The organism is Limimaricola cinnabarinus, from assembly GCF_002723615.1.
Taxonomy (GTDB): domain Bacteria; phylum Pseudomonadota; class Alphaproteobacteria; order Rhodobacterales; family Rhodobacteraceae; genus Limimaricola; species Limimaricola cinnabarinus_B.
Window position 1 is genome coordinate 1 of the sequence record NZ_KZ304951.1, and the last position, 54044, is coordinate 54044.

Annotated in this window: 56 protein-coding genes, 1 tRNA gene and 1 pseudogene (1 of these 58 running past the window's edge); 26 read left to right on the forward strand and 32 right to left on the reverse strand. The window is 69.1% G+C overall.

Annotated elements, in window-relative coordinates:
• From CJ301_RS00005 to CJ301_RS00025, 5 genes are all read left to right on the forward strand, one after another.
• Nucleotides 1-354, forward strand: a 354-nt coding sequence (locus tag CJ301_RS00005; RefSeq protein ID WP_162620368.1) for an SPOR domain-containing protein, incomplete at its 5' end; no start/stop codon positions are given.
• Entirely contained in the window at nt 351-1346 is a 996-nt protein-coding gene (locus CJ301_RS00010) for a glycoside hydrolase family 3 N-terminal domain-containing protein (protein ID WP_099272966.1), read from the forward strand. The genes CJ301_RS00005 and CJ301_RS00010, both read left to right, overlap by 4 nt.
• Nucleotides 1346-2131, forward strand: a complete 786-nt coding sequence (locus CJ301_RS00015) for a segregation and condensation protein A (protein ID WP_099272968.1) — start codon at nt 1346-1348, stop codon at nt 2129-2131. The genes CJ301_RS00010 and CJ301_RS00015 overlap by 1 nt, the downstream gene beginning before the upstream one ends.
• A complete protein-coding gene (gene scpB, locus CJ301_RS00020; protein WP_099272970.1) occupies nt 2128-2754 on the forward strand; it encodes an SMC-Scp complex subunit ScpB in 627 nt (208 codons plus the stop codon). The genes CJ301_RS00015 and scpB overlap by 4 nt, the downstream gene beginning before the upstream one ends.
• A gap of 107 nt (nt 2755-2861) precedes the next feature.
• Nucleotides 2862-4316 carry a GGDEF domain-containing protein gene (locus CJ301_RS00025; protein ID WP_099272972.1) on the forward strand — a complete coding sequence of 485 codons (1455 nt, stop codon included), beginning with the start codon at nt 2862-2864 and terminating at the stop codon, nt 4314-4316.
• 6 nt (nt 4317-4322) lie between these two features.
• Here the strand turns inward: CJ301_RS00025 and CJ301_RS00030 are convergent, their stop codons facing one another.
• From CJ301_RS00030 to CJ301_RS00065, 8 genes are all read right to left on the reverse strand, one after another.
• Nucleotides 4323-5399 carry a 2'-deoxycytidine 5'-triphosphate deaminase gene (locus tag CJ301_RS00030; protein ID WP_099272974.1) on the reverse strand — a complete coding sequence of 359 codons (1077 nt, stop codon included), beginning with the start codon at nt 5397-5399 and terminating at the stop codon, nt 4323-4325.
• Between the two features lie 57 nt (nt 5400-5456).
• A tRNA-Pro gene (locus CJ301_RS00035) sits at nt 5457-5533 on the reverse strand.
• Between the two features lie 67 nt (nt 5534-5600).
• Nucleotides 5601-6161: a MerR family transcriptional regulator gene (locus CJ301_RS00040; protein WP_099272976.1), complete on the reverse strand. Its 561-nt coding sequence runs from the start codon at nt 6159-6161 to the stop codon at nt 5601-5603.
• Nucleotides 6162-6171: 10 nt separating this feature from the next.
• Complete coding sequence (gene ihfA / locus CJ301_RS00045; RefSeq protein WP_099272978.1) at nt 6172-6474, reverse strand: integration host factor subunit alpha; 303 nt, start codon at nt 6472-6474, stop codon at nt 6172-6174.
• Nucleotides 6475-6569: 95 nt separating this feature from the next.
• Nucleotides 6570-7541 (reverse strand): beta-ketoacyl-ACP synthase III, encoded by a 972-nt coding sequence (locus tag CJ301_RS00050; protein ID WP_099272980.1) that lies wholly within the window; start codon nt 7539-7541, stop codon nt 6570-6572.
• A complete protein-coding gene (gene plsX / locus CJ301_RS00055; RefSeq protein ID WP_099274104.1) occupies nt 7538-8602 on the reverse strand; it encodes a phosphate acyltransferase PlsX in 1065 nt (354 codons plus the stop codon). The genes CJ301_RS00050 and plsX overlap by 4 nt, the downstream gene beginning before the upstream one ends.
• Nucleotides 8603-8747: 145 nt before the next feature.
• A complete protein-coding gene (rpmF, locus tag CJ301_RS00060; RefSeq protein ID WP_021693001.1) occupies nt 8748-8954 on the reverse strand; it encodes a 50S ribosomal protein L32 in 207 nt (68 codons plus the stop codon).
• Between the two features lie 208 nt (nt 8955-9162).
• Complete coding sequence (locus tag CJ301_RS00065; protein ID WP_173812299.1) at nt 9163-9726, reverse strand: YceD family protein; 564 nt, start codon at nt 9724-9726, stop codon at nt 9163-9165.
• 65 nt (nt 9727-9791) lie between these two features.
• On the opposite strand from CJ301_RS00065, the gene CJ301_RS00070 reads away from it, so the two are divergent.
• Nucleotides 9792-10292, forward strand: coding sequence for an outer membrane protein assembly factor BamE (locus CJ301_RS00070; RefSeq protein ID WP_254050016.1), 501 nt, complete (start codon nt 9792-9794; stop codon nt 10290-10292).
• Between the two features lie 8 nt (nt 10293-10300).
• Here CJ301_RS00070 and msrB read toward each other — a convergent pair whose 3' ends face one another.
• Nucleotides 10301-10723, reverse strand: a complete 423-nt coding sequence (msrB, locus tag CJ301_RS00075) for a peptide-methionine (R)-S-oxide reductase MsrB (protein WP_162620369.1) — start codon at nt 10721-10723, stop codon at nt 10301-10303.
• 26 nt (nt 10724-10749) lie between these two features.
• Here msrB and CJ301_RS00080 point away from each other — a divergent pair, with 26 nt between their 5' ends.
• Nucleotides 10750-11496 carry a GNAT family N-acetyltransferase gene (locus CJ301_RS00080; RefSeq protein ID WP_254050017.1) on the forward strand — a complete coding sequence of 249 codons (747 nt, stop codon included), beginning with the start codon at nt 10750-10752 and terminating at the stop codon, nt 11494-11496.
• A 31-nt stretch (nt 11497-11527) separates the two neighbouring features.
• Complete coding sequence (locus tag CJ301_RS00085) at nt 11528-13372, forward strand: ABC-F family ATP-binding cassette domain-containing protein (RefSeq protein WP_099272986.1); 1845 nt, start codon at nt 11528-11530, stop codon at nt 13370-13372.
• Between the two features lie 75 nt (nt 13373-13447).
• On the opposite strand, the gene CJ301_RS00090 is transcribed toward CJ301_RS00085, so the two are convergent.
• Entirely contained in the window at nt 13448-14449 is a 1002-nt protein-coding gene (locus CJ301_RS00090; RefSeq protein ID WP_099272988.1) for a Fe(3+) ABC transporter substrate-binding protein, read from the reverse strand.
• A 75-nt stretch (nt 14450-14524) separates the two neighbouring features.
• Nucleotides 14525-15373, reverse strand: a complete 849-nt coding sequence (gene mazG / locus CJ301_RS00095) for a nucleoside triphosphate pyrophosphohydrolase (RefSeq protein ID WP_099272990.1) — start codon at nt 15371-15373, stop codon at nt 14525-14527.
• 62 nt (nt 15374-15435) lie between these two features.
• Here mazG and CJ301_RS00100 point away from each other — a divergent pair, with 62 nt between their 5' ends.
• From CJ301_RS00100 to CJ301_RS00120, 5 genes and pseudogenes are all read left to right on the forward strand, one after another.
• On the forward strand, nt 15436-16596 hold the full coding sequence (locus tag CJ301_RS00100) for a M20 aminoacylase family protein (protein WP_099272992.1): 1161 nt from the start codon (nt 15436-15438) through the stop codon (nt 16594-16596).
• Nucleotides 16597-16900: 304 nt separating this feature from the next.
• Nucleotides 16901-17194 (forward strand): annotated as a pseudogene (locus CJ301_RS19380) (DUF1499 domain-containing protein); the annotation flags it as partial.
• 42 nt (nt 17195-17236) lie between these two features.
• Complete coding sequence (gene prfA / locus CJ301_RS00110; protein ID WP_099272996.1) at nt 17237-18292, forward strand: peptide chain release factor 1; 1056 nt, start codon at nt 17237-17239, stop codon at nt 18290-18292.
• Nucleotides 18289-19155, forward strand: coding sequence for a peptide chain release factor N(5)-glutamine methyltransferase (gene prmC, locus CJ301_RS00115; RefSeq protein ID WP_099272998.1), 867 nt, complete (start codon nt 18289-18291; stop codon nt 19153-19155). The genes prfA and prmC overlap by 4 nt, the downstream gene beginning before the upstream one ends.
• A gap of 222 nt (nt 19156-19377) precedes the next feature.
• The gene (locus CJ301_RS00120) at nt 19378-20079 is read left to right on the forward strand and encodes a DUF4167 domain-containing protein (protein WP_099273000.1); all 702 of its coding nucleotides are present in this window, start codon (nt 19378-19380) and stop codon (nt 20077-20079) included.
• Between the two features lie 58 nt (nt 20080-20137).
• Here CJ301_RS00120 and rsmA read toward each other — a convergent pair whose 3' ends face one another.
• The 6 genes from rsmA to lptF form a co-directional block, all read right to left on the reverse strand.
• A complete protein-coding gene (gene rsmA, locus CJ301_RS00125; protein ID WP_099273002.1) occupies nt 20138-20983 on the reverse strand; it encodes a 16S rRNA (adenine(1518)-N(6)/adenine(1519)-N(6))-dimethyltransferase RsmA in 846 nt (281 codons plus the stop codon).
• 72 nt (nt 20984-21055) lie between these two features.
• A complete protein-coding gene (pdxA, locus tag CJ301_RS00130) occupies nt 21056-22027 on the reverse strand; it encodes a 4-hydroxythreonine-4-phosphate dehydrogenase PdxA (protein ID WP_099273004.1) in 972 nt (323 codons plus the stop codon).
• Nucleotides 22024-23235: a peptidylprolyl isomerase gene (locus tag CJ301_RS00135; protein ID WP_099273006.1), complete on the reverse strand. Its 1212-nt coding sequence runs from the start codon at nt 23233-23235 to the stop codon at nt 22024-22026. Before CJ301_RS00135 ends, pdxA begins: the two co-directional genes overlap by 4 nt.
• 32 nt (nt 23236-23267) lie before the next feature.
• Nucleotides 23268-25361: an LPS-assembly protein LptD gene (locus CJ301_RS00140; protein WP_162620370.1), complete on the reverse strand. Its 2094-nt coding sequence runs from the start codon at nt 25359-25361 to the stop codon at nt 23268-23270.
• On the reverse strand, nt 25358-26446 hold the full coding sequence (gene lptG / locus CJ301_RS00145; protein WP_099273010.1) for an LPS export ABC transporter permease LptG: 1089 nt from the start codon (nt 26444-26446) through the stop codon (nt 25358-25360). Before lptG ends, CJ301_RS00140 begins: the two co-directional genes overlap by 4 nt.
• Nucleotides 26443-27558, reverse strand: a complete 1116-nt coding sequence (gene lptF, locus CJ301_RS00150; protein ID WP_099273012.1) for an LPS export ABC transporter permease LptF — start codon at nt 27556-27558, stop codon at nt 26443-26445. The genes lptG and lptF overlap by 4 nt, the downstream gene beginning before the upstream one ends.
• 170 nt (nt 27559-27728) lie before the next feature.
• On the opposite strand from lptF, the gene CJ301_RS00155 reads away from it, so the two are divergent.
• The gene (locus CJ301_RS00155; protein WP_099273014.1) at nt 27729-29204 is read left to right on the forward strand and encodes a leucyl aminopeptidase; all 1476 of its coding nucleotides are present in this window, start codon (nt 27729-27731) and stop codon (nt 29202-29204) included.
• 5 nt (nt 29205-29209) lie between these two features.
• Complete coding sequence (locus CJ301_RS00160) at nt 29210-29671, forward strand: DNA polymerase III subunit chi (protein WP_099273016.1); 462 nt, start codon at nt 29210-29212, stop codon at nt 29669-29671.
• 3 nt (nt 29672-29674) lie between these two features.
• Here CJ301_RS00160 and CJ301_RS00165 read toward each other — a convergent pair whose 3' ends face one another.
• From CJ301_RS00165 to CJ301_RS00180, 4 genes are read right to left on the reverse strand one after another with little or no spacing between them, the layout of a single operon-like run.
• Nucleotides 29675-30253, reverse strand: coding sequence for a retropepsin-like aspartic protease family protein (locus tag CJ301_RS00165; RefSeq protein ID WP_099273018.1), 579 nt, complete (start codon nt 30251-30253; stop codon nt 29675-29677).
• Between the two features lie 15 nt (nt 30254-30268).
• A complete protein-coding gene (locus tag CJ301_RS00170) occupies nt 30269-30916 on the reverse strand; it encodes a MarC family protein (protein WP_099273020.1) in 648 nt (215 codons plus the stop codon).
• The gene (locus CJ301_RS00175) at nt 30913-31434 is read right to left on the reverse strand and encodes a GNAT family N-acetyltransferase (protein WP_099273022.1); all 522 of its coding nucleotides are present in this window, start codon (nt 31432-31434) and stop codon (nt 30913-30915) included. Before CJ301_RS00175 ends, CJ301_RS00170 begins: the two co-directional genes overlap by 4 nt.
• Nucleotides 31431-33278, reverse strand: a complete 1848-nt coding sequence (locus CJ301_RS00180; protein ID WP_099273024.1) for an ABC-F family ATP-binding cassette domain-containing protein — start codon at nt 33276-33278, stop codon at nt 31431-31433. The genes CJ301_RS00175 and CJ301_RS00180 overlap by 4 nt, the downstream gene beginning before the upstream one ends.
• Before the next feature lie 279 nt (nt 33279-33557).
• Here CJ301_RS00180 and ndk point away from each other — a divergent pair, with 279 nt between their 5' ends.
• A complete protein-coding gene (gene ndk, locus CJ301_RS00185) occupies nt 33558-33980 on the forward strand; it encodes a nucleoside-diphosphate kinase (RefSeq protein WP_099273026.1) in 423 nt (140 codons plus the stop codon).
• A 58-nt stretch (nt 33981-34038) separates the two neighbouring features.
• Here the strand turns inward: ndk and CJ301_RS00190 are convergent, their stop codons facing one another.
• Complete coding sequence (locus tag CJ301_RS00190; protein ID WP_099273028.1) at nt 34039-34986, reverse strand: glutaminase; 948 nt, start codon at nt 34984-34986, stop codon at nt 34039-34041.
• Between the two features lie 4 nt (nt 34987-34990).
• Nucleotides 34991-35458, reverse strand: a complete 468-nt coding sequence (locus CJ301_RS00195) for a lytic transglycosylase domain-containing protein (protein WP_099273030.1) — start codon at nt 35456-35458, stop codon at nt 34991-34993.
• Nucleotides 35459-35931: 473 nt separating this feature from the next.
• Here CJ301_RS00195 and CJ301_RS00200 point away from each other — a divergent pair, with 473 nt between their 5' ends.
• Nucleotides 35932-38454 carry a cation:proton antiporter gene (locus CJ301_RS00200; RefSeq protein WP_099273032.1) on the forward strand — a complete coding sequence of 841 codons (2523 nt, stop codon included), beginning with the start codon at nt 35932-35934 and terminating at the stop codon, nt 38452-38454.
• A 6-nt stretch (nt 38455-38460) separates the two neighbouring features.
• On the opposite strand, the gene CJ301_RS00205 is transcribed toward CJ301_RS00200, so the two are convergent.
• The gene (locus CJ301_RS00205) at nt 38461-39057 is read right to left on the reverse strand and encodes a gamma-glutamyl kinase (protein ID WP_099273034.1); all 597 of its coding nucleotides are present in this window, start codon (nt 39055-39057) and stop codon (nt 38461-38463) included.
• 175 nt (nt 39058-39232) lie between these two features.
• On the opposite strand from CJ301_RS00205, the gene recA reads away from it, so the two are divergent.
• The 4 genes from recA to CJ301_RS00225 all read left to right on the forward strand — a co-directional run bounded on the left by recA (nt 39233) and on the right by CJ301_RS00225 (nt 43881).
• On the forward strand, nt 39233-40312 hold the full coding sequence (gene recA / locus CJ301_RS00210) for a recombinase RecA (protein WP_099273036.1): 1080 nt from the start codon (nt 39233-39235) through the stop codon (nt 40310-40312).
• A 139-nt stretch (nt 40313-40451) separates the two neighbouring features.
• On the forward strand, nt 40452-43130 hold the full coding sequence (gene alaS / locus CJ301_RS00215) for an alanine--tRNA ligase (RefSeq protein WP_099273038.1): 2679 nt from the start codon (nt 40452-40454) through the stop codon (nt 43128-43130).
• Nucleotides 43127-43411 (forward strand): DUF1330 domain-containing protein, encoded by a 285-nt coding sequence (locus CJ301_RS00220; RefSeq protein ID WP_099273040.1) that lies wholly within the window; start codon nt 43127-43129, stop codon nt 43409-43411. The genes alaS and CJ301_RS00220 overlap by 4 nt, the downstream gene beginning before the upstream one ends.
• 89 nt (nt 43412-43500) lie before the next feature.
• Nucleotides 43501-43881, forward strand: a complete 381-nt coding sequence (locus CJ301_RS00225) for an MOSC domain-containing protein (RefSeq protein WP_099273042.1) — start codon at nt 43501-43503, stop codon at nt 43879-43881.
• Between the two features lie 81 nt (nt 43882-43962).
• On the opposite strand, the gene typA is transcribed toward CJ301_RS00225, so the two are convergent.
• The 5 genes from typA to CJ301_RS00250 all read right to left on the reverse strand — a co-directional run bounded on the left by typA (nt 43963) and on the right by CJ301_RS00250 (nt 48460).
• Nucleotides 43963-45780 carry a translational GTPase TypA gene (gene typA / locus CJ301_RS00230; protein ID WP_099273044.1) on the reverse strand — a complete coding sequence of 606 codons (1818 nt, stop codon included), beginning with the start codon at nt 45778-45780 and terminating at the stop codon, nt 43963-43965.
• Between the two features lie 128 nt (nt 45781-45908).
• The gene (locus tag CJ301_RS00235; protein WP_099273046.1) at nt 45909-46238 is read right to left on the reverse strand and encodes a DMT family transporter; all 330 of its coding nucleotides are present in this window, start codon (nt 46236-46238) and stop codon (nt 45909-45911) included.
• 11 nt (nt 46239-46249) lie between these two features.
• Complete coding sequence (locus CJ301_RS00240; RefSeq protein WP_099273048.1) at nt 46250-46861, reverse strand: YitT family protein; 612 nt, start codon at nt 46859-46861, stop codon at nt 46250-46252.
• 40 nt (nt 46862-46901) lie between these two features.
• Nucleotides 46902-47234 (reverse strand): hypothetical protein, encoded by a 333-nt coding sequence (locus tag CJ301_RS00245; protein WP_162620371.1) that lies wholly within the window; start codon nt 47232-47234, stop codon nt 46902-46904.
• Nucleotides 47235-47248: 14 nt separating this feature from the next.
• Entirely contained in the window at nt 47249-48460 is a 1212-nt protein-coding gene (locus CJ301_RS00250) for an NADP-dependent isocitrate dehydrogenase (protein WP_099273052.1), read from the reverse strand.
• 136 nt (nt 48461-48596) lie between these two features.
• Here CJ301_RS00250 and CJ301_RS00255 point away from each other — a divergent pair, with 136 nt between their 5' ends.
• A complete protein-coding gene (locus CJ301_RS00255) occupies nt 48597-48989 on the forward strand; it encodes a DUF4112 domain-containing protein (RefSeq protein ID WP_099273054.1) in 393 nt (130 codons plus the stop codon).
• 42 nt (nt 48990-49031) lie between these two features.
• On the opposite strand, the gene CJ301_RS00260 is transcribed toward CJ301_RS00255, so the two are convergent.
• From CJ301_RS00260 to CJ301_RS00270, 3 genes are read right to left on the reverse strand one after another with little or no spacing between them, the layout of a single operon-like run.
• Nucleotides 49032-49607, reverse strand: a complete 576-nt coding sequence (locus tag CJ301_RS00260) for an HD domain-containing protein (protein ID WP_099273056.1) — start codon at nt 49605-49607, stop codon at nt 49032-49034.
• Nucleotides 49604-49825, reverse strand: a complete 222-nt coding sequence (locus CJ301_RS00265) for a hypothetical protein (protein ID WP_099273058.1) — start codon at nt 49823-49825, stop codon at nt 49604-49606. Before CJ301_RS00265 ends, CJ301_RS00260 begins: the two co-directional genes overlap by 4 nt.
• Nucleotides 49825-50478: an alpha/beta hydrolase gene (locus CJ301_RS00270; protein ID WP_099273060.1), complete on the reverse strand. Its 654-nt coding sequence runs from the start codon at nt 50476-50478 to the stop codon at nt 49825-49827. The genes CJ301_RS00265 and CJ301_RS00270 overlap by 1 nt, the downstream gene beginning before the upstream one ends.
• Nucleotides 50479-50658: 180 nt before the next feature.
• Here CJ301_RS00270 and CJ301_RS00275 point away from each other — a divergent pair, with 180 nt between their 5' ends.
• The 4 genes in view from CJ301_RS00275 to CJ301_RS00290 are tightly spaced (at most 19 nt apart) and all read left to right on the forward strand, a layout consistent with a single transcriptional unit that may run on beyond the window.
• Entirely contained in the window at nt 50659-51117 is a 459-nt protein-coding gene (locus tag CJ301_RS00275) for an Rrf2 family transcriptional regulator (protein ID WP_099273062.1), read from the forward strand.
• Nucleotides 51114-52157, forward strand: coding sequence for a cysteine desulfurase family protein (locus CJ301_RS00280; protein WP_099273064.1), 1044 nt, complete (start codon nt 51114-51116; stop codon nt 52155-52157). Before CJ301_RS00275 ends, CJ301_RS00280 begins: the two co-directional genes overlap by 4 nt.
• 19 nt (nt 52158-52176) lie before the next feature.
• The gene (sufB, locus tag CJ301_RS00285; protein WP_099273066.1) at nt 52177-53715 is read left to right on the forward strand and encodes a Fe-S cluster assembly protein SufB; all 1539 of its coding nucleotides are present in this window, start codon (nt 52177-52179) and stop codon (nt 53713-53715) included.
• Nucleotides 53715-54044, forward strand: the 5' portion of a protein-coding gene (locus CJ301_RS00290) for a hypothetical protein (protein ID WP_099273068.1). Its footprint extends 264 nt past the window's final position; the window shows 330 of its 594 coding nt (coding positions 1-330); its start codon is at nt 53715-53717; its stop codon lies beyond the right edge, outside the window. Before sufB ends, CJ301_RS00290 begins: the two co-directional genes overlap by 1 nt.

The following is a 54044-nucleotide window of genomic DNA, read 5'->3' on the forward strand; positions in this document are numbered from 1 at the left end:
CGCCCCACCACGCTGCGCCCGGCCACGGCCATGGCCGCCGCCGCGGCCCCCGCGCCGCAGCCCGAAGCCGCGCCCGTCACCGTCAGCACCGCGCCGATCGCGCCGGGCACCAGCCTCGTGCAGCTCGGCGCCTTCGAGAGCCCCGAGATCGCGGGGCAGGAATGGCTGCGGCTCAAGAGACGCTTCGGCGAGCTTCTGACCGGGCATGACCGGCTCGTGCAGGAGGCGGTGAGCGGCGGGCGGACCTTCTTTAGGCTGCGCGCCACCGGCTTTGCCGATCTGGCCGAGGCGCGGCGCTTCTGCTCGGCGCTGGTGGCCGAGGACGCGGCCTGCATCCCGGTGGTGGTGCGATGACCTGCGCGGCGATCCTCGGCCCCGAAGGCGCGCGGCTCGGCCCCGACGAGGCGGCCTTCTTCCGCGATGCCGAGCCCTGGGGCTTCATCCTGTTTGCGCGCAATGTCGAGACGCCTGACCAGCTGCGCCGCCTCACGGGCGATCTGCGCGCGGCGGTGGGGCGCGACGCGCCGATCCTCGTCGATCAGGAGGGCGGGCGCGTGCAGCGGCTGCGCCCGCCGCATTGGCACGATTATCTCCCCGCGCTCGACCAGATGCGCCGGGCGCGCGATCCCGTGCGCGCGCAATGGCTGCGGCATCGGTTGATCGCGGCCGAACTGTTCGAGGTCGGCATCGACGTGAACTGCGCGCCGCTGGCCGATCTGGTCGAGCCGCAGACGCACCGCATCCTGCGCAACCGCCTCTATGGCGACACGGTCGAGGGCGTGGTCGAGGCCGCGCGCGCCGCCGCCCAAGGGCTATTGGCGGGGGGCGTGCTGCCGGTGCTCAAGCACATTCCCGGCTATGGCCGCGCCAGCGTCGACAGCCACAAGGCGCTGCCGCGCGTCTCGGTGCCGCTTGCGGATCTGCGCGCCCGCGATTTCGCGCCCTTCGCGGCGCTGTCGGAGATGCGCATGGGCATGACCGCGCATATCGTGCTCGACGCGGTCGACCCCGATCGCCCGGCCACCACCTCGCCCGCCGCGATGAGGATGATCCGCGAGGAGATCGGCTTTGACGGGCTGATCATGACCGACGACCTGTCGATGGAGGCGCTGTCGGGCGCGATCGACATCCGCGCCGCCCGCAGCATCGCCGCGGGCTGCGATCTGGTGCTGCACTGCAATGGCGAGCGCGACGAGATGGAGGCGGTGGTCGCCGCCTGCGGCACGCTCGACGGCGCGGCCGCGCGCCGCGCCGATGCGGCGCTGGCCGAGCGGCGCATGCCCGAGCTGGCCGATACCGAGGCGCTGCGCGCCGAACTCGCGGCGCTTCTGGGGGAGGGCGCGTGATGGAGGAGCGCAAGGCGACAGCGGCAGAGGATGTCGCGGCGCGGCGCGCGGCCGAGGCGCTGATCGTCGATGTCGAGGGCTTCGAGGGGCCGCTCGACCTGCTTCTGGTGCTGTCGCGCAGCCAGAAGGTCGATCTGCGGCAGGTCTCGATCCTGGCGCTGGCCGAGCAGTATCTCGCCTTCGTCGAGCAGGCCCGCGTGCTCAGGATCGAGCTGGCGGCCGATTATCTCGTCATGGCGGCCTGGCTCGCCTTTCTCAAGTCGCGGCTGCTGCTGCCGCCCGATCCGCAGACCGATGAGCCCTCGGGCGAGGATCTCGCCGCCCATCTGGCGTTCCAGCTGGAGCGGCTGCAGGCGATGCGCGAGGCGGCGGCGGTGCTGATGGCCCGGCCCCGGCTGGGGCGCGACGTGTTTGCGCGCGGCGCGGCCGAGGCGGTGACGGTGCATCGCTCTTCGGTGCATCACGCGAGCCTGCTCGACCTGATGCAGGCCTATGCGCGGGTCAAGACGCGCGACGAGTTCCGCCCCTTCGTGATGGACCGGCGCGACCTGATGACCATGGAGCAGGCGCTCGACCGGCTGCGCGCCATGGTGGGCGAGGCGGCCGATTGGGCCGACATCTCGGCCTATTTCCCCGAAGACTGGCAGGCCGCGCCGCGCCGCCGCCGCTCGGCCACGGCGGCGACCTTCGCGGCGTCTCTCGAACTGGCCAAGGAGGGCCGGATCGAGATCCGCCAGGGCGAGAGCTTCGCACCGATCCAGATCCGCCGGAAGGACCGCGCATGACCCAAAGCCCCGCTCCCGCCCAGTTCGACGCGCCGCCGCAGGCCGAGATCGCCCGCATGATCGAGGCGATGCTGTTTGCCAGCGCCGAGCCGCTCTCGACCGCCGAGATGGCGAGGCGGCTGCCCGAGGGGGCCGAGCTGACCGCCGCGCTCGAGGATCTGCGCGCGCGCTACGAGGGGCGCGGCGTCGAGCTGCGCCGGGTGGGCGAGGCTTGGGCCTTTCGCACCGCGCCCGATCTGGGCCACCTCCTGGAGCGCCACACCGTCGAGACCCGCAAGCTCAGCCGCGCCGCGACCGAGACGCTGGCGATCATCGCCTATCACCAGCCCGCCACCCGCGCCGAGATCGAGGAGATCCGCGGCGTCTCGGTGAGCCGCGGCACGATCGACCAGCTGATCGAGATGGGCTGGGTGCGGCTGGGGCGGCGCAAGATGACGCCGGGCCGGCCGGTCACCTTCGTCGTCACCGAAGGGTTCCTCGACCATTTCGGCCTGTCGAGCCCGCGCGACCTGCCCGGACTGCGCGAGCTGCGCGCGGCGGGGCTGCTCGACAACCGCCCGCCGCCGGGCGCCGACGCGCCCGAGGCGGCACCGCAGGCGCAGGACAGCCTGTTCGAAAGCTGAAGGCGCGGGCGGGCATCAACGATCCCTTAAGTGGTTTGGCCCATCTTGTCCCAATCCGGCCGACGCTGCGTCCTGCAGCCTGTCGGTGCCAGGATCGGGACACCATCATGCCGCTCGTCAGCGCTCGTCAACTTTCGGCCCGCAACTTCGGCGAGGTGCGCGATGCGATCCGCATCATCCGATGGGTCGATGGCTTTCGCGGCTGGCTGTCGCTCGCGGCGGGCGCGCTGTGCCTGCTGGCCTTCGCGGGCTACGTCTTCGATCTGCGCGCGCTCTACCTGCCGGTGGCGGAGGGGGGCGGGACGCATCCTCTGACGGCGCTGGCGGCGCTGGCGGCGCTGGTTCTGGCGCTGGCGCGGATGGCGCGGGGCGGCTTGGCCGGGCGCGGGCTCGCGGCCTTCGTGCTCTTGCTGCTGGCGCTGCGCGCGGGAGAGCTGCTCTGGCCCGCGACGCCGCTGCCGATCGGCCAATGGCTCGGGGCGCTGTCGCTCAGCCCGACCACGCATCCCGGCACCATGACGGGGCTGAATTCGCTGATCGCGCTTGCCGGCATCGCCACGGCGCTGCTGGTCGGGCGGCGCTCGGCGCTCGGCATGGCCGCGCTCGCGGCCGCGGCGGGGGTCTGCGGCGTGGTGATCATCGCCTACAGCTATGCGCTGGAGCCCAACGCAGGCGGCATGTCGCCCGTCACCACGCTGATCACCCTGCTGCTCGTGCTCGCCACGGTGGGCCGGCACATGAACCCGCTGGCGCTGCGCCTGCTCATGGCCGAGAGCTCGGTCTCGCGGATGCTGCGCCTTCAGCTGGGGCTGGCGCTCGGCGGCTTCTGGATCGGCGGTCTGCTGCTGTTGCAGCTGCAGCCCGGGCAATGGACCACCGTGGCGCCGCTGTTCACCACCGTGATGCTGGTCCTTGCCGCGGCGGGCCTGATGTCGACCGTGGCCATGCTGGCGGGGACCGAGAACGCCCGGCAGCTTCAGCAGGCCGCGCTGGAGCGGCTTTCGGTCACCGATGCGCTGACCGGGCTGGCCAACCGCCGCGCCTGCGACGTCTTTGCCCAGCGCGTCGTTCCCGCCGCCGAGCGCGAGGGCACCGGGCTCGCGGTGGTGCTGATCGACATCGACAAGTTCAAGGTGGTGAACGACCGCTTCGGCCATGCCGCGGGCGACCGGCTGCTCAGCGAGGTCGGGCACCTGCTGCCGCGCTGGCTGCGCCGCTCGGATCTCGCGGCGCGCTGGGGCGGCGAGGAATTCCTGCTGATCCTCGGCACCACCCGGCTCACCGGGGCGATCGCCCTGTCCGAACGGGTGCGCGGCTGCTTCGAGAAGCGGTTGTCGCTGCCCGACGGCTCGGGGCCGGTCACGGTCTCGATCGGCTGCGCCGAGCTTCTGCCGGGGGAGACGACGATCGACGCGGCGATCTCGCGCGCCGACGCCGCGCTCTACAGGGCCAAGGCGGCGGGGCGCAACCGGGTGGAGCCCCGCCCGCCAGAGCCATTGCCCGCGCCGCCTGTGCCGCCCAAGGCGGGCAAGGCGCGCCGCGCCGCCGATGCGATGGGATGACCCCGCTCAGCCGGTGCGGAACTGCTTGGAAAGCTTGAGCCCCTGGCCCTGGTAGTTCGAGGCGATGCCCGCGCCATAGAGGCGGTCGGGGATCTCGGCCATCCGCTCATAGACCAGCCGGCCCACGACCTGCCCGTGTTCGAGCACGAAGGGCGCCTCGTGGCAGCGCACCTCGAGCACGCCGCGCGCGCCCTTGCCGCACGCCTCGGCATGGCCGAAGCCGGGATCGAAGAACCCGGCGTAATGCACCCGGAATTCCCCTGCCATGGCGAGGTAGGGGGCCATCTCGGCTGCATAGGCGGGCGGGATAGTCACCGATTCTCGGCTGACCAGGATATAGAAGGCGCCGGGATCGAGGATGATCCGGCCCCGGGCGGCGGGGACCACCTCCCAGAACTCGGCCGCGTCGTAATGGCCGATGCGGTCGAGATCGACGACGCCGGTATGCGGCTTGGCCCGGTAGCCCGCGCAGGCGGCCAGCTCGGGCGACAGGTCGACCGAGAAGCCCAAGCCGTCGGAGATCAGCGCCGGGCCGTCGACCAGCGGCTCGCGCGCATGCAACTCGGCCAGCTGCGCATCGTCGAGCAGGGCCTGGCCCGCGCGAAACCGCACCTGATTGAGCCGCATCCCCGGCCGCACCAGCACCGAGAAGCTGCGCGGGCAGATCTCGGCATAGAGCGGACCGTCATGGCCGGGCGGGATGCGGTCGAACTCGGTTCCGCCATCGGTGATGAGCCGGGTCAGGAGATCAAGTCGGCCGGTCGAGCTCTTGGCGTTGGCGACGGCCTGGATGCCTTCGGGCAGCGACAGCCGCTCCATCAGCGGCACGAGGTAGACGCAGCCCTTTTCCAGCACCGCGCCCTCGTCGAGATCGATGCGGTGCATCTCGAATTCGGAGATCCGCTCGGCGACGCGGCGGCCTTCGCCGGCCAGAAAGGAGGCCCTGACCCGGTAGGCGACGCGGCCCAGGCGCAGATCGAGGCTGGCGGGCTGGATCTGTGCGGGGTCGATCGGCATGGCCGCCGATATGGCGCCGGTCTCGATCATCTGGGCGATCCCCTGACGGGGCAGAACTCCGGTCACGGCGGCTCCTTCAGAGACGACGACGCCCGCCGCTTTGAGGCGGCGGGCGGTCATGAATGGTCGGGCTAGCAGGACTCGAACCTGCGACCTTCCGTCCCCCAGACGGACGCGCTACCAGGCTGCGCTATAGCCCGACTGAGGCTGCTAATGCCTTATGTGGCGGGCGGGGGCAAGCCGGTTTCGGCAAAAAAGTTGAGGTTTTCAGCCGCGATTTTCGCGCGCGGCGATCATCCGGTCGCGCAGCGCCGCAAGCCGCTCCATCAGCGGGGCGATCCGCGCGGCGCGCGCCGCGAGTGCGCCGCGATCGGCGGACAGAATGGCCGAGATCGGCGAGATTTCGGTGTCTTGCGAAACCGGTGCGGCGGGGGCTGCGGGGGCAGCTGGCGCGGCGGCAGGGGGCGCGGCCGTCTCGGGGGCGCGTTCCATTACCAGCACCGCATCCTCGGCGGGCGCCCTGTCGGAGACGAGCCGGGGCCGGGGCGGCGCGGCGGGCGGCAGGCCGTGATCGGCGACATGGCGCACGCCCTTTTCGCGCAGGAGCTTCTGCACGCCCTTGATGGTCATGCCCTGATCGTGCAGCAGCGCCTTGATGCCGCATAGCAGCGCCAGATCCTCGGGGCGGTAATAGCGCCGCCCGCCGGCCCGCTTGACCGGGCGCACCTGCGCGAACTTGCTCTCCCAGAATCGCAGCACATGCGCCGGCGTGTCGAGCGCGTCGGAAACCTCGCCGATGGTACGGAAGGCATGGGCCGATTTTGCCATCAGTCTCGCCTCAGCTCTTGTTGCCCGAGGCGACCTTGTCCTTCATCAGATGCGAGGAGCGGAAGGTGAGCACCCGGCGGGGGTGTATCGGCACTTCCTCGCCGGTCTTGGGGTTGCGGCCGATGCGCGCGGCCTTGTCGCGCACCGAAAACGTGCCGAATGAACTGATCTTCACCTGCTCGCCTGCGACCAGCGCGTCGGAAATATGGCCAAGCACCGATTCGACCAGCTCGGCACTGTCGTTGCGCGACAGCCCGACCTCCTCGTGAACGGCCTCGGCGAGATCCATTCGCGTCAATGTCTTGTCCGCCATCTCGATCTCCCTGCTCTGCCGCAACCTTAAGGGCAGGGCAATTTCAAGTCAATCTCAAGTGGATAAATGACACAGTTGCAGCGACGTCACGCCGATCACCAGCGCAGCACCACCGAGCCCCAGGCCAGGCCGCCGCCGATCGCCTCGGTGACCACCAGGTCGCCCTCGCGGATCTGGCCGCGCGCGCGGCCGACCGAAAGCGCCAGCGGGATCGAGGCGGCGGAGGTGTTGCCGTGGTCCTGGACCGTCACCACCACCTTGTCCATCGGCAGGCCGAGCTTCTTGGCGGTGGCCTGGATGATGCGGATATTGGCCTGGTGCGGGACGACCCAATCGACATCCTCCGCCGTCAGCCCGGCCTTTTCGAGCGACAGATGCGCGGTCTGGGCCAGCTTTTCGACCGCGTGGCGGAACACCTCGCGCCCCTCCATCCTCAGATGGCCGGTGGCGCCGGTCGAGACGCCGCCATCGACATGCAGGATGTCCTTGTGCCGCCCGTCGGAATTGAGATCGGCCGCGAGGATGCCGCGATCGGCCGTGCCGCCATCGCCCTCGGCCGCCTCCAGAAGCAGCGCGCCCGCGCCATCGCCGAAGAGGACACAGGTGGCGCGGTCGGTCCAGTCGATGATGCGGCTGAAGGTCTCGGCCCCGATCACCAGCACGCGCCTGGCCTGACCGGTCAGGATCATCGCGTTGGCGGTGGTCAGCGCATAGACATAGCCCGCGCAGACCGCCTGCACGTCGAAGGCGAAGCCGCGGGTCATGCCGAGTTCGCGCTGCACCATGGTCGCGGTGGAGGGGAAGGTGAAATCGGGGGTCGAGGTGGCGAGGATGATCGCGTCGACCTCGTCGGGCGCGACACCGGCATCGTCGAGGGCCGCGCGCGCGGCGCGGCTGGCGAGGTCGGAGGTGGTCTGCCCTTCGGCGACGATGTGGCGCCGCTCGATGCCCGAGCGCGAGCGGATCCATTCGTCGGTGGTCTCGACCAGCTTCTCGAACTCGGCGTTTTCCATCACCCGTTCGGGGAGATAGTGGCCTGTGCCCCTGACGACGGCGCGAATGGTCATGCCTTGATCTCCTTGGGTGCGTCCTGATGCAGGGCCGAAGCGCCGGCGATGCGGTTGGCCAGCCTTTCGGAAAAATCGGAGCGCGCGAGGCGCGCAGCAAGGCTCAGCGCGGCGCAGACGCCGGTGGCGTCGGCCGAGCCGTGGCTCTTGACCACGAGACCGTTGAGCCCGAGGAACACGCCGCCATTGACCTGGCGCGGATCGATCCGGGTCTTGAGGCGGCTCATCGCGGCGCGCGACAGCAGCGCCGCGAGCTTGGAGACGGCCGAGGAGAGGAAGGCCTCGCGCAACAGCCCCGAGATCAGCGTCGCGGTGCCTTCGCCGGTCTTGAGCGCGACATTGCCGGTAAAGCCGTCGGTGACAATGACATCGACCCGCGCCGAGGGGATGTCGCCGCCCTCGACGAAGCCGAGATAGTCGAAATCGCCCTTGTCGGCGGCCGCGGCGATCATCTCGGAGGCGACCTTCAGCTCGGCCCGGCCCTTGTGCTCCTCGGTGCCGACATTGAGCAGCCCGACGCGCGGCCGCACCAGCCCCAGACCGTTGCGCGCATAGGAGGCGCCCATCAGCGCATAGGCCAGAAGATCATCCTGGTCGGCGCGGATATCGGCGCCGACATCGAGCATGACGTTGAAGCCCTGGGCATTGCGCGAGGGCCACAGGCAGGCGATGGCGGGGCGGTTGACGCCCTCGGCCTTGCGCAGCCGGATCATCGAGACGGCCATCAGCGCGCCGGTGTTGCCGCAGCTGACGCAGGCTTCGGCGCGGCGGTCGCGCAGCGCCTCGACGGCGGACCACATCGAGGTGGCCTTGCCGTTTCGCATCACGTTGGAGGGCTTGTCGGTCATGGCGACCACGTCCGTGGCATGGACGATCTCGACCCGGTCGGCGATCTGCGTGTCCGCGAAGTGCGGCTCCAGGATCTCGCGCTGGCCGTGCAGGAGCACCTGCGTGGCGGGGTCGGAGGAAAGGAATTTGCGCACGCCCTCGGCCACGATGGCCGGGCCCTGATCGCCGCCCATGGCGTCGACGGAAAGCGTGATGGATCTGTCTTGGGACATGCCCGTCATCGCGGCCCCGATACTCTGGGCGCGGTCGGTGTCGGCGCGCGCCGGTCTCGCTGCGGCGGACTTCCGGGCCAAGCGCCCCGAGGGGCGGCGCGGTCCGGGCCAAGGGCCCGTCCCGCGCCATGGCCCGGCAACGGGCTTACGCCGCGTCGTCGTCCAGCTCGGTCTCGGCGGCCTGCGCGATCACTTCGCGATCGGCATAGCTGCCGCAGGACGGGCAGACGTGGTGGGGGCGCTTGAGCTCCCCGCAATTGGTGCACTCATTGGGGTTCGCGCCGGTCAGGCCGTCATGGGCCCGACGCTGGTTGCGGCGCGACTTGGAGATCTTGTTCTGCGGAACGGCCATGTCACAACCTCGAAGTAATCTGGCTCTAGTCTAAGTGGGCGCGGAGATCTTGTCCGGCCCGGCTGGCGGGTGGGCACATGGCCCCGGTCAGGGGATCCATCCCGCGACGTCCGGCCGCTCTTAGGCGATAAGAGTGGGGCTGTCGAGCCGTGGAATGGAAAGAGGCCGCGAAAATACTGCGGTCGCGGCGAAAAGCAAGCCCCGCCTGTCATTCGCCCCCGTCTTCGTCGCCTTTCAGGCGCTCGCGCAGCCCCTTGAGGGCGGCGAAGGGTTTCACGTCCTCGTCGGTGATCGGCTCGGCGCCGGGCTCGGTCACGCTCATGTCGCCCGCGCCCGCGCCTTCGGCGCGCGGATAATCGGGCAGGGCGAGCGCCAGCGCCTCGATCATCACCGCGGCAAGATCGACCGCCGAGGGCAAAGGCTCGATCGTGTCGTCCTCGGGCATCTCGACCTCGGCCTCGCCCGGCTCGGTCACGTCGGCGAGGTAGCGGCGGGTGATCTTCTCGTCGATCCGGGTCACCACCGGGTCGAGCGTGACGACGCAGTCCTGCACCACCGTCGCGCCGAGATCGGCGTCGAGCCGCCAGCCGCGGCTGCCCTCGGGGGCGAGCACGGCCCTGAAGCGCAGCTTGCGCACGGCCGGAATGCCAAGCTCGCGCGCCACGGCGGCGCGGGCCGGGGCATCGGGTTCGAGCACCGTTTCGGTGCCGCGCTTGTGCGACAGCTCCGAAAGCCGGATCACCCGGCGCGGGAGAGGAGTAGCCTCGGCCATGGTCCGCTTCCTTCCTTGAAGATATGCATGGTGTTGTTGTAAGCGGCTTTAGAAGCCGCAAAGGCTTGAGGCAAGAGCAGGGGCAGGCGCAGATGGGCATGGATACCGGCCGTGACAGGATCGGCCGCGGGATGCGCCGCGGCGTCGTTGTGCTGGGGCTGGCGGGGCTTGCCGCCTGCAGCCCGACCGAGCGCTATCACGGCTATGTGCCGGACGCCGCGTTGCTCGACACGATCGCGCTCGGCGCAAGCCGCGACGCGGTGATCGAGACGGCCGGCCAGCCCACCACCGCCGGGGCGCTCGGCGACGACATCTACTATGTCCGCTCGGTGTTTCGCCATTACGGCTTCTTCGCCCCCGAGGAGGTCAGCCGCGAGGTCGTGGCGATCAGCTTCGCGCCCTCGGGCGGCGTCTCCAATGTCGAACGCTTCGATCTCAGCGATGGCCGCATCGTGCCGCTGACCCGCCGGGTCACCGAGGACAGCGTCGAGAACGGCACCTTCCTGCGGCAACTGGCGGGGGCTGCGGGCAATTTCGACCCCAGCGCGCTGATCGACGACGAATGAGGCCGGGCTCAGGCCGCGCTCTCGTCCGAGGAGGCCGGTTTGAACTCCATCGCCACGCCGTTCATGCAATAGCGCAGCCCGGTCGGCGCGGGGCCGTCGGGAAAGACGTGGCCGAGATGCGATTCGCAGGCCGCGCAATGCACCTCCGTGCGCTTCATGAAGAAGCTGCGATCGGTCTTTTCGCCCACCGCGTCGTCGCTCAGCGGCGCGTAGAAGCTGGGCCAGCCGGTGCCGCTGTCGAACTTGGTCTCGGCATCGAAGAGCGGGCGTCCGCAGCCCTTGCAGGTGAAGGTGCCGGGGGCCTTGGGGAAATCGTCATGGCTGAAGGCGCGCTCCGTGCCGTGCTTGCGCATGACCTTGTATTCGAGCTCGGACAGCTCCTCGCGCCATTGCGCGTCGGTCTTGGTGATCTTGTCCATTCGGTCCTCCATGGTCTCGCCCCCCTATGTAGTCAGCCATGGCCGATGCGCCAGAGCGCGGGCTGATGCTGCGCCATGGCGGCTTGGTCGCGCGCGAGGCGGAGGGGCCGGCGCTGGCGCGCGCGATGGCGCTGCGCGCGCGCTGCTTCATGGGCGAGGGCGGCGCGCTGCGCGATGCAGACGGGCATGACGCGGCCTGCCGACACCTGATCGTCGAGGACCTGTCGGGCCGGGCGCTCTGCGCGCTGCGCTGGCGCGGCTTCGATCCGGGCGAGGTGCTCCGCGCCGCCGGCAACGAGGCCTATGATCTCGCGCCGCTTGCGCGCTGGCCGGGGCGGCTGCTGGAGATCGGGCGGTTTTGCACCGCGCCCGAGGCGCGCGACGGCGCGGCGCTGCGCATGGCGCTGGCGGCGCTGACGCGGATCGTCGTGGCCGAGCGCGCGACGCTGCTTTTTGGCAGTGCCTCCTTCGCGGGCAGCGATCCCGCGCGGCATGGCGCTGCGCTGGCCTGGCTCGGCGCGCATCACCTTGCCGATCCCGCCTTTCGCCCGCGCAGGCGGGCGCGCGAGGCCGTGCCGTTGGCCGGGCCGATCGGCGATCCGCGCGCCGCGCGCGCCGGGCTGCCGCCGCTGCTGCGCAGCTATCTGGGCATGGGCGGGGTGGTGAGCGATCACACGGTGATCGACCGGGGCATGAACACGCTGCATGTGCTGTGCATGGTCGATGTGGCGAAGATCCCGCCGGGGCGGGTCCGCGCCCTGCGGGCGCTGGCCTTTGGCCCTTGATAAGCCGCGCGCCGCCCTCTAGCTGCGGGGCATGGCACGCGCACCCCTTCTCCAGCTCACCGACATTTCCCTCACCTTCGGCGGCGATCCCGTCTTCGACGGGCTGTCTCTCGCGGTTCAGCAGGGCGACCGCGTCGCCCTCGTGGGCCGCAACGGCTCCGGCAAATCCACCTTGATGAAGGTGATGGCCGGTCTCGTGGAGCCCGATCGCGGCATCCGCGCCGTCCCGCCCGCGACAAGCGTGGGCTACATGGAGCAGGACCCCGATTTCTCGGGCCATGCGACCTTGGGCGACTGGGCCGCGCAGAACCTCGAGATCGGCGAGGAATACAAGCTCGACGTCGCCGCGGAGGGGCTCAAATTCGACCCCGCGCGCGATCCCGCCACCGCCTCGGGCGGCGAGCGGCGGCGCGCGGCGCTGGCCAGGCTGATGGCCGAGGCGCCCGAGCTGATGCTGCTCGACGAGCCCACCAACCATCTCGACATCGAGGCGATCGCCTGGCTCGAGGCGGAGCTGAAGCAGACCCGCGCCGCCTTCGTGCTGATCTCCCACGACCGCGCCTTTCTCAAGGCGCTGACCCGCGCGACGCTGTGGATCGACCGCGGCGCGGTCCGGCGGCAGGAGACCGGCTTCGAAGGCTTCGAGGCGTGGCGCGACAAGGTCTGGGAGGACGAGGACGTGGCGCGCCACAAGCTCGACCGCAAGATCAAGTCCGAGGCCCGCTGGGCGGTCGAGGGGATCTCGGCCCGGCGCAAGCGCAATCAGGGAAGGGTGCGAGCGCTGCAGGACCTGCGGGCCGAACGGGCGAACCAGATCCGCCGCCAGGGCACCGCCGCCATGGCGCTCGGCGAGGGGCCGACCTCGGGCAAGAAGGTGATCGAAGCCTTCGGCCTGTCGAAGGAATACGCGGGCAAGCGGATCGTCGAGAATTTCGATCTCACCGTGATGCGCGGCGACCGGATCGCCTTCGTCGGCCCTAACGGCGTCGGAAAAACCACGCTCATCAAGATGTTGCTTGGCGAAGTTGAACCGGATGAGGGGCGCGTCAAGCATGGCACCAACCTCGAGATCGCGGTGTTCGACCAGGCCCGCGCCCGGCTCGACCCGGAGGCGACGCTCTGGGACAGCCTGACCAACGACCCGACCATGGCGGTTTCGGGCTCTTCGGACCAGGTCATGGTGCGCGGCACACCCAAGCACGTCGTGGGCTATCTCAAGGAGTTCCTGTTCGATGAGGCGCAGGCCCGCGCGCCGGTCAAGTCGCTTTCGGGCGGCGAGAAGGCGCGGCTCCTGCTGGCCCGGATCATGGCGCAGACCTCGAACGTGCTGGTGCTCGACGAGCCGACCAACGATCTCGACATCGAGACGCTGGATCTCCTGCAGGATCTGTTGGGCGATTATGACGGCACGGTGCTTCTGGTCAGCCACGACCGCGATTTCCTCGACCGGGTGGCGAGCACGACCATCGCCATGGAGGGCGACGGGCAGGCGGTGCTCTATGCCGGTGGCTGGAGCGACTACCAAAGCCAGCGCAGGAACGCCGCCGCGCCGGTGGCCCATGCGCCCGCCGCGCGCGGCAGTGCGCCCAAGCCCAGTGCGCCCAAAGCCAGCGCGCCCAAGCCGGAGCCCAAGCCCGAACCCCGCAAGCCGGGGCTGAGCTTTACCGAGAAGCACCGGCTCGAAGAGCTGCCCAAGCTGATCGACCGGCTGGGGCAGGAGATCGCCAAGCTGGAAGAGCTTCTGGCCGATCCCGAGCTGTTCACCCGCGAGCCGGTGAAGTTTCGCAAGGCGACCGAGGCGATGGCCGAGCGGCAGGCGGCGCTCGATGCCGCCGAGACCGAGTGGCTGGAGCTGGAGGAGAAGGCGAGCGCCTGATCTTCAGCCCTCTGACACGAAACGAAAAAAGCCCGCCTTCGGAATGAAGGCGGGCTTTTCTTTCGCTTCGAACGATCAGCCGTCGAAGTTCACTTCTTCCATGATCCGCAGCGCGGCGGCGCGGTGGTCGGCCAGCGTCGGCAGGTCGGTCTCGTCGGCGGTGAACTCACCCCAGCCCTGCACCAGCTCCGAGGCTTCGGCGCTGTCGAGCACCGGGTATTCGAAGTTGGCCTCGGCGTAGATTTCCTGCGCCTGCGGCGAGACGAGGTATTCCATGAACCGGACCGCCTCTTCCTTGTTCGGCGCGGACTGGGTCAGCGCGACGCCCGAGACGTTCACATGGGTGCCGCCGTTTTCGAAGGTCGGGAAGGTGATGCGGACGGAGTTGGCCCACTCGGTCTGCTCTTCGTCCTGCAGCATCTTGCCCATGTAGTAGGTGTTGCCGAGCGAGATGTCGCATTCGCCGGCCCAGATCGCCTTGATCTGCGCGCGGTCGTTGCCCTCGGGCTTGCGCGCGAGGTTGTCCTTCACGCCCTGCGCCCATTCCTTGGCATATTCCTCGCCGTGATGGGCGATGATCGCGGAGACCAGCGCGAGGTTGTAGTTGTGCAGGCCCGAGCGGGTGCAGATCCGGCCTTCCCACTTGTCGGAGGCGAGGTCCTCATAGGTGGTGACTTCGCCGTCCTCGACGCGCTCCTGGCTGGCATAGACGATGCGGGCGCGGGTGGTGACGCCGAACCATTCGCCGTTCTCGCCGCGCAGGTGGGCGGGCACGGCCTCCATCAGCACGTCGCTCTCGACCGGCTGGGTGACGCCCGCGTCGACGATCTGGCTCAGGTTCGCGATGTCGACGGTCATCACCAGATCGGCGGGCGAACGGGCGCCTTCGGCTTCGAGACGCTCGACGATGCCGTCCTCGACGAAGGCGAGGTTGACATTGATGCCGGTCTCTTCGGTGAAGGCATCGACCACCGGCTGGATCAGCTCGGGCTGGCGGGTGGTGTACATGTTGACGTCGGCCATGGCGCTGGTCCCGGCGAGGGCGGCGGCGATGGTGAGGACGGGGCGGAAGGTCATGAAGCGCTCCAGATCAGCGTTGCGATTGGCGGCGCTTAAACCCGAGCAAATCGGTAGGGTCAATGCCTGAGTTTTTTAGTTTGAAACTTTTTGCCCCTGCTTCTCCGCGTGGCGGATCTCGTTCCACAGCGCATCCATCTCGTCGAGATCGCTCTCGGCCGGGCGCTTGCCGCGCTTGTGAAGTTCGCGCTCTATGTAGCTGAAACGTCGAGTGAACTTGTCGTTCGACCGGCGCAGCGCCACCTCCGGGTCGACATCGAGATGCCGCGCGAGATTGGCCATGACGAAGAGCAGGTCGCCCATCTCGGCCTCGATCTCGTCATGGCCCAGCGTGTCGCGCGCCTCGACCAGTTCGCGCGCTTCCTCGACCAGCTTGTCGAGCACGTGGCTGGTCTGCGGCCAATCGAATCCCACCCGCGCGGCGCGCTTCTGCAGCTTGGCGGCGCGCATCAGCGCCGGCAGGCCGAGCGCCACGCCGTCGAGCACGCCGGTCTCGGACTTGCCCGCGCGCTCGGCGGCCTTGATCGCCTCCCAGGCTCGGGTCTGCTCCTCCGCCGTGCGGTCGCGGCTTTCGTCGCCGAAGACATGCGGGTGCCGCGCGATCATCTTGTCCGAGATGGCGCGGGCGACGCCCGCGAGGTCGAAATGCCCGGCCTCCGTCGCCATCTGCGCGTGATAGACCGATTGCAGCAGAAGATCGCCCAGCTCGCCCCTGAGCTCGGGCCAATCCTCGCGCGCGATGGCGTCGGCCACCTCATAGGCCTCCTCGATCGTGTAGGGCGCGATCGAGGCGAAATCCTGCTCGATGTCCCAAGGGCAGCCGTGATCGGGATCGCGCAGCGCGCGCATGATGGCCGAGAGGCGGGCGATCTCATGGGCGGCGGAGTGGTCGGTCTCGCGGATCTCGGGCTCGGTCTGGGGCATTGCGCATGGCTCCTGTCGGTGGCAAGCCGCAAGCTAGGATTTCATAGCCCGGAGCGCCAGCCATGCCCGTCGTCAACCGCATCGCCGATCTTGCAGACGAGATGAAGGGCTGGCGCCGCACGCTGCACGCCGCCCCCGAGATCGGCTTCGACTGTCACGAGACGGCGGGCTTCATCGTCGCGCGGCTGCGCGAGTTCGGCGTGGACGAGATCCACGAGGGCATCGCCACTTCGGGCGTGGTCGCGCTGATCCGGGGCCGCGGCGAGGGGCCGGTGATCGGGCTTCGCGCCGACATGGACGCGCTGCCGATGGAGGAAGAGACCGGCCTGCCGCATGCCTCGGCCAACAAGGGCGCGATGCATGGCTGCGGCCATGACGGGCATAGCTCGATGCTGCTGGGGGCGGCGAAATACCTCGCCGAGACGCGCAACTTCGCGGGCAGCGTCGCGCTGATCTTCCAGCCTGCCGAAGAAGGCGGCGGCGGCGCGGGCGTGATGGTCGAGGAGGGCGTGATGGAGCGCTTCGGCATTGGCGAGGTCTTTGCGCTGCACAACGAGCCGGGGCTGCCGGTGGGGCATTTTCGCACCGCGCCGGGCGCGATCATGGCGGCGGTGGATGATTTCACCATTACCGTGACCGGCAAGGGCGGGCATGGCGCGATGCCGCAGGACGCGGCCGATCCGGTCGTTGCGGCCTGCGGCATCGTCACCGCGATCCAGACCATCGTCAGCCGCAACCACGACGCGCGCGAGGATCTGGTGATCTCGGTCACGCAGATCCATACCGGCAGCGCCGACAACGTGATCCCCGCGACCGCATGGATCAACGGCACGGTGCGCAGCTTCGACAAGGGCGTGCAGGCGATGGTGATGCGGCGGATGCGCGAGATCTGCGAGGGGCAGGCCATGGCCTACGGGGTGCGGGCCGATCTCGACTACAATCTTGGCTACCCGGCGACGATCAACGACGCGGATCGCGCGGGCTTTGCGGCCGAGGTCGCAGGCGAGGTCGGGCTTGCCAGCGATCCCGACAGCCCGCGCGCCATGGGGGCGGAGGATTTCTCCTTCATGCTGGAGGCGCGGCCCGGCGCCTATCTCTTCATCGGCAATGGCGAGACGGCGGGGGTGCATCACCCCGAATACGACTTCAACGACGAGACCGCGCCTTATGGCGCGTCCTTCTTCGCGCGGCTGGTGGAGCGGGCGCAGCCTGCGCGCGGCTGACTGGGCGCGGCTGACCGGGCGCGGCTGAGCGGGCCTTGGGAACGCGATGGGGCGCGGGGCGTTCCGACAACTCGGGGCGCGCGCGGTCCGTGCGCGAAGTTCGAATGGCAAGGCATTGAAGAAAATGGCGATATTCACCGTATCGGCGCTTGTCGCCGCGGCTGTTCCGCTCACATGGGTGCGCGTCGCGCCCTCGGATGTCGACCGCTGGCATGTCGATCCGATGGAGGTCGCGCATGTGCCGGTCAAGCCGAAGGAGGGCGGCTGGCTGATGCGCACGGGCGCGGCCAATGCCGCGCCGCCGGTCTTTGCGACCGACCCCGCGACGCTGCTTTCGGCCTTTGACGAGATCGTGCGGGCCACGCCACGCAGCAAGGCGCTGTTCGAGGACGCGCCGAATGGACGCGCGACCTATGTGACGCGCTCGGCGCTCCTGGGCTTTCCCGATTATACCAGCGTCAAGGCCGTGCCCGAGGCGGGAGGGGCCGCGCTGATGATCTGGGCGCGCAACCGCTTTGGCGTGTCAGACATGGGGGTGAACCGCCGCCGGGTCGAGGGCTGGCTGGCGGCGCTGTCAGAACGGCTGCCGCATCGCTGAGCGTCACTTGACGCCTCGGGGGCGATGGAGGATGGGTGGGCCATGATCGCACGAGACAAGATCGACCAGATCACCGCGCGCTTCGAGTTTCTCGAGGCCAAGATGTCGTCCGGCGCCGCTGGCGGCGAGATCGCCGAGCTGGGCCGCGAATATGCCGAGCTGAGGCCCGTCGTCGAGACGGCGGCCGAGCATGCGCGGCTGCAGGCCGAGATCGCCGAGGCGCAGGCCATGCTGGGCGATGCGGAGATGCGCGACCTCGCCGAGGAGGAGCTGCCCGGGTTGAAGGCGCGGCTGGAGGCCGCCGAGACGGCGCTGCGCCTCGCTCTTCTGCCCAAGGACGCCGCCGATGCGCGCCCCGCGATGATCGAGATCCGCCCCGGAACGGGGGGCGACGAGGCGGCGCTTTTCGCCGCCGATCTTTTGCGCATGTATCAGCGCTATTCGGAGGCACGCGGCTGGCGCTTCGAGATCATCGAGGAGCAGGCCACCGAGCTTGGCGGCATCAAGGAGGTGGTGGCGCGGGTCGAGGGCGAGGGCGTCTTTGCCCGGCTGAAATACGAAAGCGGCGTGCACCGGGTGCAGCGCGTGCCCGAGACCGAGAGCGGCGGGCGCATCCACACCTCGGCGGCCACGGTCGCGGTGCTGCCCGAGGCCGAGGCGGTCGACGTGAAGATCGACCCCAATGATCTCAGGATCGACACGATGCGCGCCTCCGGCGCGGGCGGGCAGCACGTCAACACCACCGACTCGGCGGTGCGGATCACCCATATTCCCACCGGCATCGTCGTCACGTCGAGCCAGAAATCGCAGCACCGCAACCGCGAACTGGCGATGGAGGTGCTGCGTTCGCGGCTGTTCGACGCCGAGCGCAGCCGGGTCGAGGGCGCGCGCTCCGCCGATCGCAAGTCGCAGGTCGGCACGGGCGACCGCTCCGAGCGCATCCGCACCTACAACTTCCCGCAAGGCCGCATGACCGATCACCGGATCAACCTCACGCTTTACAAGCTCGACGCGGTGATGGGCGGCGATCTCGACGAGATCATCGACGCGCTGACTGCCGAGGCGCAGGCGGCGCTTCTTGCGGAGATGGAGGCATGAGCCCGCTGCCCTCTGGCCCGCTCACCGGCTCGGCGGCGCTGGTCGCCGCCACCCGTAAGCTGGCGCAGGCGGGCGTGCCCGATCCCGGGCGCGACGCGCGGCGGCTGTTCTCCTATGCGATCGGGGTCGATCCGGGGCGGCTGACGCTGGTGTTGCCCGAGCCGGTCGATGGCGAGAGGCTTTCGGAATTCGAGGCGCTGGTCGAGCGGCGCTGCGCGCGCGAGCCGGTCAGCCACCTGACCGGCAGCCGCGCCTTCTATGGCCGCCGCTTCAAGGTGACGCGCGACGTGCTCGATCCGCGCCCCGAGACCGAGGCGCTGATCGAGGCGGCGCTGTCCGAGCCCTTCGGCCATGTGCTCGATCTCGGGGTGGGCTCGGGCTGCATCCTGCTGACGCTTCTGGCGGAGATGCCCGATGCGCGCGGCGTCGGCGTCGATATCTCCGAGGCGGCCTGCGCGGTGGCGCGCGAGAACGCGATCGCGCTCGGCCTGTCGGACCGGGCGCATGTGACGGTTTCGGACTGGGCCAGTCGGGTCGAGGGGCTGTTCGATCTCGTGGTGTCGAACCCGCCCTATATCGCGCGGGACGAGATGGCGGGGCTTGCGCCCGAGCTGCGCGACTGGGAGCCCGAGGGCGCGCTGACCGACGGGGCGGACGGGCTGTCATGCTACCGCGCGATTCTCGACGGCGCCGCTGCGGTGCTGGCGCCGGGCGGGCGGCTGATCATGGAGCTTGGCGCGGGGCAGGCCGAGGCGGTCGGCTCGCTCGCCGTGGCGCGCGATTTCGCGCCCATCGCGCTCATTCCCGATCTCGACGGGCGCGACCGGGTGATCGTGCTGGGACTGCCGCAATCGGGGTTCTGACGGCGGAAAATGCCGGTTTCGGAGCGGTTTTCATAGTTTCCGCTTGCTCCGGGGCGGTCTGCGTGGTTAGTCCTTGGTATCGGACGGAGGAAGGCGCATGCGCCTTCAAGCCCCGACACGCTGCCAGATCATCGCAGGCCCCGACGTCGCAGCAGCGCGCCTCGCGCGCTCAGACCGGGGCGCAAGCGCAACGCCTGAGCCAGGCCGGAACCGAAGAATCACATGAGATCATCGAAGTCACGCTCGCGCGGCAACAAGAACCGCAACAACAACCGTCCCTCCGGTGGCAATATCGTCAACCGCGTGTTCGACAGTTCGGGCCCGGACGGAAAGGTGCGCGGCACGCCGCAGCAGATCATCGAGAAATACAACCAGCTGCACCGCGACGCGCAGCTGTCGGGCGACCGCGTCGCCGCCGAGAATTTTGCCCAGCATGCTGAGCATTACCTGAGAATGCTGGCCGAGGCGCAGCGCGAGATCGACGCCAAGCGCGAGGAGGCCGAGGCGCAGAACCGCGAGCGTCAGGCCGAGCGCGACCGGCAGGCCGAGCGCGACCGCGAGCGGGCGGCCCGGCTGAAGGCGCAGGAAGAAGAAGCGGCGCAGGCCGCGCAGCAGGCGCAGCCCGAGCCCCGCGCCGAAGCCCGGCAGGAGCCGCAGCGCGAGGCGCCCGCCAGCGATCTCGTCGAGACGCCGGAAAACCGCGAGGCGGGCCGCGAGATCCCGGCCCAGCCGGCGCAATCGATCCAGCCCGCGGAGCCGCAGGCCGAGGGCGAAAAGCCCAAGCGCGCGCGCAAGCCGCGGGTGAAGCGCGACACGCCCGAGGGCGAGAAGCCCGCGCCGCGCGCCCGCAAGCCGCGCGCTTCGGCCAAGTCCGAAGCGCCCGCAAAGGCGGAAGGCGACTCCCCGGCCGACGCCGCCGAATAAGGCTTTCGACCCTGAAAACGAAAAAGGCGGCGCCCGGTGACGGGCGCCGCCTTTTTCGTCAGCTTGCGGCCTTTATGGAGCGGGCAAGCGCGCACCACGCCTCGAGCCCGACCTGCTCGGCCCGCTCGGTCGGCGGGATGTTCGCGGCGGCGAGGTGATCCTCGATCCCCGGCGCCACGCCCTTCAGTGAGGCGCGCAGCATCTTGCGCCGCTGGTTGAAGCCCGCCGCCACCACCCGGCTCAGCACCGCCGGATCGGCGGGAAAGCGCGGCTCGGGCAGGGCGGTGAGATGGACGACCGCCGAGGAGACCTTGGGCGCGGGCACGAAGGCCTGCGGCGGCAGGTCGAGCACGATGCGCGCGGAGGCGCGCCACTGCGCGAGGATGGCGAGACGGCCGTAAGCCTTGGAGCCGGGCTGGGCGACGATCCGCTCGGCCACCTCGCGCTGGAACATCAGCGTCAGGCTTTCCCAGAAGGGCGGCCATGCCTTGGGCGTGAGCCAGCGCACCAGAAGCTCGGTGCCGACATTGTAGGGCAGGTTGGCGGCGACGCGGATGGGCGGGGTCAGATGCGCCAGCGGGTCGATTTCGAGCGCGTCGCCCTCGATCACCTGCAGCCGGCCCGGGTAATGCGCCGCGATCTCGGCCAGAGCGGGCATGCAGCGCCCGTCCTTCTCGATCGCCAGCACCTTTCGCGCGCCCTCGGCCAGAAGCCCGCGGGTCAAACCGCCGGGGCCGGGGCCGATCTCGAGGATGTCGGAGCCCGGCAGATCGCCCGCCGCCCGCGCGATCCGGGCGGTGAGGTTGAGATCCAGCAGGAAGTTCTGGCCCAGCGTCTTCTTGGCGCGCAGCCCGTGGGTTTCGATCACCTCGCGCAGGGGCGGCAGATCGTCGATGGCGGCCATGGCGGGCGATCCCTTGTTCATTTTCCCGATAAATACGCATGGCGCTCCGCCGGGGACCGCCGCGCCGCTTCCCTAGCGCGATGCGCGCGCCTGCGCCATATCGGCGGCCATGCGCAGCGCCGCGATCATCGATGACGGGTCGGCCAGCCCCTTGCCCGCGATGCCGAAGGCGGTGCCGTGATCGGGCGAGGTGCGAATGAAGGGCAGGCCGAGCGTGACGTTGACGCCGCCCGAGAAATCGATGGTCTTGATCGGGATCAGCGCCTGATCGTGATACATGCAGACCGCCGCGTCATAGCCCGCGCGGGCGGAGGCGTGGAACATCGTGTCGGCCGACATCGGCCCCATGAGGTCGAAGCCCTCGCCGCGCAGCCGATCAAGAAGCGGCGCGATCATCAGCATCTCCTCGCGCCCCATCTTGCCGTCCTCGCCCGCATGCGGGTTCAGCCCGGCGATGGCGATGCGCGGGGCGGTGACGCCGAAATCGCGGATCAGCGCGGCATGGGTAATGCGGATCGTGGCTTCGAGCAGCTCGGGCGTGAGCCGTGCGGGCACCTGCGACAGCGGGATGTGGATCGTCGCGGGGACGACGCGCAGTTCCGGGCAGGCGAGCATCATCACCACCTCGCCCACGCCCGCCAGATCGGCAAGGTATTCGGTATGGCCGGGATGGGCGAAGCCCGCGCCGTCGATCAGCGCGGCCTTGTGGATCGGGGCGGTGCAGAGCCCCGCGCACTCACCCGCGCGCACCAGATCCACGCCGTCGCGTATCGCGTCGATCACGCCCCGGGCATGGGAGGGATCCGGCTGGCCGGGCACGGCGGGCGCGCCGAAATCCCGCGTCAGCACCGGCAGCGCCTCTCCCGAGACGGCGGCGGCTTCGTCCGCGCTTTCCACCGCCTGCCACGCCACGGCCCCGGGCAGATGACGCGGATCGCCGAGCCAGATGAGGGGGATCTCGCCGCGCAGCCGCTCCCAGGCGCGGGCCGCGATCTCGGGGCCGATGCCCGCGGGCTCGCCGCAGGAGATCGCGATCGGTCTCACGGCGCGATGCGCGCCTGCGCGCGCAGCTCGGCGAGCAGGATGTCGGCGCGCGCGGTGAGCTTCCTGCTGACGATCTGGTTGCGCATGGCGCTGCGCGCGGCCTCGTCGGTCGCGGCGGCGGGGGTGCGGGCGCAAAGCATGGTGAACAGCAGCGCGCCGTCGCTGGTGAGGTTCCACGAGGCCTCGTCGCGGTCGAGCCGCGCCAGTTCGAGCCCCAGATCGCGTGGCAGCGCCGAAGGGGGCACGCTGCGGCGCACCAGCCGCTCCTCGGGCAGGCCGCGGGCCACGCCGTAGAGATCGTCGCAGGTGTCGGTCACCGCGTCGATGCGCGCCGCCTCGGCCAGCGCCTGCGCGGTGCCGGCGCCGGGAATGGCGAATTGCGCGTAATCGATCTCGGCGATCTCGGCGGGGGCCTGCGGCGCCTCGCGGATGTCGCGCAGCTGGAACAGCGCCACGCCGTTGCGGATCGGGATCGGCGGCGTCACCTCGCCCGGCTCGAGCGACAGCAAGAGCCCGTGCAGCCCGGCGGGATAGTTCGACAGCGCGGCCCAGTCGAGCCGGCCGCCCTGATCGCGGGTGGGCAGGGCCGAGACCTCGCGCGCCTGCGCTTCGAAGGCGGCGGTGGAGCGCAGTTTGGAGATCGTCTCGGCGCGGGCCATGGCAGCGGCGGCGCGCGGCGGCGGGGCGGCGATGATGATCTCGTTGAGCAGCAGCTCGACCCCGTCGGGCCCGCTTTGCTGCGCGAGGCCCGCGTCGATCTCGGTCTCGCTGACCTCGATTGTCTGGCCGTAGCGGCGGCGGATGTAGTCGCGCCACGAGGCGTTGACCTTCACGAAATCGCGCAGCGTCTCGCGGGCGATGCCCTGGCTTGCGAGCTGGGCGAGAAAGGCGTCGAGCGACAGGTTCGCGCGCTGCGCGAACTCTTCCATCGCGGTGGTAAGCCCTTCATCGGTGAGCTGCATCCCGGCGCGGTCGAGCGCCTGCAGCTTGAGCTTTTCCTCGACCAGCTGTTCGCGCGCCAGCTCTGCCGGATCGCCCGGCGTGTTGAAGGCGGCGAGCAGCTTGGCGCGCTGGTCCAGCTCGTAATTGGTGACGGCGCTGCCGTTCACGGTCACGGCGGGGGCGAAGAGCCCCTGCGCCATGGCGCCCGATGGCGCGGCCAGCGCGACGGCCAGCGCCGCGGCGCCCACGAAATTCAAAGCCCGCATTCCGGCTCCCATCATCGTCGAATCACTCGCTGTCAGTCCTCGCAGGCCCGCGCCGCGGTCACGCTCTGCCCGGCGGCGGAGAAGCCGTTCAGATTGACCGAAAGCCCGAAGCTGGTGGAAGGATCCACGTCGTCGGTCTCGGTGTAGCGGCGCGATACCGAAAGGTCCACCGTGACGCATTCGTTGCGCCAGCCGGCGCCGATCCCGGCGCGCACCGGCGCGTCGGCGGCGATGTCGTAGCGCGCCTCGGCGGCGAGGCTCCAGCGCGGCCCGAGGCGAACCTCACTGTCGAGCGAGACCTCGCTGATCTCTTCGAGCTGGCCGCCACCCGCTTCGGGCTGAAGCCACAGATAGGCGGCCGAGAGATCGACCGGGCCGCGATCGAGATCGAGCCGGGCCTCGGCGCCCGAGACCTCGAACTGGCTGTCGAAGGTGGCATGGACCCCGAGATCGAGCGCCTCGCCCAGATCGGCGCGGGCCGAGACCAGCCAGTCCGACCTGGTCCGGCCCAGGCCCGCGCCTTCGGACAGATCGTCGAGCTCGTCGTCGCGCAAGAGCTGACCGGCAAGGACCGAGAGCCCGCGCCCCTCGCTGTCGGTGCGGCTCCAGCGCAGCCCGAGCCCGGCGCTCAGCCCGGTTTCGAGCAGGTCTTCGCCCGGCAGACGGTCGAGCGCGTGCAGGCTGGCGGGGCCGAATTCCGGCAGGCGGGCGTCGCGGTTGGCGGGCCGCGTGCCCTGCCGCGCGGCATAGGAGAGGCTGGCCACAGGCTCGATCACCTGCGTGGCGTCCGAGCCGCTCTCATGGCGCATGAGCGGCCAGCGCAGCGTCACCCCCGCGGCTTCCCAGGCGCGCGGCGACAGGTCGCCGCCCGAAACGGCATAGCCGTCGAAGCGCAGCTGCACCTCCGTATCGAACAGAATGCCGGGGCCGAGCACCCGGCCGCGGTGCCAGTCGGCCGAGAAGCCCATGCGCGCCTCGTCGCGCGCGTCGCGCGGGGTCGCCTCGTCGCGCCATGCCGCATCGGCATCCACGCGCAGCGTCAGCTCGCCGCCCGAGGGGCCGGGGCGCAGCACGGTCTCGTGTTCGAGCCGCGCCACGAGGGGCGGCAGCGAGGGGCTGGTCTCCCCCTCGCGCAGGCTTTCGTAATAGGTGATCTGCGCCAGCCCATAGCCGGTATCGCCCAAGCGGTAGGCCCGCAGGCGGCTGTCGAGCCGGTCGGCATCCGACAGGTCGTAATCGAGCAGGACGGCCCGGTCCGAGACGGCTTCGAGATCGAATTCGAGGCGGATGTCGCGCGGCAGGGCAAAGGCGCCCTCGCCCAGAAGGGCGTAGCGCAGCCCTTCGGTGGTGGTCTCGTCATCGGCGAGATGAAAGTCGAGATCGACCCAGCCGCTGCGGAAGGCCTCGCGGTAGCCCAGTTCGAGGTTGCGCGCCTGCGTGGCGATCCAGGGCGTCACCGTCAGGTCGCGCCGCGCGCCGAGCGGCACGAAATAGGGCAGCTTCAGGCCGAAGCCGAGCGTGTCGGAGGAAAACAGCTGCGGCACCAGCAGCCCCGGGGCGCGTTCGAGCGACGGGTCGGGCAGGCGCAGCCGCGGCAGCCAGATCACCGGGACGCCGCGGATGTGAAAGCTGGCATCGTCGAAATAGAGCTGGCCGGCCTCGTCGTCATGCACGACCCTAGAGGCCCGGATCTCCCATAGCGGCGCCTTGTCGCCGCAGACCTGGCAGGAGGTGGCGGCGGTGCGGGTCAGGGCGGTCAGCCCGGTCTCGGTGCGGTCGATCCGCGCCGCGGCGATCTGCAGCTGCCGGTCAAGCACCAGCCGCGCGCCGCGCAACAGCCCCGCGCCGAGCTCGGCGTCGATCTCGGCGGCCTGGGCGGTGAAGATCTCGCCCTCGGGGGTGGTGATCAGGATCGGGCCGGTGACGGAGAGGCTGTCGGTGGCGCGGTCGTAGCTGATCTGCGCCGCCCTGAGCCGGGTGCCCTCGTAGAAGGCCTCGACCTGGCCGCGCGCGACCAGTCTTTCTTCGCCCGAGAGCGTGATCTCGTCGGCGACGAGCTGGGCGAGGCCCTGGGCCACAGCAGGAGCGGGGGCAAGGCAAAGCAGGGCCGTGATCAGGCGGATCATCCATCCTCCAGGTGCAGCAGCAGGCCGAGCGACGACAGGATCGCCGCGACGGGGGGCGCCCATGCGGCGAGCGCCGGCGGGATCTGCCCGTTCTCGCCGAGGATCTGCGCGAAATTGCGCAGGAAATACACCCCGAAACTCAGCAGGATCGCGCCCAGCACCATGACACCGACCCGGCCGCCGCGCTGGTGGCGCATGGTGAAGCCCGCACCGATCAGCAGCATCGCGGTCAGGAAGGCGGGCTGCGCCAGCTCGGTCTGCAAGAAGACCTGGTGGCGGCGCGCGGTGAAGCCCGCGGCCTTCAGTCGCTCGATGAAGCCCGGCAGCTTCCACACCGAGATCGAGGCCGGATCGCCGAAGCTGTCGCGGATCTGCCCGGCGGTGAGCGAGGAAGCCAGCGTCATCTGCGGCAGCCGCTCGGCCAGCGTCTCGGGGTTGTCGGCGGTCAGCGGCCAGCGCTTGACGCCGCGCAGCAGCCATTGGCCCGATTGCAGCTGCGCCAGATCCGCCTCGACCCGCTGGAGGGGGCGGCCCCGGGCGTCGAGCGTCAGGAAGCTCGCCTCGCGCAGCATGGTGCCGTCGAGATTGCTGCTGACGGCGCGGATCACCGTCTGCGCGCCCTCGTCGCCCTGGCGCAGCCAGAGCCCGTCATCGGAGAGGGCGATGACCCGGTCGATGCCCTTGAGGCTGTCGCTGCGGGCCTCGAAGGCGCGGCTGGTGGCCGCAACCAGCGGGTTGATCAGCGCCACCGAGGCGAGGCCGATCATGATCGTCACCGCCACCGGGGCGGTGAGTGCGGCCAGCGCCGAACGCCCGGCGGCGCGGGTCACCACGAGCTCGGAGGAGCGCGCCAGACCGAGAAAGAAGGCGATGCCGGAGATGATCATGATCAGCGGCAGGATCTCGTAGAGATCCGCGGGCACGTTGAGCAAGGTCAGCGTGACAAGCTCTCCGGCGCCGGCGGTGTCGCCGTAGCGGCGCGCCTGATCGACGAGATCGAGCATCGCCATCAGGGTGAAGAAGGCCGCGCCGGTGCCGAGAAAGGCCATGACGAAGCGGCGGGCATAGTAGCGGTGCAGGATCATGCCAGCCGCTCCGCGCGCCGTCGCCGCCCGATGCCGCGCCGCGCCGGGCGCGCCGCGAGCCCAAGCTCGACTGCCGCGATGACGAAGGCCACCGTGCCGGGCAGGTAGATCATCGGCCAGCGCGCGGGATCGCCGCGCATGGCCGAGGCGGCCACGGATTCGAGCGAATGAACCACGATGATCAGCCCGATCGCGAGCAGGATCTGGCGCCAGAGGCCGAAGCGCGAAAAGCCGCCCAAAAGCAGCGTCGCAAAGCCGATCAGCGGCGCGGCGGCGGCCAGCAGCGCCGCGGCGATGCGCTCATGCGCCTCGCCGACCAGCTCGGCGGCGCTGTCTTCCGTGGCCTCCATCAGCTCGGGCGTGGGAAAGAGCAGATCGCGCGTGGCGACCTGCCGCGCGCGGATGCGCTCCTGGCCGTCGCCCCGGGTGAGCGGTGCGAGATCATAGGCGAACTCCTCGAAACGGGTGGTGGAGAGCAGCGCCGTCTCGTGGCGCAGCACCTGCACCAGCCCCGAGATCATCACCAGCTGCGGCGCCTGCGCCGTCTCGACCAGATAGGCGCTCGAGGCGGTATAGGTGACGTTTTCCTCCGGGTCGCGATTGTCCGAGATCAGAAGATCGCGCAGCTCGCCCTCGGGGGTGATGTCGCGGATATAGACGGTGATGCCCGAGACCGGGCTGAGAAACTGCCCCTCCTGCAAAAGCCGGGCGGTGGCGCTGCGGGCGATGTCGGCCTGCCGCTCGGCGAGCCGGGCCTGCGCCATCGGGTTGATCACCACCGTCAGCGCCCCGGTCAGCAGCCCCGCCGCCAGGCCGAAGACCAGCACCGGCCGCGCCAGGCGGAAGGGCGAGAAGCCGGTGGCGCGCATCACCGTCAGCTCGCTGTCGGCGCTGAGCCGGTTGGTGACGTAGAGCGCGGCGATGAAGCCCGCGATCGGCAGCACCAGCCGGATCAGCGAGGGCAGGCCGAGCATGGTCAGTTCGAGAAACACCGAGAGGTTCTGCCCGTCGGCGACGAGCTGGTCGAACAGCTGCACCGCGCTGTTGACCCAGTAGACCAGCACCAGCACCAGCGCGAAGAAGCCGAACAGCATCATCAGCTGCGACAGCATGTATCTGTCGAATCGTGCCACGGGCCCTCGCTCGTCACCAGCCGCCGCGCCGGCCGCCCTACCGGGCGCATGTTAGCCCAGCGCGCGGGCGGGTTGAACCGCGATCTGGCCATTGCGGGCCGCGGCGGCTAGGCTCCGCCGCCAAAGACCATGAGCCCGAAGGAGCTGGCATGTCCCGCACCCCCCGCATCGATTTTCTGCCCCATGACCCGCAGGCGCTCGCCCAGAGCGCCGGGCGTCTCGCCGTCTTCGTCGCCGCCCAAGGCCCCGAGGGCGAGGCCGCCGGCGCGCTCGACACCGCCATGGGCGGCGCGCTGTCGCGGCTGGCCGCGAGCGCGCGCTGGGAGCGGGCCAAGCCCGGCGAGGTGATCGAGATCGCGGTGCCCGCGGGCATCGCCGCCGAGGCCGTGCTGGCGGTCAGGCACGATGCCGAGGCCGACCGGCTGGCGCTGCGCCGCGCGGGCGGGGCGATCGCCGCCGCCGCCGGGCGCGGCGATCTGACGGTGCTGGCCTCTGGGCTGCGCCATGCCGACGAGATGGCGCTGGGGCTGGCGCTGCGCGCCTACCGCTTCGACGCGCATCAAAAGCCCGACGAGAGCGCGGAGCCGGAGGGCCGGGTGCGCGTCATGTCCGACGATTCGGAGGCGCTGGCCGCCGCGGCCGGACCGATGGCCGCGATCGCCGAGGGCGTGGCCTTCACCCGCGATCTCGTCAACGAGCCCGCCAACGTGCTGACCACCGATGATTTCGCCGCCCGCCTCGCGGCGATGCAGGAGCTGGGGCTGGAGGTCGAGATCCTCGAGGAGGACGAGCTCGAAAAGCTCGGCATGGGCGCGCTGCTGGCCGTGGGGCAGGGCTCGGTCAGCCCCTCCAAGGTCGTGGTGATGCGCTGGAATGGCGGCGGCGACGAGGCGCCGCTGGCGCTTGTCGGCAAGGGCGTGGTGTTCGATACCGGGGGCATCTCGCTCAAGCCCGCCGCAGGCATGGAAGACATGACCATGGACATGGGCGGCGCGGGCACCGTCGCGGGCACGATGCGCGCGCTGGCGCTGCGCCGGGCCAAGGCCAATGTCGTGGGGCTCGTCGGCCTTGTCGAGAACATGCCCTCGGGCAACGCCACCCGCCCCGGCGACGTGGTGCGCTCCATGAAGGGCGACACGATCGAGGTGATCAACACCGATGCCGAGGGCCGGCTCGTTCTGGCCGACGTGATGTGGTACGCGCAGGAGCGGTTCAAGCCCGCGGGCATGATCGATCTCGCCACCCTCACCGGCGCGATCATCGTCGCGCTGGGCCATGAGAACACCGGCGTCTTCTCGAACGAGGACGGCTTTGCCGAGGCGCTTTTGTCGGCAGCGCAGGCCGAGGGCGAGGGCGCGTGGCGGCTGCCGATGGGCGAGGCCTATGACAAGGTGCTGAAAAGCCGGGTGGCGGACATGCGCAATGTCGGCACGGGGCGCGAGGGCGGCTCGATCACGGCGGCGCAGTTCCTCAAGCGCTTCGTGCAGGATGGCACCCCTTGGATCCATCTCGACATCGCGGGCACCGCGTCGCTCAAATCCGACTGGGCGCTCGGGCCCAAGGGCGCGACCGGCTGGGGCGTGATGGCGCTCAACCGCCTCGTGGCCGACCGCTACGAGGGCTGAGGGCGATGGGCGCGGCCTTCTTCTATCACCTGACCGACGGCCCGGCCGAGGAGCTGTTGCCGCAGCTTCTCAAGCTCGCGGGCAAGCAGGGCTGGCGGGTGGAGATCCGGGGCCGCGCCGCCCGCGCCATGGACCGGCTCGATGCCGCGCTGTGGCGGATGGGCCCGCCCGAAAGCTTTCTCGCCCATGGCCGGGCGGGGGGCGCGCAGGACGCGGCGCAGCCGATCCTGCTCACCGCCGAGGGCGAGCCCGCGCCGGGGCTGCCTTGCGTGATCTGCCTTGATGGGGCGGAGGCGCATGCCGAGGAGGTGCAGGCCGCCGAGCGGGTCTGCATCCTGTTCGACGGCTTCGACGAGGCGGCGGTGCAGGCCGCGCGGGGGCAGTGGAAGCGGCTCACCCGGGCAGGATGCGCGGCGCAGTACTGGGCGCAGGAGAACGGGCGCTGGACCAAGAAGGCCGAAGGCTAGCGCTCAGCGCGTCAGCATCAGCTTGCCGCCCTCGATCTCGATCCGGCCGAACAGCCGCAGATAGCCCATGCCCAGAAGCGAGGCCGAAAGATCGCCATCGGTGACGACCGCGCCAAGCCCCTCATCCTCGATCTGCCCCAGCGCCACGCTGTCGAGCGTGACCCGCGCGGTGCGCACGGTGCCGTTGGCGGTGACGGCGGAGCCGAAATAGTTCAGCGCCTCGGGGTCGATCCCGGCGCGGCGCGCATCCTCGCGGCTCAGCACCATGTCGGTGGCGCCGGTATCGACGACGAACTCGACCGGCGTGCCGTTGATGTCGAGCGTGAGGTAGTAATGCCCGTCGCGCGCCTGCGGCACCTCGATGCCCTGCGCGCCGACCATGGTCTGGCGCGGGGTCACGTCGTCGCGGATATCGCCCCACAGCCCGGCGGCGGCGATGACGCCGATGAAGATCAGCGCCCAGAGCGCGGCCTGCTGGGCCAGCTGGCCGAGGCGGTCGCGGTTCTGCACCACGAACCACCCGGCGATAGCGGCGCCGAGAAGACCGAGATAGGCGAGGCTGGCGAGGTTATCGGGGCTCATACCCCCAATATGGGGTCAATTCGCGCCGGGGAAAGGCAGGCCGAAGCCGGAACCGTGCAGACCGTCGATGATGAACTGCACCGCCAGCGCGGCGAGCAGCATGCCGAGCACCCGCGTGACGACGTTGAGCCCCACCGGCCCCAGCACCCGCGCCAGCGGCCCGGCGAGCGCGAAGGCGATCCAGACGGTCGCCAGCACCGCCAGCGCCACGCCGTAGATCGCCGCATAGCCCGCGGGGCCCGCTTCGGCGGTGAGCAGGATCAGCGTGGTGATCGCGCCCGGCCCGACGATCAGCGGCAGCGCCAGCGGAAAGATCGAGGGGTCCTGATCGGGCTCGGCCTCGACCGCGCCCTCGGCATTGTCGCGCCGCCGCGCCTGCCGGCGTTCGAACAGCATGTCGAGCGCGGTGATGAACAAGAGCACCCCGCCCGCGATGCGGAAGGCCGGGACCGAGATGCCGATGAAGCGCAGCACCGCGTCGCCCAAGAGCAGGAACAGCAGCATCAGCCCCGCCGAGGTCAGCAGCGCCCGCGCCGCGACCTTGCGCCGCTGCGCGGCGGTCATCTCCGCCGTCATCGCCACGAAGAGCGGCGCGAGGCCGATCGGATCGACGATCACGAACAGGGTGGTGAAGGCGGTGACAAGGGTGGCGATTTCGATCATGCGCTGATCTCCCGGTCGGTCGCGATGTCCGTCTCTTGCGCGGCGCGATACATGATGTGCAGCCCGACCCGGCCCTCGCGCGGGTGGGCGAAGCCGCCGGGCACGGTGCCGAGAATACAGAAGCCCAGCTCGCGGTAGAGTTTGATCGCGCCGCGATTGGTCTCGGCCACGGCGTTGAACTGCAACCCGGCGAAGCCCTCGCGCGCGACCCAAGAGAGCGAATCGAGCACCAGCGCCCGGCCGACGCCCCGGCCTTGCGCCTCATGCGCCACCATGTAGCTGGCATTGGCCACATGCGCGCCGGGGCCGGGGCGGTTGGGGCCCATATGGCCGGTGCCGAGGATCCGCCCGCCGATCTCGGCTATGCTGACGCGCGTGGTGGGCGGGCCGAGCCACATCTCGCGGGCCTCGGCCTCATCCATTTCGGGCGGCAGGCAGTAGGTCTCGCCCGCGCGGATGATCGGGCGCAGGATCTCCCACAGCGCCGGCCAGTCCGCGGGGCGATAGGCGCGGATCACGCGGCCTCGGCCTGTTCGAGCTTTTCGAGCGCCGCCATCCACAGCGCCTCGGCCCGGCCCAGCGCCTCCATGACTTCGGCGTATTTCTTGTTCCAGGTTTCCAGCTCGCCCTTGCGGGCATCCTCGTAGAGCGCGGGATCGGCGAGCTTCTTGGCGAGCTTGTCGCGCATCTCGTTGATCTTGTTGACCCGCTCCTCGGCCTTGCGGGCCTCGGATCTGAGCGAGAGGATTGCCTCGCGCGAGGGTTTGGGGGCTTTGGGCTTCTCGGATTTGGGCTTTTCGGCGGGCTTGTCGCCCGAGAGCAGCATCTTGCGATAGGCGGGCAGATCCTCCTCATAGGCCGAGACGCGCCCGTCCTTCACCAGCCAGAGCCGGTCGGCGACCATCGACAGAAGATGCATGTCGTGGCTCACGAGGATCACCGCGCCGGAATAGGCGGTGAGCGCCTCGACCAGCGCCTCGCGGCTTTCGATGTCGAGGTGGTTGGTCGGCTCGTCGAGGATGAGCAGATGCGGCGCGTCGATGGTGCCCAGCAGGAGCGAGAGCCGCGCCTTCTGCCCGCCCGAAAGCCGGCCCACCGCCGTCTCGGCCTGTGCGGCACCGAGGCCGAAGCCCGCCAGACGCGCCCGCAGCTTGGGCGGAGCCACGTCGGGCAGGGCGCGCTGGATGTGCTGCAGCGGCGTCTCCTCGACGCGCAGCTCGTCGACCTGGTGCTGCGCGAAGAAGCCGATGCGCAGCTTGTTGGAGCGCACGATCTTGCCGCCCATGGGCGCGAGCCGGTCCGACAGGAGCTTCGACAGGGTCGACTTGCCCTCGCCATTGCGGCCCAGAAGCGCGATGCGGTCGTCCTGATCGATCCTGAGATCGAGCTTCGACAGCACCGCCTTGCCGTCATAGCCGACGCTCACGCCCTCGGTGGCGATGATCGGCGGCGACAGCTCCTCGGGCTCGGGGAAGGTGAAGACGGTGCGCGCGGCGTCTTCGGGCACGCGGATCGTCTCCATCTTTTCGAGCATCTTGACCCGGCTCTGGGCCTGCTTGGCCTTGGACGCCTTGGCCTTGAAGCGGTCGACGAAGCTTTGCAGATGGGCGCGCTGGGCGTCCTGCTTCTTGCTGGCTGCGACGAGCACGGCGCGCTGGGCGGCGCGGGCCTTGGCGAACTGGTCGTAATTGCCCGACCAGTAGGTCAGCGTGCGGTTTTCCAGATGCAGGATGCCGCCGACGGAGCGGTTGAGAAGCTCGCGGTCGTGGCTGACGATCAGCACGGTATGCGGATAGCGCACGAGGTAGTTTTCGAGCCAGAGCGCGCCTTCGAGATCGAGATAGTTCGTGGGCTCGTCCAAGAGCAGCAGGTCGGGCTCGGAGAACAGCACCGCGGCGAGCGCCACGCGCATCCGCCAGCCGCCCGAAAAGGCGGAGCAGGGCATGAGCTGCTCTTCATGGGTGAAGCCGAGCCCCTTGAGGATCGTCGCGGCGCGCGCCTCGGCCGACCATGCGTCGATATCGGTCAGCCGGGTCTGGATTTCGGCGATGCGGGCGGGGTCGGTCGCCTCCTCGGCCATCAGGCTTGCGCGCTCGGTATCGGCGGCGAGCACGGTGTCGATGAGCGAGACCTCGTTGCCCGGCACCTCCTGCGCCACGCCGCCGATGCGGGCGCCGCGCGGCAGCTCGATCTCGCCGGTGTCGAGCGTCAGCTCGCCGCGGATCAGCTTGAACAGCGTGGATTTGCCTGTGCCGTTGCGACCCACCACGCCGACCTTGTGGCCGGCCGGGATCACGGCGGAGGTATGTTCGAGAAGCGGGCGGCCCTCGACGGAATATGAGATGTCTGTGATGCGCAACATGGCAGCGGCTTGCCCGAAGCCGGCGCCCGGGTCAACGGGCCGGGCGCCAGGGGGCCAATGTCGCGCCATGCGTATTTGGAGAAAGATGAACCGAAGGGGCGCGCCTCCCTGGTTCATCTTTCCTCAAATACGCAAATCCCCGGGCCGGGGCCTTGGCGCGCCGCCGGGGCTTTGGGCGCGAGGAGCGGCTTTTCAGGCGGCCCCCCGCGTGCTAGGGCGCGGCCCGACCGGGGGCGCGTGTCGTGCCCCCTGCCGCAACCTGTTCAAATGAGGGACATCATGGCCACCGAACGCACGCTCTCGATCATCAAGCCCGACGCCACCAAGCGCAACCTGACCGGCAAGATCAACGCCAAGTTCGAGGATGCGGGCCTGCGCATCGTCGCGCAAAAGCGCATCCAGCTGACCCAGGACCAGGCCGGCCAGTTCTACGCCGTGCACAAGGAGCGTCCCTTCTTCGGTGAGCTGACCGAATTCATGGCCTCCGGCCCGGTCGTCGTGCAGGTGCTCGAAGGCGAAGGCGCGATCGCCAAGAACCGCGAAGTCATGGGCGCGACCAACCCCGCCGATGCCGCCCCCGGCACCATCCGCGCCGAATTCGCCGAGAGCGTCGGCGAGAACTCGGTGCATGGCTCGGACGCCCCCGAGACCGCCAAGGAAGAGATCTCCTTCTTCTTCTCGGGCCTCGAACTGGTCGGCTGAAGCCGCGCCTTCGGGAGCACGAGGAAAGGCCCGCGCGAGAGCGCGGGCCTTTTTCGTTTCACTTCGGCGCAAAGACCGACCAGCCGGTGCGGTCGGCCAGCATCTCCAGCGCCATCGAGGCGAGCTGCGAATTGCCCACCGCGTTGAGCCCCGGCGACCACGCGCCGATGGAGGCGCGGCCCGGCGCGACGGCAAGGATGCCGCCGCCGACGCCGCTCTTGCCCGGAAGGCCCACGCGAAAGGCGAATTCGCCCGAGCCGTCGTAATGCCCGCAGGTCAGCATCAGCGCGTTGATCTGGCGCGCCATGCGCGGCGCGATGGCGCGCGCGCCGCCCGGGGTGAGCGCCCCGTCGAAGGCAAGGAACCGCCCCGCCAGCGCCAGCTGGCGCGGCGTCATGGCGATGGCGCATTGGTGGAAATAGGTGCCGAGCACCTTTTCGGGGTGGCGCTCGATGGTGCCGAAATCGCGCATGAAATTGGCCAGCGCGGCGTTGCGCCAGCCCGAGACCGTCTCGGAGGCGGCGACGCCCGGGTCGATGGCGATGTCGTCGTCATCGGCCAGAAAGCGCACGAATTGCAGGATCTGGCCCAGCGCCTCGCGCGGCTCGGAGCGCGACAGGATGGCATCCGTCACCGCGATGGCGCCCGCATTGATGAACGGGTTGCGCGGCAGGCCGCGCTCGTGTTCGAGCTGCACGATCGAATTGAACGGATCGCCAGAGGGCTCGCGCCCCACGCGGGTCCAGAGCTGGTCGCCGATCCGGCCCAGCGCCACGGCGAGGGCGAAGACCTTGGAGACGCTCTGGATCGAGAAGCGCGTGTCGGCGTCGCCGCCGCCGATCACCTCGCCCGAAGGCAGCGCCAGCGCCAGAGCGAAGCGATTCGCGTCGACCTTGGCCAGCTCGGGGATGTAATCGGCGACTTGGCCGCGATCGGTCTCGCGCGCCATGTGATCGCAGATCTCCCCGACGATCTCGCGCAGGCGCTCGGGGTCGGAGACGCTCATGGCCCTAGCATTTCACTTCGCTGTCGCGCAGGCCGGTCTCGACCAGCAGGCAGCGGTCGCGCGCCTCGTAGTAGTAGCCGCGCGCATACCATTGCACCGCCTTGTCGCGGTTGCCATTGGCCACGATCCACGCCCCGCGCAGGTATTTCACCGCGTAGCGCAGGTTGGTGGCGGGATCGAGAAGCTCCGAGGGCGCGCCGCGATGGCCCATGGTGCGGGCGGTCTGGGGCAGGATCTGCATCAGCCCATAATAGGGGCCGTTGCGCGCGCGCGGGTTGTAGGAGCTTTCGCGCTGCACGACGCGGTGCACCAGATCGCGCGGCACGTCGTAGGCATCGGCGTAGCCGTTGATGAGCCGGCGCAGCCGCGGCGTCTCGTTGGGGTAGAGATCGGGCGGCGGCGGCGGCTGGCGTCGTCCGCAGGCGGCAAGGGCCATGAGGCCCGCAAGGGCGGCGCGACGGCTGTAGCGCATCGGCAAACTCCGTGGGGGAGGCAATCCCGATCCGTTCTAGCCCGCCGCGCCCGGCCGCGAAAGGGTGCGGCTCAGATCGCCGCGAAATCGCGGAACAGCGGCTTCTTGGGGGATTGCTGGCCCTTGCGGCTCGGGGCGGGGGCGTCCTTGGTGCTGGTATTGCTCGGCATGTCGCGTTCCTTGTTTGCGGCCTTCGCTTAGCCGCCGCTTAGGCGCTGCTTCGCTTCGGCGGTTGCGATTCCCAAAGCCTGCGCAGGCAGGGCGTTCGCAGCCGGGCGAGAAAGCGGCACCGCTTGGGCGGTCTTTCACGAATTTAACGGGCGCTCTTGCCGCGGGGTCCCTCAAGAGGACGTGAACACGCCGGGATGGCGCGTCGCTGTGCCAATCCTGCCGCAGCCGCGCCCGCGCCCCGTTCGGTCCCGCCATGCATCGGGGCCATTCCCCATGCCGCGCCAAGCCTGTATCGCAACGCCATGGATATCGTCATCGCCACCGCCATCCTCGCCGTCTTCTTTCTGCTGATCGGGCTGGGAGAGCCGCTCGCGGCGCGCCTGCGGCTGCCCTTCAACGTGATCCTCGCGGGCCTCGGCCTGCTGGCGGGCACGGGGGCCGCGTTCTTTCTCAACACCCAGATCACCGATGCGCTCAACCCGGTGGCCGAGGCGATTTTGAACCTGCCGATCCGCTCGAACGTGTTTCTCTACGTGTTCCTGCCGACGCTGCTGTTCCAGGTGACGCTGGGGGTGAACCTGCGGCGGATGATCGACGACTGGGTGCCGATCCTGACGCTGGCGGTTGTCGCGGTCGTGGTGGCGACCTTCACCGTGGGCTACGCGCTGTTCCTCACCGGCGTGCTGCCGCTGATGGCCTGCCTGCTGATCGGCGCGATCGTCTCGACGACCGACCCCTCCGCGGTGGTCTCGATCTTTCGCAACCTCGCGGCCCCCCGCCGTCTGGGCCGGATCATCGAGGGCGAGAGCCTTCTCAACGACGCCGCCGCCATCGCGCTGTTCGGCCTGTTCATGGGCTTCGTGATGCGCGGCGTGCCCAACCCCGAGCTGGGGGCCGCGCTGGCGCAATTCCCGTGGCTTCTGGGCGCGGGCGGCCTGACGGGCTGGGTCATGGCGCAGATCGCGGTGCGGTTGATGCGCTGGCTGGGGCGGTTCGCGCTGGCGCAGATCTCCATCTCGGTGGCGCTGCCCTATCTTGCCTATATCGTGGCCGAGAAGCTGGTCGGCGCCTCTGGCGTGATCGCCGTGGTGGGGGCGGGGCTGACGCTCAACCTCGCGGCACCCGGCCGGCTTTCGCCGCTGGCCTGGACCAACATGCGCGAGGTCTGGGATCTGCTGGCGCATTGGGCCGGGGCCTTCATCTTCCTGCTCGCCGCCCTGCTGATCCCGCGGCTGCTCAATGGCGCGCGGGCGCAGGATTTCGCGCTGGTCGCGGTGGTGACGCTGGCGGCGCTGGGCGCAAGGGTGGCGATCCTGTGGGGGCTCTTGCCGCTGCTGACGCGGCTGCGCCTCTCGCCCCCCGTGGATCGCTCCTACCGGGTGGCGATCCTCTGGGGCGGTTTGCGCGGCGCGATCACGCTGGCGCTGGCGCTGGCGGTGACCGAAAGCCTGCGCGTGCCCGAGGAGGTCCGCCGCCTCACCGGCATCATCGCCACCGGCTTCACGCTGTTCACCCTGATCGTGCAGGGCGTCACGCTGCGGCCGCTGGTCAAGCGGCTGGGGCTGGAGAAGCTCTCGCCGCTCGACGCGGCGCTGGCGCGGCAGGTGGTCGCCGTGGCGCTGCAGACGGTGCGTGAGACGGTGAGCGAGGCGGCCGAGAAATACGGGCTGACGCGCGAGACGGTGCGCTCGGAGGCCAAGAGCTTTGCCGGGCGGCTCGACGCGGCGGTCGAGAAGGCCGAGGAAGGGGCCGCGATCTCCGACAGCGACCGGATCACGCTCGGGCTGATCGCGCTGGCGGGGGCCGAACGCGAGAATGTTCTTGAACTGTTCCGCGACCGGGCGATCTCCAACCGGCAGGCCGAGCGGGCGCTGTCGGAGGCCGACCGGCTGATCGAGACGACGCGGACGGGCGGGCGCTCGGGCTATCGCCGCGCCGCGCGGCAAAGCCTCGGGCAGGGCGGGCCGACGCGGTTCGCGGCCTTTCTGCACAACAGGCTGCACATTTCGGAGCCGCTGGCGCGGCTCACCGCCGACCGGTTCGAGCTCTTGCTGACCCAAGGGCTGGTGCTGCGCGATCTCGACGGCTTCATCGACAACCGCATCCGCCGCATCCACGGACGCCGCGTGGCCGAGCTTCTGCACGAGCTGATCGGGAGGCGCGGCGAGCAGGTGGCGCAGGCGCTCGACGGGCTCAGGCTGCAATATCCCGGCTATGCCGAGGAGCTGGAGCGCCGCTTCATCCGCCGCACCGCGCTTCGGATCGAGGAGCGCGAATACGCCGCCCTGCGCGAGGACGGGCTGATCGGGCCGGAGCTGCACGCGACGCTTCTGGCGCAGATCGAGGCGCGGCGCGAAGAGGCCGAAGCCCGGCCCAAGCTCGACCTCGCGGTGCAGAAGGCGGTGCTGGTGCAGCAGTTCCCGCTCTTTTCCGATCTCGACGAGCCGGTGCGCCAGAGGCTGTCCAAGGCGCTGGTGACGCGCTTCGTCGCCGCCGGTGAGGTCTTGCAGCGGCGCGACGCCCCGGCCCGCACGGTGAGCTTCATCGCCTCGGGCGCGGTGGAGATCGAGACCGCCGGGCAGAAGTTGCGGCTCGGGCGGGGGGAGATGTTCGGCCAGCTGGCACTGCTCAGCCCCAAGCGGCGGCGCGCCGAGGTGCGCGCGCTCAGCCACGGGGTGCTGCTGGAGCTCGACGAGACGCGCTTTCTGCGGCTGATGCGGCGCTCTTCGGCGGTTCGCAAGGCGGTGCGCGACAGCGCGCTCAAGCGCGGCATGGACCCCGAGCGCGCCGCCGCGCTGGGCGGGAAGGACAAGGCCCCCGCCTGAGCCGTTTCAGCCGCGCGCGGCCTGCCAGACCTCGAACTCGGCCGCGCGCTTGCGCCGCAGCTTCGAGGCGACATGATCGGGCAGCTCCATGGGATGCTTGGGCGAGACATTGAGCCGGGGCAGCTCGATCGTCGTGCCGAGCCGCTCTTCGAGAAAGGCCACGAGCCTGTCCATCGCCTCGTAGCGGAACAGGTGATCGACGCCGATGCTGCCCTCGCCGCAGCCGACGAAGCGCGCCTGGCTGCCGACCGAGGCATAGGGGGCGGGCTTGCCGCGCGCATATTGATCGACGAACTCCTCGAAGGGGACGTTGCGGGTGGAGTTGGCATGGCCCGCCAGATCGTCGCGCCGGCGGTAGCGCCACCAGCTGCCGAGCCAGTCCACCGGCTCGCGCACCGCGGCCACCGTCTCGAATCCCTCGCCGCCCGCCGCCTCGATCAGCGGCGTCACGAAGCGGCGGGTGCGGTAGAGCGGCGCATGCTTGATCTGCGGCGGATCGCGCAGCACCATCTGCGCGCGCGGGGCCAGCGCCCCCTCGATCGCGGTGGTGCCCGTCTTGGGCACCGCAAGAAGGATCAGGCGCTCTTTCCAGAATACCAGCATGACGCTCTCCGTGACGTGATCGCGCTAACCTTACATTAACCGCTTCGGAGGGAAATTGGGGTCAGGTTCCCCTTGCAATGTTCTCCTTATGGTCTCATATCTCCTGTAGTGAACAAGACATGAACGACGCAATGATTGCCGCCATGTGGCGGGTGTGGGATAAGGGTTGCGGACAATGGCAATGGCAGATCTTCTCCAGATGAGCGACAAGCGCACGGCAGACCGGCAAAAGGCGCTCGACAGCGCCCTGGCCCAGATCGAACGGCAGTTCGGCAAGGGCTCCATCATGAAGCTGGGGGGCGAGAACAGCTTCCCGGACATCGAAGCGACCTCCACCGGCTCGCTCGGGCTCGACATCGCGCTGGGCATCGGCGGCCTGCCCAAGGGGCGGATCATCGAGATCTACGGCCCCGAAAGCTCGGGCAAGACGACGCTGACGCTGCACGCGGTGGCCGAGGAGCAGAAGAAGGGCGGCGTCTGCGCCTTTGTCGACGCCGAGCACGCGCTCGACCCGCAATATGCGCGCAAGGTCGGCGTCAATCTCGACGAGCTCTTGATCTCGCAGCCCGACACCGGCGAGCAGGCGCTCGAGATCGTCGACACGCTGGTCCGCTCCGGCGCGGTCAGCATGGTCGTGGTCGATTCGGTCGCGGCGCTGACGCCGAAGTCCGAGCTCGAGGGCGACATGGGCGACAGCTCGGTCGGCGTGCATGCAAGGCTGATGAGCCAGGCGATGCGCAAGCTCACCGGCTCGATCTCGCGCTCGAACTGCATGGTCGTCTTCATCAACCAGATCAGGATGAAGATCGGCGTCATGTTCGGCTCGCCCGAAACGACGACCGGCGGCAACGCGCTCAAGTTCTACGCCTCCGTGCGCCTCGACATCCGCCGCATCGGCGCGATCAAGGATCGCGACGAGGTGGTCGGCAACTCGACCCGCGTGAAGGTCGTCAAGAACAAGGTCGCGCCGCCCTTCAAGCAGGTCGAGTTCGACATCATGTATGGCGAGGGCATCTCCAAGACCGGCGAGCTGCTCGACCTCGGCGTCAAGGCGGGCGTGGTGGACAAGTCGGGCTCGTGGTTCTCCTATGGCGACCAGCGGATCGGTCAGGGCCGCGAGAACGCCAAGACCTTCCTCAAGGAGAACAAGGAAATCGCCTCCGAGATCGAGGACAAGATCCGCGCCGCGCATGGGCTCGAATTCCTGATGTCCGACGATGACGGCGGCAGCGACGACAGCCTCGTCGACGGCTGATCCGCCGATCTACGGCGATCCGAGAGGGCCGGGGTGCGCATGCCCCGGCCCTTTTCCTGTCCGGAGCGTGAGCGCGTGGGACTTTACGCGCCCCATGGCCGGGGATAGGACGTCTACGCCGCGACCCGAAGGAGACGACATGACAAGCCTCGCCGATATCCGCTCCACATTCCTGGATTTCTACAAGCGGCAGGGGCACGCCGTGGTCTCCAGCTCGCCGCTGGTGCCGCGCAACGACCCGACCTTGATGTTCACCAATTCGGGCATGGTGCAGTTCAAGAACCTGTTCACCGGGGTCGAGACGCGCGATTACAGCCGCGCCACCACGGCGCAGAAATGCGTGCGCGCGGGCGGCAAGCACAACGATCTCGACAATGTGGGCTACACCGCGCGGCACCACACCTTCTTCGAGATGATGGGCAACTTCTCCTTCGGCGACTACTTCAAGGAAGAGGCGATCCGCTATTCCTGGGAGCTGCTGACCCGCGAGTTCGGCCTGAACCCCGACAAGCTGCTTGTCACGGTGTTCCACACCGATGACGAGGCGGCCGATCTGTGGAAGAAGATCGCGGGCCTGCCCGACGAGCGGATCATCCGCATCGCCACCTCGGACAATTTCTGGATGATGGGGCCGACCGGCCCCTGCGGCCCCTGCTCGGAGGTGTTCTACGACCACGGGCCCGAGATCTGGGGCGGCCCTCCGGGCTCTCCCGAAGAAGATGGCGACCGGTTCATCGAGATCTGGAACATCGTCTTCATGCAATACGAGCAGTTCGAGGACGGCACCCGCCGCGACCTCGACCAGCAGTCGATCGACACCGGCATGGGGCTGGAGCGGATCGGCGCGCTCTTGCAGGGCAAGCACGACAATTACGACACCGACCTGATGCGGTCGCTGATCGAGGCCTCGGCGCATGCCACCTCGTCCGACCCGGACGGTGACGGCAAGGTGCATCACCGCGTGGTGGCCGACCATCTGCGCTCGACCTCCTTCCTGATCGCCGATGGCGTCATGCCCTCGAACGAGGGGCGCGGCTACGTGCTGCGCCGGATCATGCGCCGCGCCATGCGCCACGCGCATCAGCTCGGTGCGCAGGACCCGCTGATGCACCGCCTCGTGCCGGCGCTGGTGCAGGAGATGGGCGCGGCCTACCCCGAGCTGGGACAGGCCCGCGCGCTGATCGAGGAGACGCTGCGCGCCGAGGAAACCCGCTTCCGCCAGACGCTCGACCGCGGCCTGCGGCTCTTGGACGACGAGCTGTCGGGCCTGCCCGAGGGCGCGGCGCTGCCCGGTCAGGCGGCGTTCAAGCTCTATGACACCTATGGCTTCCCGCTCGATCTCACGCAGGACGCGCTGCGCGAAAAGGGCCGCACCGTCGACACCGAGGGCTTCGACGCCGCCATGGCCGAGCAGAAGGCCAAGGCCCGCGCCGCATGGGCCGGTTCGGGCGAGGTGGCCGATGCCACCCATTGGTACGATTTGGCCGACCAGCACGGCGCAACCGAATTCCTCGGCTATGACACCGAGGAAGCCGAGGGCCAGATCCTCGCCGTTCTGACCGGCGCCGATCAGGTCGAGAAGGCCGATGAGGGCGCCAAGGTGAAGGTCGTGCTGAACCAGACGCCGTTTTACGGCGAAAGCGGCGGTCAGGTCGGCGACACCGGCACCATCCGCACCGAAACCGGCCTCGTGCGCGTCTCGGATTGCCGCCGCATCGCCGGGCTCTTCGTCCATGTGGGCGAGGTGACCGAGGGGCATGTGGCGCCGGGGCAGGGCGCGGAGCTGAAGGTCGATCACGATCGCCGCACCGGCATCCGGGCCAACCACTCGGCCACCCATCTGCTCAACGAGGCGCTGCGCGCCGCACTCGGCGATCACGTCGTACAGCGCGGCTCGCTCAACGCGCATGACCGGCTGCGCTTCGACTTCTCCCACGGCGCGGCGCTGACGGCGCAGGAGATCGAGAAGATCGAGGACGAGGTCAACGAGATGATCCGGCAGAACAGCCCGGTCGAGACCCGTGTGATGACCCCCGACGAGGCGCGCGCGCTTGGCGCGCAGGCGCTGTTCGGCGAGAAATACGGCGACGAGGTGCGCGTCGTCTCGATGGGCAAGCGCGACGGGTCGGGCAAGGGCCACGATCAGGCGACCTATTCGATCGAGCTGTGCGGCGGCACCCATGTGCGCCAGACCGGCGACATCGGCGCCTTCGTGCTTCTGGCCGACAGCGCGTCGTCTTCCGGCGTCCGCCGGGTCGAGGCGCTGACGGGCCGCGAGGCGCTGAAGCATCTGGCGCAGCAGGGGCAGACGCTGTCGGAAGTGGCGCAGGTGCTCAAGACGCCGGTGTCGGAGGTGCTCGACCGGGTGAAGGCGCTCTCCGAGGAGCGCCGCCGCCTCGCCAACGAGGTCGCCCAGCTCAAGCGCGACATCGCCATGGGCGGCGGCACGGGCGGCGCGGGCGCGCAGGCGGTCGAGGTCGGCGGCGTGAAGTTCCAGGGCCAGGTGCTCAAGGGCGTCACCGGCAAGGATCTCCCGGCGCTGATCGACCAGATCAAGGGGCAGATCGGCTCGGGCGCGGTGCTGCTCATCGCCGATACCGGCGGCAAGGCGGCGGTGGCCGCGGGCGTCACCGACGACCTGAAGGACAGGATCTCGGCGGTGGACCTCTTGCGCGCGGCGGTGGCCGAGCTGGGCGGCAAGGGCGGCGGCGGCCGCGCCGACATGGCGCAGGGCGGCGCGGCGAGCGCCGAGAACGCCGAAGCCGCGATCAAGGCCGCCGAAACGGTGTTGGCGCAGGCGCGGGAAGCCGCGCAATGAGCGCGCTCTGGATCGCCCATGTGAAGGTCACCGACGAGGCGGCCTACATGGAATATGCCAGCCGGGCGACGGGGGCGATCGCCGATCACGGCGGCGTCTTCCTCGTGCGCGGTGGGCCTTACGAGCAGCTCGAAGGGCCGGATCGCCCGCGCAACGTCGTCGCGCGCTTCCCGAGCCTTCAGGCGGCGCATGACTGCTACCACTCCGACGCCTACCAGGAGGCGCTGAGCTTCGCGAAGGGTGCCGCCGAGCGCGAGCTGGTGATCGTCGAGGAGGCCTGAGGCTGGAGACGGTCGCCAGCCTCACCTCGCGCTTTCCGCGCGCGGGCCGGGTCGAATGGATCGGCCTGCGCCCGGAGCGGCGGGGCGAAATGCGTGCCGTCGACAGCGTCGGGATCGAGGCAGACGGGCTGCAGGGCGATCATGCACGGCCCGGCAAGCGGGCGGTGACGCTGATCCAGGCCGAGCATCTGCCCGTCATAGCGGCCCTGAGCGGGCTGGATGCCGTCGCGCCCGAAACCCTGCGCCGCAATATCGTCGTTTCAGGATTGAACCTCACCGCCGCGCGGCATCGGCTGCTGCGGGTCGGCTCCGCCGTGCTGCGGTTTTCGGTGCCCTGCGCGCCCTGCTCGCGCATGGAGGCGGCGCTGGGGCCGGGGGGCTACAACGCGATGCGCGGCCATGGCGGCTGGTGCATGGAGGTGGTCGAGCCGGGGCGGGCCGGTCTGGGCGATGCGGTTGGCGTGGACTGAGCCCAAAGCGCCCGAGAGGGAAACGGAACGAAAAACGCCCGGTCGTTGCGACCGGGCGTTTTCATGTCATGCGCCGAAAGATCAGCTGGCGCGGGCCTGCCGCTTGCGCTCATGCGGATCGAGATAGCGCTTGCGCAGGCGGATCGCGTTCGGCGTCACCTCGACAAGCTCGTCATCGTCGATATAGGCGATGGCCTGCTCGAGGCTCAGCTCGACGGGCGGCGTCAGGCGCACGGCTTCGTCGGTGCCCGAGGCGCGGACGTTGGTGAGCTTCTTGCCCTTGAGCGGGTTCACCTCGAGATCGTTGTCGCGGCTGTGCTCGCCGATGATCATGCCCTCGTAGACGGCGGCCTGCGGATGCACGAACATCTTGCCGCGATCCTCGAGGTTCCACAGCGCGAAGGCGACCGTGGTGCCGTTTTCCATCGAGATCAGGACGCCCTGGCGGCGGCCCTGGATCGGGCCCTTGTGCGGGGTCCAGCCATGAAAGATCCGGTTGAGAACGCCCGAGCCGCGCGTGTCGGTCAGGAATTCGCCGTGATAGCCGATCAGCCCGCGCGAGGGGACATGCGCGATGATCCGGGTCTTGCCGGCGCCGGCGGGCTTCATCTCGACGAGATCGCCCTTGCGCGCGCCGGTGAGCTTTTCGACCACGGCGCCGGTGTATTCGTCATCGACGTCGATGGTGACTTCCTCGACCGGCTCCATGCGGACGCCGTCCTCTTCCTTGAAGATCACCTGCGGACGCGAGATCGACAGCTCGAAGCCCTCGCGGCGCATGTTCTCGATCAAGACGCCCATCTGCAATTCGCCCCGGCCCGACACCTCGAAGGCGTCGCCGCCCGGCGTGTCGTCGATGCGGATCGCGACGTTCGATTCGGCCTCTTTCATCAGGCGCTCGCGGATCACGCGGGACTGCACCTTCTTGCCGTCGCGACCGGCGAGCGGGCTGTCATTGATGCCGAAGGTCACGGTGATGGTCGGCGGGTCGATCGGCTGGGCGGGGATCGGCTCCTCGACCGAGAGGTCGCAGATCGTGTCGGCCACGGTGGCCTTGGCCATGCCCGCCAGCGTCACGATGTCGCCGGCCTCGGCGACCTCGATCGGCTGCTGGCCCAGCCCGCGGAAGGCGAGGATCTTCGAGACGCGGAACTGCTCGATCTTGTCGCCCTTGCGCGACAGCGCCTTGACGGTCTCGTTGGCCTTGAGCGTGCCGCTCTCGACCCGGCCCGTCAGGATCCGGCCCAGGAAGGGGTCGGCCGAGAGGGTGGTCGCCAGCATGCGGAAGGGCTCGTCCTTGGCCTGCTGCTGCTTGGGCGCGGGCACGTGCTTGACGATCAGGTCGAACAGCGCGGTCAGGTCCTTGCGCGGCCCGTCGAGCTCCATGTCGGCCCAGCCGGAGCGGCCCGAGGCATACATCGCCGGGAAATCGAGCTGCTCTTCGTCGGCGTCGAGATTGGCGAAGAGATCGAAGCATTCGTCGAGCGCGCGGTCGGGCTCGGCGTCGGGCTTGTCGACCTTGTTGAGCACCACGATCGGCTTGAGCCCCAGAGCCAGCGCCTTGGAGGTCACGAACTTGGTCTGCGGCATCGGGCCTTCGGCGGCATCGACCAGCAGCACCACGCCATCGACCATCGACAGGATCCGCTCGACCTCGCCGCCGAAATCGGCGTGACCGGGGGTGTCGACGATGTTGATGCGGGTGTCGCCCCACTCGACCGAGGTCGCCTTGGCGAGGATGGTGATCCCGCGCTCGCGCTCGATGTCGTTGCTGTCCATGGCGCGCTCGGACACGGCCTGGTTTTCGCGGAAGGCGCCGGACTGTTTCAGCAGCTCGTCCACCAGCGTCGTCTTGCCATGGTCAACGTGCGCGATGATCGCGATGTTGCGGATATCCATTCAATTCACTCTTTCAGGGGTCAGCGCGCCTTTACAGCAAAACCCCGCCCGTGGCTAGTCTTGTCGCCGCGATGCGGCGTCAAGGCGGGTTTGCGCTCAGCGGGGCGCTGCCTGCGCCAAGGCGGCGCTCAATGCGGGTTGTTGCCCGAAAAGACGTTGATCACCACGATGCCCGACAGGATCAGCGACATGCCGACGAGTGCTGCCGTGTCGAGCTTCTGGCCGAACAGGCTCCAGCCGATCGCGGCGATGAGCACGATCCCGAGCCCCGCCCAGATCGCATAGGCGATGCCCACCGGGATCTCGCGCAGGGCCATCGATAGAAGGTAGAACGAGAGGCAGTAGCCCAGCACCGCGACCAGCGAGGGGCCGAGCCGGGTGAATTGCTGGCTGGCATGCAGCGCGGTTGTGCCGATGGTTTCGCAGACGATGGCGAAGAACAGGACGATCCAGGGCATGACGCGGCACCTCAGGTGGCGATATAGCGGTCGCGGCGATGATTGAAGGCGATCACCATGTTGAGGATCGCGGCGCCGAGAAGCGACCACAGAACGACGGGAAGGTCAAACAGCGCGAGCGCGGTGGTGAAGATCACCGCATCCGCCGCAAGCTGCACATAGCCCGCGCGAAAGCCGTAGCGGTCCTGCACGATCAGCGCGACGATGCCGAGGCCGCCGAGGCTGCCATTGTGGCGAAACATGCCCAGAAGCCCGAGCCCGACCAGAACGCCGAAGATCACCGCGCCGAGCCACGGGTCGAGATGCGCGATGGTGAACTGGCCGGGCAGGGCCTCGGTCACGAGCGACAGGAGCGTCACCGAGATCACCGATTTGACCGTGAACTCCGGCCCGAGCCGGAGCCAGGCCAGCCAGTAGAAGGGCAGGTTGACCACGAAGAACACCGCGCCGAAGGACCAGCCGGTGAGATAGGAGATGATCACCGCCACCCCCGCCGTCTGCCCGGTGATCAGCCCGACATGGGTGAGCACGTGAATCCCGAGGCTGCAGGCGAAGATGCCGATGCTCAGGCCCTGAAGATCCTCCAGGGCGGAATGGCGGGTGGGGCTGGAGGTGCTGCGCATGGGCGCCACTTAGGGCAGGAAGCCTGACCTGTCCAGCGGCTCAGCTGCCGCGCAGCCGCGGCGGAAGCTCGCAGCCCCAGACCGTCGCGCCGGGAATGAAGCGGTGCGGCAGCTCGACGGGCAGGTTGGGGATCTCGCAGGCATGGAACGGCCCGCGCGCGTCGCGCGGCAGGGCGCGGCCGGGCGGCAGCCAGATCCGGCCCCGGCCGGTCTCGGACTGAACCACCAGATCCATGTCGCACCGGTTGGTGCGCTGCGACGAAATGCAGTGATCGGCGGTGGGAAGCCGTTCGGGCGCCATGCGGTCGCGCGCCACGGGGACGAGAACGGCGGCCCCGATGAGGGCCGCCGCGATCAGCTTGAACTTGCGCATCAGGCGCATGGCGCTCAGGCGAGCGACTTGTTGAGATACTCGTCGATCTTCTCGAGGAAGCCCATGGTGGTGAGCCACTTCTGATCGGGGCCGACCAGAAGCGCGAGGTCCTTGGTCATGTGACCGTCCTCGACCGCCTGCACCGTGACCTTCTCGAGCGTCTCGGCGAAGGTCTTGAGCTGCTCGTTGCCGTCGAGCTTGGCGCGGTGCTTGAGGCCGCCGGTCCAGGCATAGATCGAGGCGATCGAGTTGGTGGAGGTCTGCTCGCCGCGCTGGTGCTGGCGGTAGTGGCGCGTCACGGTGCCATGCGCCGCCTCGGCCTCGACGATCTTGCCGTCCGGCGTCATCAGCTGCGAGGTCATCAGGCCCAAGCTACCGAAGCCCTGCGCTACGGTATCGGACTGCACGTCGCCATCGTAGTTCTTGCAGGCCCAGACATAACCGCCCGACCACTTCATCGCCGCGGCGACCATGTCGTCGATCAGGCGGTGCTCGTAGGTGATGCCCTTCTTCTTGAACTCCTCGGCGAATTCGGCGTCGAACACCTCCTGGAACAGGTCCTTGAAGCGGCCGTCATAAGCCTTCATGATCGTGTTCTTGGTCGACAGGTAGACCGGCCAGCCGCGGGCGAGACCGTAGTTCATCGAGGCGCGGGCGAAGTCGCGGATCGAATCGTCGAGGTTGTACATCGCCATGGTGACGCCGGAGGAGGGCGCGTCGAACACCTCCTTCTCGATGGTCTCGCCATCCTCGCCGACGAACTTGATCGTCAGCTTGCCCTTGCCGGGGAAGCGGAAATCGGTGGCGCGGTACTGGTCGCCAAAGGCGTGACGGCCGACGACGATCGGCTGGGTCCAGCCCGGAACGAGGCGCGGCACGTTGCGGCAGATGATCGGCTCACGGAAGATCACGCCGCCGAGGATGTTGCGGATCGTGCCGTTGGGCGAACGGTACATCCGCTTGAGGCCGAATTCCTCGACGCGGGCCTCGTCGGGGGTGATCGTCGCGCATTTGACGCCGACACCGTATTTCTGGATCGCATGCGCCGCGTCGACCGTGATCTGGTCGTCGGTCTCGTCGCGCGCTTCGATGCCGAGATCGTAATATTTCAGGTCGACATCGAGATAGGGCAGGATCAGCTTTTGCTTGATGAAGTCCCAGATGATCCGGGTCATCTCGTCGCCGTCGAGCTCGACGATCGGATTTTCGACTTTGATCTTGGTCACGGGGGCCTCCGCGTTGATTATACTGTCTCGGGGCGGGGCATAGCGCGTCTCGCGCCGGTTTGGAAGGCGGCATACACTCGTATACGGTCGAACTTCGGCGCGCCTCGCGGGTTGTGGCCGCGAAAGGAGCCAGATCATGCCGAAGGACACCACAGGACGCATCCGCCACGCCGAGGAGCTGGCCCGGCTCGACCGGCTGGCCCATATGCTCGACGCGCGGTTCAAGCTGTTCGGCTTCCGCTTCGGCTATGACAGCCTGCTCGGGCTGATCCCCGGCATCGGCGACACCATCACGCTCGCGCCCTCGGCCTGGCTGGTCTGGCGCGCGCACCAGCTTGGCCTGCCCAAGGCCAAGATCGGCAAGATGGCGATGAATACCGGGGTCGATTACGTCGTCGGCTCCATCCCGGTGATCGGCGACCTGATCGATTTCGGCTTCAAGGCGAACCTGCGCAACGCGGCGATCCTGCGCGAGCATCTGGAAATGGATGCGGCGACGGGGGCGCACGATGTGACGCCGCGCCGATGAGGACAGGTCGGGATTTGCGTATTTGAAGAAAGATGAAGGGGATCAGCGCCCGGCGAACCAGGCGTTGATCCTGTCGGACAGGCCCGACCAGAGCGCCGGCGCGCCGCGCGAGACCTTGGTGCCGACGCGGGTTTCGAGCTGTTCGGGCGTGACGTTGTATTCGGGCCAAGTGCCGCCGCCCGAAGCGAGGTTCGACAAGACGGGCTGCACCCGGTCGATCGACTTGGCAAAGACCGCGTCGTCACTCTCGGCCGCCTCGAACTCCTCCCAGATCGCGCGCAGGCCGTCGCGCTGATCGGCGGGCAGCAGGCCGAAGATCCGGTCGGCGGCGGCCTGCTCGCGGGCCTCCTGCTCGGCCGGGTCGTGATCGCCATGGATCGGCGTGTCGCCCGCGTCGATCTCGACGAGGTCGTGCAGCAGGAGCATCGTCAGGACGCGGGAGACATCGACGGGGCGCGCGGCGTGCTCGGCCAGCACCAGCGCATGCAGCATGACGTGCCAGCTGTGCTCGGCCGAGTTCTCGCGGCGCGAGGCGTCGTGCAGCGTCGTGGCGCGCAGCACGGATTTGAGGCGGTCGGCCTCGGTGAGGAAGGCAAGCTGCGCGTCGAGCCGGCTCACGCGGCGGGGCCCTGCCTGAGCCGTTCTTCGAGCAGGCGGCGCGCGCGCTGCTCGGCGAGCCGGACGCGCACCGCGGTCAGGAACGCCTCCTGCGTCGTGGTCGAGGAAGCGCCGAGCGCCTCCGACACCTCGGAAATCACCCCCTCGTCGCCGAGCCTTTCGGCGGCGGCGATGGCGTCGCGCGCCAGCGCGTCGGCGAGATCCTCGGTGATGCCCATCAGCGGGTGTTCTCGGTCAGCCGGCGGCCGACATAGCCCTTCACCGAGCCGACCAGCGTGTCCATGTGCGGGTCCTCGAAGAAATGCCCCGCGCCATCGACCACCTCGTGGGTGATGGTGATGCCCTTCTGCTCGTGCAGCTTGTTGACGAGGCCCACCGTGTCGGCGGGCGGCGCCACGCGGTCGGCCGAGCCGTTGATGATCAGGCCAGAGGAAGGGCAGGGCGCGAGGAAGGAGAAGTCGTACATGTTGGCCAGCGGCGCGACCGAGACGAAGCCGGTGATCTCGGGGCGGCGCATCAGAAGCTGCATGCCGATCCACGCGCCGAAGGAGAAGCCCGCGACCCAGCAATGCTTGGCGTTGTTGTTCATCGACTGCAGGTAGTCGAGCGCCGAGGCGGCATCGCTGAGCTCGCCCACGCCCTGGTCGTATTCGCCCTGGCTGCGGCCGACGCCCCGGAAGTTGAAGCGCAGCACCGTGAAGCCCATCTCGTAGAAGGCGTAATGCAGGTTGTAGACGACCCGGTTGTTCATCGTGCCGCCGAACTGCGGATGCGGATGCAGCACGATGGCGATCGGCGCATCGCGGTCCTTTTGCGGGTGATAGCGGCCTTCGAGCCGGCCTTCGGGACCGGGGAAGATGACTTCGGGCATGGACGTCCCTTGCGGCTGCGGCGCGTGAGACAGTTTCTTGACAGAAATGCTCCAGCACCTTAGAACGGTTCTAACTCCGAGGGCCAAGGCATCGGAGCGGCTGCAGGGGAATTAACCAGACCCCCTCGCGGCGTCAATGAGAATGGCCCCTTGCCGGGCTTCGAGCGGGGTGCATGAGCGATGAAGCTGTCGACCAAGGGGCGTTATGCCATGGTGGCGCTGGCCGATCTGGCGCTGCAGCCGCAGGGGTCCTTGGTGACGCTGGGCGAAATCTCCAAGCGCCAGGACGTCTCCTTGCCCTATCTCGAACAGCTCTTCGTCAAGCTGCGGCGCGAGGGGCTCGTGGAGAGCGTGCGCGGTCCGGGCGGCGGCTACCGCCTCGCGCGGCCCGCCGCAGAGATCCGCGTGGCCGAGATCCTCGGTGCCGTGGATGAGACGGTGAGCGCCATGCACAAGGGCGCGGGCGTCTCGGGCGGGGCCTCGGGCAGCCGTGCGCAATCGCTGACCAACCGGCTGTGGGAGGGGCTTTCGGCGCATGTCTACGTCTTCCTGCATCAGACGCGGCTGTCGGACGTGATCGGCAACAGCCTGGTGCCGTGCCCCGCCGTGCCGAACCTGTTCCAGGTGGTGGACGAATGAGCCGGATCTATCTCGACCACAACGCCACGGCACCGCTGCGGGCGCAGGCGCGCGAGGCGATGATCGCGGCGATGGAGGTGACGGGCAACCCGTCCTCGGTCCATGCCGAAGGCCGCGCCGCCAAGGCCATCATCGAACGCGCCCGCGCCGATATTGCCGAAGCCGCGGGCGCCGCGAGCGCCGATATCGTCTTCGTATCGGGCGCGACCGAGGCTTCGGCGCTGGCGCTCGAAGGCCGCGGGCTCGACGGGGCGGCGATCGAACATGATGCCGTCGCGGCATGGGTGTCGGACGCGCTGCCGGTCGATGCCGAGGGGCGTGTGACCGTGGCCGATCCGGGCCGGTCGGTGCTGCAATTGGCCAATTCCGAGACCGGGGTGATCCAGGATCTGCCCTCGGGGCTGGCCTGCTCGGACATCACCCAGGGCTTCGGACGGGTCCCCTTCGCCTTCGACTGGTCGGGGCTCGACATGGCGATCCTCTCGGCCCACAAGTTCGGCGGGCCCAAAGGCGTGGGCGCTCTGATCCTCAGGCGCGGCACCGATCTCGCCGCCCGGATCAGGGGCGGCGGACAGGAGATGGGCCGCCGCGCGGGCACCGAGAACGTGATCGGCATCGCCGGGATGGCGGCGGCGGCCAGGGCCGCGCAGCGCGATCTCGAAGACGGGGTCTGGGACAGGGTGGAAACTCTGCGCGACATGATGGAGAGGGCGGTGGAATCCGCGGCCTCAGATCTTATCTTTGCGGGCAGGGGGGCGGCACGGCTGCCCAATACGAGCTGCTTCGCGGCGCGAGGCTGGAAGGGCGAGACGCAGGTGATGGCGATGGATCTCGCCGGCATCGCGATCTCGGCCGGTTCGGCCTGTTCGAGCGGCAAGGTGCGCGCCAGCCGCGTGCTGACCGCCATGGGATACGACAGCGATGTGGCGCAATCCGCGATCCGCGTCTCGCTGGGAGTGGAAACGACCGAGGACCAGGTGCTGCGTTTCGCACAAGCCTGGGGCTCGGCCTACAGGAAAATGCGCGCCCGCGCGGCGTGAGTGGAAAAAGGAGACCGTCATGGCGATCCTCGAACAGGACATGACCAAGGAAGCCAAGGAAGGCGTCGATCAGGAGACCGTCGATGCCGTGGCGAAGCTGTCGGGCGCCTACAAGCACGGCTGGAACACCGAGATCGAGATGGATTACGCCCCCAAGGGCGTGAACCCCGACATCGTCAAGCTGATCTCGGAGAAGAACGAAGAGCCCGAGTGGATGACCGAATGGCGTCTGCAGGCCTTCGCGCGCTGGGAAAAGCTCGACGAGCCGAGCTGGGCGATGGTGAATTACGAGAAGATCGACTTCCAGGACATCTACTACTATGCCCGTCCCAAGAGCATGGAAGTGAAGCCCAAATCTCTCGATGAGGTCGATCCCAAGCTTCTGGAAACCTACAAGAAGCTCGGCATCCCGCTGAAGGAGCAGATGATCCTCGCCGGTGTCGAGGGCGCGGAGAACGCCGCCCCCGCCGATGGCGAGCGCAAGGTCGCCGTCGACGCGGTGTTCGACAGCGTTTCCGTGGGCACGACCTTTCAGGAAGAGCTGAAGAAGGCGGGCGTGATCTTCTGCTCGATCTCCGAGGCGATCCGCGAGCATCCCGAGCTGGTCAAGAAGTATCTCGGCACCGTGGTGCCGCAATCCGACAACTTCTACGCTACGCTGAACTCGGCCGTCTTCTCGGATGGCTCCTTCGTCTACGTGCCGCCGGGCGTGCGCTGCCCGATGGAACTCAGCACCTATTTCCGCATCAACGCCGAGAACACCGGCCAGTTCGAGCGGACGCTGATCATCGCCGACAAGGGCTCCTATGTGAGCTATCTCGAAGGCTGCACCGCCCCCAAGCGCGACACCGCGCAGCTGCATGCGGCCGTGGTCGAGATCGTCGTCGAGGAAGACGCCGAGGTGAAGTATTCCACGGTGCAGAACTGGTATCCGGGCGACGAGGACGGGAAGGGCGGCATCTACAACTTCGTCACCAAGCGCGCCGATTGCCGCGGCGACCGGGCCAAGGTGATGTGGACGCAAGTGGAAACCGGCTCCGCGGTAACGTGGAAGTATCCCTCCTGCATCCTGCGGGGCGATGACAGCCAGGGCGAGTTCTACTCCATCGCCATCGCCAACAACCACCAGCAGGCCGACACCGGCACCAAGATGGTCCATCTGGGCAAGCGCACCAAGTCGCGCATCGTCTCCAAGGGCATCTCGGCGGGGCAGGCGCAGAACACCTATCGCGGTCTCGTCTCGATGCACCCCAAGGCCAAGGAAAGCCGCAACTACACCCAGTGCGACAGCCTTCTGATCGGCGACAAATGCGGGGCGCACACCGTCCCCTATATCGAGGTCAAGAACAACTCGTCCCGCGTCGAGCACGAGGCGACCACCTCGAAGGTCGATGACGAGCAGCTCTTCTACTGCCGCCAGCGCGGCATGGACGAGGAAGAGGCGGTGGCCCTCGTGGTCAACGGCTTCTGCAAGGAGGTGCTGCAGGCGCTGCCGATGGAGTTCGCCATGGAAGCGCAAAGCCTCGTCGCGATCTCGCTCGAAGGCTCGGTCGGCTGATGGATCAGGTCGCGCCCCCGGATTTCGCCTTTCCCGAGGCGGAGGCCGCCGCGCTCGGCGCGGCCTATGAGGGTGCGACCACGATCTTGGAGTACGGCTCCGGCGGATCGACCGCGATGGCGGCGCTGCTGCCGGGCCGGACCGTCTTTGCCGTCGAGAGCGACCGCGCCTTCATCGCGCGGCTGCGCCGCTGGTTCGAAGCCTGCCCGCCCGAGGCCACGGTGCATCTGCACCACGGCGATATCGGCCCCACGGGCAAGTGGGGCCAGCCGGCGGACGAGGCGGCGACATGGCGGCGGTTTCACCGCTACCCAACATCCGTCTGGGAC

Bases quoted from the DNA above. Each gene is read 5' to 3' on its own strand.
- CJ301_RS00050 (WP_099272980.1), bottom strand. From the start codon at position 7,541: ATGACCATTCGCGCCGTCGTCAGGGGCACAGGCCACTATCTCCCCGAA.
- rpmF (WP_021693001.1), bottom strand. From the start codon at position 8,954: ATGGCCGTTCCGCAGAACAAGATCTCCAAGTCGCGCCGCAACCAGCGT.
- CJ301_RS00065 (WP_173812299.1), bottom strand. From the start codon at position 9,726: ATGGCCGAGGCTACTCCTCTCCCGCGCCGGGTGATCCGGCTTTCGGAG.
- rsmA (WP_099273002.1), bottom strand. From the start codon at position 20,983: ATGGCCGCCATCGACGATCTGCCGCCCCTGCGCGAGGTGATCGAAACC.
- CJ301_RS00165 (WP_099273018.1), bottom strand. From the start codon at position 30,253: ATGAGCCCCGATAACCTCGCCAGCCTCGCCTATCTCGGTCTTCTCGGC.
- typA (WP_099273044.1), bottom strand. From the start codon at position 45,780: ATGGATATCCGCAACATCGCGATCATCGCGCACGTTGACCATGGCAAG.
- mazG (WP_099272990.1), bottom strand. From the start codon at position 15,373: ATGCCCCAGACCGAGCCCGAGATCCGCGAGACCGACCACTCCGCCGCC.
- CJ301_RS00010 (WP_099272966.1), top strand. From the start codon at position 351: ATGACCTGCGCGGCGATCCTCGGCCCCGAAGGCGCGCGGCTCGGCCCC.
- ihfA (WP_099272978.1), bottom strand. From the start codon at position 6,474: ATGGCGGACAAGACATTGACGCGAATGGATCTCGCCGAGGCCGTTCAC.
- scpB (WP_099272970.1), top strand. From the start codon at position 2,128: ATGACCCAAAGCCCCGCTCCCGCCCAGTTCGACGCGCCGCCGCAGGCC.
- CJ301_RS00280 (WP_099273064.1), top strand. From the start codon at position 51,114: ATGAGCCGGATCTATCTCGACCACAACGCCACGGCACCGCTGCGGGCG.
- CJ301_RS00025 (WP_099272972.1), top strand. From the start codon at position 2,862: ATGCCGCTCGTCAGCGCTCGTCAACTTTCGGCCCGCAACTTCGGCGAG.
- lptF (WP_099273012.1), bottom strand. From the start codon at position 27,558: ATGCTGTCGCAGCTGATGATGCTGTTCGGCTTCTTCGCGCTGGTGCTG.
- CJ301_RS00195 (WP_099273030.1), bottom strand. From the start codon at position 35,458: ATGCGCTACAGCCGTCGCGCCGCCCTTGCGGGCCTCATGGCCCTTGCC.
- CJ301_RS00245 (WP_162620371.1), bottom strand. From the start codon at position 47,234: ATGCGCAAGTTCAAGCTGATCGCGGCGGCCCTCATCGGGGCCGCCGTT.
- CJ301_RS00170 (WP_099273020.1), bottom strand. From the start codon at position 30,916: ATGATCGAAATCGCCACCCTTGTCACCGCCTTCACCACCCTGTTCGTG.
- CJ301_RS00180 (WP_099273024.1), bottom strand. From the start codon at position 33,278: ATGTTGCGCATCACAGACATCTCATATTCCGTCGAGGGCCGCCCGCTT.
- sufB (WP_099273066.1), top strand. From the start codon at position 52,177: ATGGCGATCCTCGAACAGGACATGACCAAGGAAGCCAAGGAAGGCGTC.
- recA (WP_099273036.1), top strand. From the start codon at position 39,233: ATGGCAATGGCAGATCTTCTCCAGATGAGCGACAAGCGCACGGCAGAC.
- CJ301_RS00155 (WP_099273014.1), top strand. From the start codon at position 27,729: ATGTCCCGCACCCCCCGCATCGATTTTCTGCCCCATGACCCGCAGGCG.
- CJ301_RS00225 (WP_099273042.1), top strand. From the start codon at position 43,501: ATGCGTGCCGTCGACAGCGTCGGGATCGAGGCAGACGGGCTGCAGGGC.
- CJ301_RS00275 (WP_099273062.1), top strand. From the start codon at position 50,659: ATGAAGCTGTCGACCAAGGGGCGTTATGCCATGGTGGCGCTGGCCGAT.
- CJ301_RS00235 (WP_099273046.1), bottom strand. From the start codon at position 46,238: ATGCCCTGGATCGTCCTGTTCTTCGCCATCGTCTGCGAAACCATCGGC.
- CJ301_RS00160 (WP_099273016.1), top strand. From the start codon at position 29,210: ATGGGCGCGGCCTTCTTCTATCACCTGACCGACGGCCCGGCCGAGGAG.
- CJ301_RS00040 (WP_099272976.1), bottom strand. From the start codon at position 6,161: ATGGCAAAATCGGCCCATGCCTTCCGTACCATCGGCGAGGTTTCCGAC.
- CJ301_RS00085 (WP_099272986.1), top strand. From the start codon at position 11,528: ATGGCACGCGCACCCCTTCTCCAGCTCACCGACATTTCCCTCACCTTC.
- ndk (WP_099273026.1), top strand. From the start codon at position 33,558: ATGGCCACCGAACGCACGCTCTCGATCATCAAGCCCGACGCCACCAAG.
- CJ301_RS00255 (WP_099273054.1), top strand. From the start codon at position 48,597: ATGCCGAAGGACACCACAGGACGCATCCGCCACGCCGAGGAGCTGGCC.
- CJ301_RS00120 (WP_099273000.1), top strand. From the start codon at position 19,378: ATGAGATCATCGAAGTCACGCTCGCGCGGCAACAAGAACCGCAACAAC.
- CJ301_RS00200 (WP_099273032.1), top strand. From the start codon at position 35,932: ATGGATATCGTCATCGCCACCGCCATCCTCGCCGTCTTCTTTCTGCTG.
- CJ301_RS00140 (WP_162620370.1), bottom strand. From the start codon at position 25,361: ATGATCCGCCTGATCACGGCCCTGCTTTGCCTTGCCCCCGCTCCTGCT.
- CJ301_RS00090 (WP_099272988.1), bottom strand. From the start codon at position 14,449: ATGACCTTCCGCCCCGTCCTCACCATCGCCGCCGCCCTCGCCGGGACC.
- CJ301_RS00205 (WP_099273034.1), bottom strand. From the start codon at position 39,057: ATGCTGGTATTCTGGAAAGAGCGCCTGATCCTTCTTGCGGTGCCCAAG.
- lptG (WP_099273010.1), bottom strand. From the start codon at position 26,446: ATGATCCTGCACCGCTACTATGCCCGCCGCTTCGTCATGGCCTTTCTC.
- alaS (WP_099273038.1), top strand. From the start codon at position 40,452: ATGACAAGCCTCGCCGATATCCGCTCCACATTCCTGGATTTCTACAAG.
- CJ301_RS00220 (WP_099273040.1), top strand. From the start codon at position 43,127: ATGAGCGCGCTCTGGATCGCCCATGTGAAGGTCACCGACGAGGCGGCC.
- prmC (WP_099272998.1), top strand. From the start codon at position 18,289: ATGAGCCCGCTGCCCTCTGGCCCGCTCACCGGCTCGGCGGCGCTGGTC.
- CJ301_RS00240 (WP_099273048.1), bottom strand. From the start codon at position 46,861: ATGCGCAGCACCTCCAGCCCCACCCGCCATTCCGCCCTGGAGGATCTT.
- CJ301_RS00265 (WP_099273058.1), bottom strand. From the start codon at position 49,825: ATGGGCATCACCGAGGATCTCGCCGACGCGCTGGCGCGCGACGCCATC.
- msrB (WP_162620369.1), bottom strand. From the start codon at position 10,723: ATGGAGGACCGAATGGACAAGATCACCAAGACCGACGCGCAATGGCGC.
- CJ301_RS00100 (WP_099272992.1), top strand. From the start codon at position 15,436: ATGCCCGTCGTCAACCGCATCGCCGATCTTGCAGACGAGATGAAGGGC.
- plsX (WP_099274104.1), bottom strand. From the start codon at position 8,602: ATGTCCCAAGACAGATCCATCACGCTTTCCGTCGACGCCATGGGCGGC.
- CJ301_RS00270 (WP_099273060.1), bottom strand. From the start codon at position 50,478: ATGCCCGAAGTCATCTTCCCCGGTCCCGAAGGCCGGCTCGAAGGCCGC.
- CJ301_RS00135 (WP_099273006.1), bottom strand. From the start codon at position 23,235: ATGCGGGCTTTGAATTTCGTGGGCGCCGCGGCGCTGGCCGTCGCGCTG.
- CJ301_RS00015 (WP_099272968.1), top strand. From the start codon at position 1,346: ATGGAGGAGCGCAAGGCGACAGCGGCAGAGGATGTCGCGGCGCGGCGC.
- CJ301_RS00190 (WP_099273028.1), bottom strand. From the start codon at position 34,986: ATGAGCGTCTCCGACCCCGAGCGCCTGCGCGAGATCGTCGGGGAGATC.
- CJ301_RS00080 (WP_254050017.1), top strand. From the start codon at position 10,750: ATGGCCGATGCGCCAGAGCGCGGGCTGATGCTGCGCCATGGCGGCTTG.
- prfA (WP_099272996.1), top strand. From the start codon at position 17,237: ATGATCGCACGAGACAAGATCGACCAGATCACCGCGCGCTTCGAGTTT.